Genomic DNA, 57,671 nt, shown 5'->3' with positions numbered 1-57,671 from the left:
GTCCAGGGGCTGTTCGCGCGGGCGCGCTGTCAGCTCGGCACGCTGGGGGGCGGCAACCACTTCATCGAGCTCTGCCTCGACACGGACGGCGGCGTGTGGCTGATGCTCCACTCCGGCTCTCGCAACATCGGCAAGGAGCTCGCCGAGATCCACATCGCCACGGCGAAGAAGCTCGCCCACAACCGCGACCTGCCCGATCGCGATCTCGCGGTGTTCCTCGCCGGCACCCCGGAGATGAAGGCCTACCGGCACGACCTCTTCTGGGCGCAGCGGTACGCGCGGACGAACCGCGAGGCCATGTTCCACCTCGCAGAGGGCGTCCTCCGCCGGCACTTCCCCGAGCTCGCGATCCAGGAAGCCATCTACTGCCATCACAATTACGTGGCAGAAGAGTGTCATTTCGGCGAAGAGGTGCTGGTGACGCGCAAGGGCGCGATCCGAGCAGGCAAGGGCGAGCTCGGCATCATCCCCGGCTCGATGGGCACGCGCTCGTACATCGTCCGCGGCCTCGGCAACCCCGAGGCGTTCGAGAGCGCCTCGCACGGCGCGGGGCGCAGGATGAGCCGCGGCGAGGCGAAGCGGCGCTTCACGGTCGACGATCTGGCCGCGCAGACGGCCGGGGTCGAGTGCCGCAAGGATGGCGGCGTCCTCGACGAGATCCCCTCCGCCTACAAGCCGATCGAGCGCGTCATGGAAGACCAGCGCGATCTCGTGGAGATCGTCGCCGAGCTCCGGCAGGTCCTCTGCGTGAAGGGGTGAGCGACCGGCGCGGGTCCGGACAGGGAACTTTTCGCGGCGGCCTCGTTCGCGGCCCCTCCCCGCCCCGCTCTCGGCTACGATGCACGTCGCGTTCACGACGCGCGCCGCGTACCCACCGCGGCGCGCACCGCCGCGCGGAGAAGCCATGAAGTCGGACTGGATCGATCTGGGCCCTCTCTCCGAATTTCCGGCGGAGGTGCCCGTGCTGCGCAAGGACGACGCGGGGCGGCGCTTCGCCTGCGTCCTCCGGGGCGGCGAGGTCCACGCGCTCGACGATCGCTGCCCGCACCAGGGTTACCCGCTCTCGCAGGGCGCGCTGCGCGACGGCGTGCTGACCTGCGCGTGGCACAACTGGAAGTTCGAGCTCGCCTCGGGCGCCTGCACGTTCGGCGGCGAGCCCGTGCGGCGCTACGCCACCCGCATCGACGGCGGGCGCGTGCAGCTCAACCGGGCCGTCGACACCGCGGCCGAGGTGCGGCGCCTCGTCGCCGGCCTGCGGGAGGCCGTCGTGCGCGACGAGCCGGCGCGCGCCCTGCGCGAGGGCCTCCGGCTGGGCGCGCTCGGGCTCCACCGGGGGGAGACCGGCCTCGGCAGCCTGCACCTCGCGTTCGAGGTGCTCGCCAGGGACGGCGCGGAGCGCGCCGAGTACGGCTTCGATCACGGCCTCGCCCTGCTCGCGGACCTCTGCGCCTGGGTCGAGCGCGGCTGGATCCCCGCCGAGGAAGCGTTCGTGGTCGCCGCCCACGCGATCGGCGAGGCGTCGGCCCGGCTAGGCCCCCGCGGCAAGGGCCACGGCAAGGTGGGGGCCCGCTCGCCCCTCGCGCGCATCGCCGACTTCGAGCTCGACGAGCCGGCGAAGGTGAGCGAGGCGCTCGCGGCGGAGCGCCGCGACGAGGCCGAGGCGCGGATGCGCGAGCTCGTCGAGATCCGCGGCACGGCCGGCGCGCGCCGCGCGCTCATGCCCTTCGTCGCGCAGCACCTGTACGACTACGGGCACGGCGCCATCTTCCTCTCGAAGGCGCTCGAGCTGGCCGAGCGGTTCTCGTCCGCCGCCGACGAGGTCCTCGCCGCCTCCACGGTGCAGCTCGCCTGGGCGACCGCCGACACGAGCCTGCCCCCCTTCACCGCCACGCGCGCCGCGCTCGCGCGCCTCGCCGATCTGGCCCTGCCCGGCCCCGACAGCGCCGCGGCGGCCACGCGCCCGGACGCCGCGCCGCTCGAGGGCGCGGAGCGCGCCGCCTTCGAGGCCGAGGTGCTCGCAGGAGAGCAGCCGGCCGTCGAGGCGACGGTGCGCTGGCTCGCGCGCGGCGCCGGGCCGCTCGCGCTGCTCGGCGCGATCGGCCACGCCGCCGCCGTCCGCCTCGCGCGCTTCGACTCGGCCTGGGAAGCGCGCCTCGACGCCGAGGTCGGGGTGCTCGACGTCACCCACGCCGTCACCTTCGCGGAGGCGGCGGCGGCGCTCGGGCGCGAGGCCCTCCCGCGCGAGGCCGCGCAGCTCGCGGTGCTCGCGGCCGGCTTCGTCGGCAAGCTCCGCAAAGCGGACGCCGCCGCGCCGCAGGCGTCCGCTACGACGACCCGCGCGCGAGGCGGCGGGCTGCTCCAGGCGGTGGAGGCGCGCGACGTCGGCGCGGCGCTCGCGATCGCGCGGGAGCTCGACGCCGCGGGTCGCCGGCGCGCGTTCGCCGAGCTCGCCCCCTTCGCCGCGTTCGACGCCGCGGTGAGGCCCATTTTCACGGCGCACGCCGTGAAGACGCTCGAGGCGCTGGAGCGGCTCGAGTCGTCCGATCCTCGGCCCGACGGCGCGTACCTCGCGGCGCTGCTCACCCACGTCGTCCCCGTCCGGCGGGAGCTCTCCGCGCGCCGGATCGCGGCTGTCGCCAAGAAGTTCATGTCCGATGGGCGGCCACCCGATGGGCTGTATTGAGCCGGCCGCCCGCCCGGCGGACAGAGACCGGAGAAACGTGCACTGTTGCGAGCATCATTCATACTGACTGTCTATGCGGCTTGAGCCTGGATCCCACGTAGCGCCGCACCTGACGCTCGACAGCCTCCTCCGGATGGGAGGCGTCGGCAGCATCTGGACGGCGCATCACCTCGGGCTCGGCAAGGAGGTCGCCGTCAAGTTCATCTCTGCGTCGCTCGCGACCGATGCGACAGCGGTCGCCCGGTTCCACCGCGAAGGCGCGCTCATGACGAGGATCAAGAGCCCCCACGTGGCCGAGGTGTACGAGCACGGCGTCGCCGCCAACGGCCTCTCGTACATCGTGATGGAGCTGCTGCGGGGCGAGGAGCTGTCCGACCTGCTAGCGCGCGCCGGGCGCCTCCCCCTGGAGGAGACACTCGCCCTCGTCTCGCAGCTCTGCGCGGGGCTCACCGCCGCGCACAAGCTCGGCATCATTCACCGGGACATCACGCCACAGCACGTCTTCCTCGCCGACACCGACGGAGGCACCTGCGTCAAGCTGCTCGATTTCGGGGTCGCCAGGGGGGATGTCGACCCGGATGGGACCACGCTGACGAACACGGGCGCGGTGGTCGGCAGCCTCGTTTATATGAGCCCGGAGCAGTTCTTCAACCCGAAGCTGGTCGACGGCCGCTCGGATCTCTGGTCCGTGGGCGTCATGGCCTACCACGCGCTCACCGGCGCGCCGCCGTTCGAGCAGAAGGGGATCGAGGCCCTCCTCGGCGCCATCCGGATCGGCACCTTCTCGCCTCCGAGCCAGCGTTGCGCCGAGATCACGCCTGCCCTCGACGCGTGGTTCGTCAAGGCGCTTGCCCGTGAGCCGTCCGGCCGCTTCGGATCGGCCGAGGAGATGTCCGAAGCGCTCCGCCGGGCCGCCGCCAGGCCGCCGGGCCCAGGGAGCGCGCCTCCCAAGGTAGATTGACCGGCATGGCCCGCGCCCGCACCCCGAGCCGTTCCAACCATGAGCTCGTGTTTCGCAGCGCCCGCAAGGGCGAGGAGGGCACCCTCGCGACGGTCGCCTACCGCGCGTTCCAGGCGGGTGATCCAGAGGCGTGGCTGCGGTATTTCACCGAGCACGCGCACCTCGCCCTCGACAACGTGATCGTCGCGGAGACCGACGGCCAGCTCGTCGGGTACGTCGCCTCGCTCGACCTGACGATGAGCTTCGCGGGCGCGGACGTGCCGTTCCAGGGCCTCTCGTCCGTGGCGGTGCTCCCGGAGTTCCGCCGCCGGGGCATCGCGGATCGGCTCGTCCGCGAGAGCCTCCGCCGCATGCGCCGCCGGGGTGAGGCGCTCACCCTGCTCCACCCTTTCCGGCTCTCGTTCTACCGGAGGTTCGGCTTCGGCGTCTGCGAGCTCCGCGACGTCGTGCGCACCTCGCCCGATCGGCTCCCGGACTCGGTGCTGCGCCGCCACGTGCGGGCCTTCTCCCGCCCGCGGGACGAGCCGCTCATCAAGCAGGCCTACGACGTCGCGCGGGCCGACACGACGGGGCAGCTGAAGCGGAGCGACTACTGGTGGGACGTGCGCGTCTTCAAGCGCTCTCCGAGCGGCGCCGTCTACGTGGATCCGGGCTCCAAGGCGATCGCCGGCTACCTGTTCTTCGACGTCCCGGAGGGCGGCGCCTACGGCGCCCAGCAGCTGGTCGTCCGCGAGCTCCACGCGCCGACGCCAGGCGCTTACCGCGGGCTCATCGGCTTCCTCGGCGCGCTCGGCGATCAGTACGAGGTCGTGGAGCTGACGCTCCCGCGCGGCCAGGGCGCGCCGCTGCTCGACGAGCCCGGCATCCGCGACGAGCCGATCGTGTACGAGACGGCGGCCCGGCACCCCGGCCTGTGCCCGCCCGCGCACACGGCGCACCGGCGCAGCGTCCTCGGCCTGACGGCGGCGGGCGCGATGGGGCGCATCGTCGACGTCGCCGCCGCGCTCGCGCTGCACCCGTCGCCGCGGAAGCACGGCGTCCGCGGCGCCATCGGCGTCGACGTCGAGGACCCCGTGTTCACGGACGCGCCGCGCGCCTTCGACGTCACCTTCGCGGCGCGCGGCGTCCAGACGGCGCCCGGCAGCACGGCGGGAGACCGCCTCTCGCTCTCCATCGAGCGGCTCACGCAGATCTATTTCGGCGCCGCCTCGGCGCGCGATCTCCTGAGCCAGGGCTTCGTGGTGGGCAGCGTCAAGGCGGCCGCCCTCCTCGACGCCGCGTTCGCCGGCCCCCCGCTCTTCCTCGGCACCTTCAACGCATTCTGAGCGCTCAGCACTAGGCGATTCGCCTGCTCCGGAGGAAGAGCTTGAGCGAGCGCGACGTCAGCGCCGTCTCTTCCCCTCCCCTCCGCGTCTCGACGGCGGCGTCGTCGTGGGTGTCCACGAGGAGCTGCCACGGCCTGGCATCGTCGGCGAAGGGGAGGAGGAAGCCCAGGTCGCACGGCGACGCGTTGAGCAGCAGGACGAAGTCGTCGTCGACAAGCCGATCGCCCGCCTCGTCCACGTCGTCGAGCCCCTCTCCCGACAGGAACACGCCGACGCACTGCGTGAACGGGTTCGACCAGTCCTCGTCGGTCATGAGCTCCCCGTCCGGGCGGTACCACTGGATATCGTAGGTCTTGCCGCCGCGGATCGGGCGCCCCTTGAAGAAGGTCGAGCGCCTGAGGGCGGGGTGCTCGTGCCGGATGCGGAGGCATTTGCGCGTGAACTCCAGCAGCGCGCGCGACGGGTCGTCCCAGCCCCACGGCTGCCACGTGAGCGGGCTGTCCTGGCAGTACCCGTTGTTGTTCCCCTCCTGCGTGCGCCCCCGCTCATCGCCGTGGAGGAGCATCGGAGTCCCCTGCGAGAACAGGAGCGACGCCATGATGTTCCGCGCCTGCCGCGCCCGCAGCTTCAGGATCTCGGGGTCGTCGGTCGGCCCCTCGACGCCGCAGTTCCACGAGCGGTTGTCGTCGGCGCCGTCGCAGCCCCCCTCCCCGTTCGCCTCGTTGTGCTTCTCGTTGTAGGAGACGAGATCCGCCAGGGTGAAGCCGTCGTGGGCCGTGACGAAGTTGATGCTCGTGTACGGCTTGCGCCCGCTGTTCTCGTAGAGGTCGCTGCTCCCCGTGATCCGGAACCCGAGATCGGAGGCGATGCCGCCGGAGCCCCGCCAGAAGTCGCGCAGCGTGTCCCGATAACGGCCGTTCCACTCCGCCCAGCGCACCGGGAAATTGCCCACCTGGTAGCCGCCGGGGCCCACGTCCCAGGGCTCGGCGATGAGCTTCACCTGGCTGAGCACCGGGTCCTGGTGGATGATCGTGAAGAAGCTCGAGAGCTGGTCGACGTCGTGGAGGCCGCGCGCCAGCGCCGCCGCGAGGTCGAAGCGGAACCCGTCCACGTGCATCTCGAGGACCCAGTACCGCAAGGAGTCCATGATCAGCTGGAGCGTCTGCGGGTGACGCACGTTGAGGGTGTTCCCCGTGCCCGTGTAGTCGAAATAATAGCGCTCGTTGCCAGGGACGAGGCGGTAGTAGGTCGGGTTGTCGATGCCGCGCAGGCTCAGCGTCGGGCCCAGGTGGTTGCCCTCCGCCGTGTGGTTGTAGACGACATCGAGGATGACCTCGATGCCGGCGGCGTGGAGCGCCTTCACCATCTCCTTGAACTGACGCACCTCCGACGCCACCTCGGCGCCTGCACGGTACCCGACGTCCGGCGCGAAGAAGCCTATCGAGTGGTATCCCCAGTAGTTCCGGAGCCCCTTGTCGAGCAGGAATTTCTCGTGCACGAAGGCGTGCACGGGCAGGAGCTCGATGGCCGTGATGCCGAGATACCGCAGGTATCCGATGATGGCCGGGTGGGCGATGCCAAGGTAGGTCCCGCGGAGCTCCTCGGGGATCTCCGGGTGCTGCATCGTCAGGCCGCGGACGTGCGCCTCGTAGATGACGCTGCGGTGGAACGGCACGTAAGGGCGCCGGTCCCCGCCCCAGTCGAAGGACGGGTCGATGACGACGCCGAGCGGGGCGCCGAGCGCCTCCCCCTCGGCCATGGCGAGGTCGCCGTCGGGCTCGCCGCTCCGGTGGGCGAACGCGCCCGCTTCCCACTGGACCCGCGAGGCGAGCGCCTTCGCGTACGGATCGAGCAGGCGCACCCGCGGGTTGAAGCGCAAGCCCCGCTCCGGCGCCCACGGGCCGTGCACGCGATATGCGTATTTCTGCCCGGGCCCGACCTCCGGCACGTAGACGTGCCAGACGAGGGAGGTGCGGTGACGCATCGGCAGGCGTTGCTCGTTCCCCTCGTCGTCGACGAGGCACAGATCCACGGCCTCGGCGTTCTCCGAGAAGAGGGCGAACTGCGTTCCAATACCGTCCCATGTCGCGCCCAGCGGGTACGGATCCCCCGGTCGCAATCCTTTGCGCTTGTGGCTCATGCTGGTCTCGGTTCCGCGATCCACGGCTGGGGCGGCACCCCCTCGGGCCTCGTCGCCCCGGCCGGCGTGTTTGCGAGGCTAGGCGACGTGAGGGCGCCGGCTGCCCATGGCGTCGGTCACGACATCCACGACGCTCCGAGCCATCCCCTCCGCGATGCGGAGGGCCTGCGCCTGATCGCCCTCCGGGGTGCACATCCTGAGGCGCTCGATCATGTCCACGAGCCGCCGGGCTAGCTCGCACGCCTCGGTCATGGAAGCTGGTGATTCGAGGGAGGCCCTCCGCGGGAGGGAGACCATCTCTTCGCTCGGCGTCATCGTGGTCGACATCATGCCTGGCTCCTTATCAGTGATGGCTGCGGTCCGCACCCCCCAGAGCAGGCGTCGTGCCAGCACGGCTCCGGTGCGGATGCTCACCGTAGACACAACGGTGGGTGCTCGGCTGACAGACTGGGCGGCACAAACCGCCACAGGTGGGGCGATTTGTCCCCCTCACAGCCTCCCTCGCTTGGTAAGGCGGGGCAGCGCAACGAACAGCCAGATGCAAAAATTGAAGACACGATGCATACCGTACGGGCTCGCTGTACGGAGGCTGTACGGGACGGCCGCTCGGGCTCTGCTGGGGTGTGCTCGAGCTTCCATGGCCTCTGCGCATCCCTTGCCGTGGGGGCGGGCGGGCCGTGTGCGCTCGCAGCTTGCGGGGGCGAGGACGGCGTCGCGCGCGCCTCACGGGGGGCGAACGTGGCGAGCACGATCGCGGCGCGGGCCCTGCCTTACGCGCGCCGTCCGGGAGGCAGGTGGGCCGCGCTCCGCGCGACGTCGCGTGAGACCGCGAGGTGATCCTGATCGCTGCGCGGCCCCGAGGCGGCTATGGCTACGCCCGGGGGGGCCAGGTTAGTATCCGTTCCTCCGCGGCGGCCGCCGGTCCAACGCGTCGCGGTCGAGAGAGCACATGATCGGAACACTCCAGGCGAAGCTCCAGTATCTCAAGAACAAGAACCTCCACAACTGGCTCGGCGGCTACGCCCGGCAGAGGATCGAGAACGCCCGTGCTCCGCGTCCGCTCGGTCCGCGGCACCTGCTCTTCGCGGTCTGCGATCACTGGGAGCCAGGGTGGGAGAACGCCACACCGGAGGTCGGCGACGCGCGGGTGAGGGCGTGGTCGAAGGGGTATCCCGAGATGGCCGGCGCGTACCGCGACGCGGACGGCCGGCACCCGCGTCACAGCTTCTTCTTTCCGGGGGAGCAGTACACGCCCGGGTGGCTCGACGCGCTGGCGGACCTCACGCGCAGCGGCTTCGGCGAGGTGGAGCTGCACCTGCACCACCACAACGACACGGAGGAGAACCTGCGCGCGGACATCCTCAGGTACCTGGACATCCTGGGGAAGCACGGGCATTTCTCGCGCGACCCGGACGGGCGCATGCGTTACGGGTTCATTCACGGCAATTGGTGCCTGGCGAACTCCGGGCGGGACTCGCGGAACTGCGGAGTCGACGCGGAGCTCCCGCTCCTCTTCGAGACGGGCTGCTATGCCGACTACACGTTCCCGTCGGCACCCGACGAGTCGCAGCACTCCATCGTGAACCAGATCTACTGGCCGACGGGCAACCTGGCGCGCCGGAGCGCCCACGCCGTGGGGGCGCGAGCCAAGGTCGGCGAGGTGCTGGAGGACCGGATCCTGATGATCGAGGGCCCGCTCGCGCTCGCGCTGACGCGCCGGGGAAGCCGGGTGCGGATGCGGATGGAGTACGGCGCGCTCCAGGCGGTCGATCCGCCGACGCCGGACCGGGTGAAGACGTGGGTGGATCAGAACATCCACGTCGAGGGGAGGCCCGAGTGGGTGTTCGTCAAGGTCTACACGCACGGCGCGCCCGAGGAACAGGCGGAGTCGCTGCTCGGCGCCGGGGGCCACGCGCTGCACCGGGAGCTCACCACCCGTTACAACGATGGCAAGGAGTGGGTGCTCCACTACGTGACCGCGCGGGAGATGTACAATATCGCGATCGCCGCGCTCGAGGGAAAGACGGGCAATCCCGGTGACTACAGGGATCACCGCCTGAAGCCGCCGCCCTGCGCGAGCTGACGCGACCAGTCCCCCGCCGACAACACCGTAGGCCCTCGGCGCATAGGCGTTAACCACGCTTCGCGCCGCGTTCTCCTACATCCGAACGTTTACGTGGTCGTGGTCGTCAACGATAGGCCGTGAACGACCACGACCACGACCACGTAAACGTCTGAGGATTGATCACATTTCCCCCTTAGTTTTCGCTGTGTTGGCAACGGCGGTGTTCCAGCCCATCTCCAGCATGAGCAAGGTCTGCATTCCGCGCGCAAGCGTCAGCCAGCCGGGGGGACCGTTGCGCTTCAGATGTCCACCAAGACCGGCAACGGCGTAGAGCGCATCGACTACCGTCGCCCCCTGAGCCGGCAGCTTCTTGGGCTGGTGCTGATGCAGCAGCTTCAGCTGCGTGGGGTTCAGGGCTCGTTCCGCAGGTGCATTGGGCTCAAGGCGTGACAGCGAGCGCAGAAGCAGCATCTGCCACGCGATCGGAGCGAACAGCGCCAGCGCGTTCGTCAGGCTCCGGAAGCTCTCGAGCTGGCGCGTCTCGAGGGCGCAGCCGGTCTTGAGCGCCTTGAAGAACTCCTCGATGAGCCACCGTGCCCGGTAATGGTCGACGATCGCTGCGATCTGGTCGGGCGTGTCGACCGGCTCGTTGGTCGCCAGCACCCACGCGACCGGCTCTTCGCCCGCTGGGGTGTCGATCTCCTGCACACACACGATGTTGACCGCCAGCTCTTCGGCCAGCTCGGGCAGGTAGTACGGACGGCGAAGCGCCACGCGCCGGGCGCCGACGCCCAGCGTGGCCCTCCGCTCCGAGCGCTCGGGGTGCGCGCGCTTGCGCGCAGGTACCGGGCCGGCGCGGCGTTGGGTGAGCACGACCTCGCGGCTAAGCCGGATCGGCAGCTCGACCAGCGCCTCGCTCAGCCGCAGCCGTTCGCTGTCGTCGAGCGATTCCTCCTCGTCCTCGGCCAGCTCCGCCACGTTCCGATCGCGCGCCATGCGCACGACGAAGCGGTGGCCCTGCTCGACCATGGCGCACAGAAGCGGGTAGGCGTCGGCCTCGCGATCCATGATGTGCACCAGCGACGTGCGGTCGCCCACGGCCTGCTCGGCCGCCTCCACCTGCCGCAGCCAGCGCGTCGACTCCTTGTCGGTCACGCGCGCATAGTCGCTGCCCGTCCTGTTCTTCTTGCGTGGGCTCTTGGACAGGGCGGAGGCTTTGCGGGCCCAGCAGGCCAGCCCCAGCAGTCCGAGCGGCTGGTTGATCGCGTCGGTGGCCACGGCGAGCGTCGCGTGCGCCAAAAAGCCCTGGGTGTCCTTGCCGTTGAGCGGACCGAGCCCTTTGCGTGCGCCGTCGCCGTCGAAGGCGACCGCGGTGGTGTCATGCACCGCGCGAACCGTGTCGTGACCGGCCATCCGCTCGAGGGTCTGCTCGCTGTGGGCTTGCACCAGCGCACCATACGACACGCGCTTGTTGCCAAGCAGCCGGTAGAAGCCCTCCAGCTCGGCTTCTGTCTTCAGCGCGTCCGGGAAGCTCTCGCCCGGCGCGACGCTCAGCCGCGCCACCACCGCCCGGACCCGCTGATGCAGGCGCGCATCGCCCAGCTGCACCGTCTCGAACTCGCGCACGAGCGACGGCGTCGCTTCCGCCACATCGGGATTTCCCATGACATTTCAGACGCTTGGCGGGTCCGAAACGGATCAAAAAAAGATGTGCGGGATCTTCAGACGTAAACGTTCACGTTCACGTTGGTGTGTCCGTCGCGCGGATCGGGCAGCTGACCGTGCCTCAGCCCGGCCCGCGACCGCTCTGTTCGCTGAGGACATCCTTCAGGAGCGCGTGATAGCGCTCCCCCACGATGTCCCATGACAGGGCCCCCACACTGCCCCGCAGGGCCTCCGGCTCCCATGCCGTGTCCAGCGCTCGCGTCAACGCGGCCCCGAGCGCCCCGGGATCGCCGGGAGGGACGAGGAGGCCATTGCCCCCGTGCCCTTCGCGGACGAGCTCCGGCACGCCGCCGACACGGGTTCCGACGACGGGGCGGCCCGAGGCGAGCGCCTCCAGGACGACGTTCGGGCAGCCCTCGCGGCGGCTCGGCAGGCAGAACACGTCGCACGCGGCCATGTAGTCCGGGATCTCGACGGGCAGCGCCCAGCCGAACAGCCGCACGCGATCGCCCAGGCCGAGCGCGCTCACCTTCGCGCGCAGCGGCTCGAGCAGCTCGCCACCGCCCACCATCATCAGGTGAATGTCGCGGCGGCCCGCCCGGTCGAGGTGCGCCATCGCGTCCACGAGGACGTCCACGCCCTTCTCGGGCACGTGATAACCGGCGTACAGCACCACCTTCGCGTCCGCCGGGACACCGAAGCGCCGCCGCGGCTCGGCCCGATCCCGGATCGCGAACCGCGCGCCGTCGACCGCGTTGTGCTGCACCACGACGCGCTCGCGCGGCACCCCGAGCTCGACCAGGCGCTCCCCGAGCGCCCCGCTCACCGCGACCACCCGGGCGCAGCGCTGGAGCGCCGGCGCGATCTGCGCCCGCAGCGCGGCGTTCCTCGGCTGCTCGTTGATGTCGCTGCCGAGCACCGTCGTGACGACAGGCACCCCCGCCTCCCGCGCGAACGCCTCCGCGGCGACGGTGTCGGGATAGGCCCACGCGGCCAGGATCGCGTCGTACGGGAATTCGCGCCGCAGCCCCGCCATCGTGCGCCGGAGCGACGCGCGGAGCCCCTGCGCGTGAAGGCTCGGCAGCCCCGGGATCGACCAGTACGTGGGGAACAGCGCGTCGATGCCGGTGTGCGCCTCGCGCGTGCCGCCGAAGAGCTCCCGGGACGCCCCGCGCGCGCGCGTCCACCAGGGGATCGGGGCCACGAGCCGGACCTCGCAGCGGCGCGCGAGCGCCCTGTACGTGTGATAGCTGTACGGCGCCATCGTCGGCAGCCGCGTGGAAGGGTAATGATGGGTGAAGACCAGTACCTTCATCGCGCGCTCGCCCGTCACGTGAGGCGGAAATAGAGTTGCTCGTATTTGCGCGTCATCTTCTCGAACGAGAAGTCGTCGCGCACCCGGACGTGCCCCGCCTCGCCGAGCCGCCGTCTCAGCGCCGGATCGCGCGCGAGCCGCTCGATCGCGTCCGCGAGGGCGTCGTGCCCGTCCACCGGGACGATCAGGCCGTGCTCCTCGTGCCGCACCACCTCCGGGACCCCGCCGACCGGCGTCACCACGACAGGGAGGCCGCGCGCCATGGCCTCGAGGACGGCGAGCGGCAGCCCCTCGTCGCGCGAGGGCAGCGTGAAGAAATCGGCGGCGATCAGCAGATCGGGCACGTCCTTGCGGAAGCCGAGGAAGCGCGCCTCGGCGCCGTGGACCCCGAGCTCCCTCGCGAGCCCATGGATGCGATCGCGCTCGTCACCGTCGCCGACGACGAGCACCGTGACCGCGACGCCCCGCTCCCGGAGCCGCGCGAGCGCCCGGAGCAGCACGTCGTGCCCCTTCACCGGATGGAACGCGGCGGGCATGATGCCGACGAACACGTCCGGACCAAGGCCGAGCTCGGCGCGCACCTCGTCGCGCGTCCGCTTGGCCGGGGTGATGTCGATCCCGTTGTGGATGACAGAGATGTTGCTGGCCACGCCGACCGCGCCGCTCTTGTTGGCCGTGTCCTGCGAACAGCCGACGACGGCGTCCGTTTCACGCCACTCGAAGCGCGACGGAACGCGGATGATCCCGCGCGTCTGGGCGTGATCGGTGAAGACGAGCCGCGCGCGCGTAAGGAGCTTGCCGATCGTGGCGTAGTGGAGCGCAGTGGGGTTGTGCGCGTGGACGACGTGCGGACGGGCGCGCCCGAAGGAGAAGGCCGCGTGCGCGAGCCGCTTGGGGAGACGCCCGTCCAGCACCGTGGTCGGCAGCGTCCGCTGCCGCGCCAGCTCCGCCAGCGGCCCGCCGCGCAGCGCGAGGATGGAGGCGTCGTGGCCGTGGCGCCGCTGCGCCTCGGCGAGGCGCAGCACGAAATGCTCCATACCTCCGCCGTTCAGGCTGCTCACGACATGGACGATCCGCAGCGTCGAATTCCCCATGAAGGCTTGCTACCCGAATCGGGTCCCCTGTTGAAGCGCAAACCGCACCCAGCATCACCACACGCGCTGCCAAACGCCCACCCGGCACGCTGGCGGTCTTGGCGTCTGGCGAGCGTGGACGAACGTCGGCGCGCGCCAGCGAACGTCAACGTTCGTCCACGCTCGCTGGCGCGCGCCGACGCGCGCCAACGCTCGTCCACGCTCATCGACGCGCGCGCCCGAGATCGATGGATCAGCGTACCACCTCGCCTCGCCGTCACCTCACCTTTTGATTTGCCGAGCGGAAGCGGCTACTAGACGGGCATGAAACCTGAGCTTCGGCGCGCCCTTGACGAAGGCATGCGCCGCGTGCCCGGCATGGACGCCGCGACGAGGCTGCTCGCCGTGCGGCTCGAGACGGTCAGAGCGCTCCTTGCGCGCCGGCTCGCCGAGAACCCGCTCCCCGTTCCTGACGCCGTGACCCCGAGCGAGATCCCATCGGTCGCCGAGCTCGGCCCGGGGGACAGGGTGCTCGCGGAGCTCGATCAGGACGGCTTCGCCTTCGCGGTCCACCCGGCCGATGTCGCCTTCTTCAACCGGCGGAGCGAGAAGATGCCGCGCCTGCGCTACCGGCTGCACATCGTGCTGCGCAACGGCTACGTCTGCGTCCGCAAGCGCTTCGTCCGCCAGCCGCAGAACGCGCCGCTCCAGGCGCACCTCTTCGCCCTGCTCGGTCTCTTCTTTTACAACGAAGCAGCCTCGCTCTTCCGCCTGCGCGACCTCCCCAGCGTCCCGAGGATTCGCGATCTCAGCCTCGCCACGCGCACCCTTTACCTCGACTACGTGCGCGGACGGACGCTGCAACATCAGGTCGCCGAGCGCGGGGAGAAGGTGCTCGACATCGACCTCGCGCCGCTCGGGCAGCTGTTCGATCCGGACCGCGATCGGCGAGAGATCGAGGCGTTCGCGAGCCGCGGCGGAGAGGCCTACCGCGGCCGGATCGAGGAGATCGTCAGGGCGATGAACGCGCGCGGCGTCGCGCCGCTCGACGTCAAGCTCGGCAACGTGCTCGTCGGCGAGAAGACGGGCGCCCTGTACTGGATCGATTTCGAGCGGGCCGCGCTCGAGGGCACCCCCCGCTACCGCGACCGCCTCGAGGAGCACCATGACCTCGTGAACCGGTGGTTCGGGCTCGCGCTCCCCGGCGACGGCGGGGCGTGAGGCGCGCAACGCGGTGCGCCGCGGCGCGCTCTGATGCGATGCGCTCAATGAACGGCTCCCGCGATCGAGGGTGCGATCGATGACGAACGATGAAGGCGCGGCGCCGCGGAGCGCCATCGAGCGGATCGGCGAGAAGACGGGCCGATCGTGGCCGAGCATCGAGGCGGCCGCGCGGCTCTCGGCGGAGACCCGGGCGCGGCTCGCGGCGCTGCTCCGCGAACAGATCCCGTGCGACACGAGCGTGGTCGTCTTCGGCTCGCTGGCGCGGGGCGAGTACACCACCGGCAGCGATCTCGACTGGACGCTGCTCATCGACGGTCAGGCCGACGAGGGGCATTTCAGCCAGGCCCAGGCCATCACGAGGATCCTGAAGGAAGCGAAGTTCCACGAGCCGGGCCCGACGGGCGTGTTCGGCAACGTGGCCTTCAGCCACCCGATCCTCCACCAGATCGGCGGGCAGGAGGACACGAACAAGAACACGACTCAGCGCATCCTGCTGCTCCTCGAGTCGCTCGCGATCGGCCAGCCGGACGCTCACGAGCGGGTGCTCAGGCTCGTGCTCTCACGGTACGTGGAAGACGACCGCGGGCTGCGCTACGGCAGCAAGCGCGAGATCCTCCCGATGTTCCTCCTGAACGACATCGTCCGGTACTGGCGCACGGTCGCCGTCGATTTCGTCTACAAGCAGCGGGAGCGCAGCTCGGGCTGGGCGCTCCGCAACGCGAAGCTCAGGATGTCGCGGAAGCTCATCTTCGTGAGCGGGCTCCTCACCTGCTTCGGCTTCGAGCTGTTCTGCAAGGATCGGACGACGTTGACCGACGACGGCGAGCGGCTCTCGACGCCGGCGCTCGTGCGCTTCCTGCGAGAGCGCATCCGGGTGACGCCCCTGGAGAGCCTGGCCGAGGTGCTGCTCCGGCCCTCGATCTCCGCGGAGACGGCGCGCACGCTGTTCGACAGCTACGACGCTTTCCTCGCGCTCCTCTCGAACGAGGAGGAGCGCGGCCGGCTGAAGCAGCTGCCGCTGGACGATCAGCTGGGCAGCGACCCGACCTTCAAGCGGGTGCGGGACATCGGGCGTGAGTTCCAGGGCGGGCTCGACCGGCTCTTCTTCAAGGAAGACGAGGAGCTCCGCAAGCTCCTCCAGACCTATGGGGTGTTCTGATGCGACCCGTGGGCTACTCGACAGGGGCGCTCGCCCTCAGCGACGTCGAGCGGGCGCTCTCGATGCTCGAGGGGAGCTCGGCGACCGCCGTGGAGCTCTCCGCGCTGCGGATCTCGGAGCTCAAGCCGCTGCTCCGGCTCCTCGGCTCGCTCGACCTGTCGCGGTACGACTACGTCTCGTTCCACGCTCCGAGCCGCTTCGACGCGGCGGAGGAGCGCGCCGTCGCCGACGCCATGGCGGAGGTGGCCGCGCTGGGATGGTTGATCGTCCTCCACCCCGACACCGTCCATGATCTCGGCGCCTTCCGGCAGCTCGGCGGCTCCCTCGCGCTCGAGAACATGGATAAGCGAAAGCGGACAGGCCGCACCGTGGAGGAGCTCGGGCCCTTCTTCGACGCGCTGCCGGACGCGTCGTTCTGCTTCGATATCGGCCATGCGCACCAGGTCGATCGCACGATGACCGAGGCCCATTTCCTCGTACGGGAGCACAGGACACGCCTGAAGCAGCTCCACGTGAGCGAGGTGAACGCGGGGAGCCGCCACGACGCCCTGAGCCAGGGCGCGGCGCACGCGTTCCAGCGGATCGCCGCCCACATCCCTGACGACGCGGCGCTGATCCTGGAGACCCCGGCGTCGCCCGCGGAGCTCGAGCGGCAGATGGCCATCGCGCAGGCGGCGCTGTCGAGCCTGAAGGGCCTGGAAAACGCACACGCCTGAGGCTGCGCGCGGCGCAGCCTCGACGGGAGCCGCAGCGCCCGGGTCCGGCCGCCTCCCGGGCGAGCCCGGGAGCTCCGGATTGCCCGGCTACGGGAACAGGCTCCCGGGCTCGTCGGGATCGAGCTCCCAGCCGAAGAGCCCCGGGGTGCGCGCGCGGTGCCTGCCGAGCGCGTCGCCCGGCAGCCGGGGGCCGTCCGCAGCCCAGCGGGCGGCGAAGGCGTCGCGCAGCACGAGCTCCGCGAGCTTGCCCCTCGGCGAGAAGCCCCACTCGGCCTCTTGCGAGACGTCGTCCGGATCGGCGTAGAGCCGCCAGACGAAGAACCCGGCGCACGTGCGCGCGTCCAGGAACGGCGCGATCACCGCGGCGTAGGCCTCGGCCTGCGAGCGCTGATCGACCACCACGTCCTTCATGCGATCGGGCCACTCCCACGGGCGCACGGCGGGATCGCGCCGCGTGGTGTAGCCGATCTCCGTCAGCAGGATAGGCTTGCCCCACGCGCGCGCCACGGCGTCCACCCCGGCCGCCACCTTGCGCCCCCCACGCAAAAGCTCCTCGAACGACGCGCCCTCCCGCTCTGCCAGCGGGTAGAACGCGTTGATGCCGATGAGGTCGAGCGCGTCGAAGATCAGCGTGTGCTCGACGTCGTCCCAGTTCGCCGAGTAGGTGAGCAGCCCCGGGTACACGCGGCGCACCGCCTCGATGATCGGCAGGAAGCTCGCCGCCCGCGGCGTCGTCACCCAGCTCCGCAGCTCGACGCCCACGCTGAGCATCTCCGCGCCTCCCTCGCGCGCGACCGCGGCCCACGTGAGCAGGAACCGGCGGTACGACTCGGCCCAGCGCGCCCAGCCGGCGTCGTCCCCGGGATCGATCAGGGCCCGCCACTCGCCGCTCTCGACCCAGAGGTGCGGGACGAGCAGCACCTTGAGCCCGCGCGCGTGCGCCTGCGCGATCGCCGCGAGCACGTTGCGCCGGTTCTCCTCGAACGGCGCCTCGAAGACGAGATCGACGCCCGTGCCCTTACCGTCCCACACGCGGCCGAACGGCGTCAGGCTGACCCAGGTCGCGCCCATGGCCACCGCCTCATCCATCGCCCGCCCGCTCGCCGCGGTGCCGTAGCCGCGGCCCGGGTGCCGCAGGTTCTCGATAGGCCCGATCGTCACGCCGCGCACGCCGCCCCAGCCCGACACGGCCCACCCCTCCGCGCCGTGCGGCAGGTGCTCCTGCGCGACCCGCGGCGCGGCGCTCGCAGGGCGCACAGGCGCACCGACCGCCGCCGACACGGCGAGCGCGGCGCACGCCGCGCGGGCGAGCGCGCAACCTCCTCGACTCATCCCTGGCACGGGCCGCCTTATACCAGGCAGGCAGACCGCCGGGCCGCGGACGTCACCCGCCGTCGCCCGCCTGGGGTCGCTGCGCGCCGTCGCCCTCCGCGGGCTGCTGCGGCTCGCGCGCGCCCTCGGCGGGCTGCGCCGGCTCACGCGCGCCCTCCTCGGGCCGCGGCGGCTCGCGCCGGGAAGCGTCGCGCTCTTGCCGCGCGCGGGTGGTCGCATCGCGCCACGCCCGCTCGCGCTCGAGCTTCTCGCGCCGCCGGCGCCGCTCGCGCTCGACCTCGTCGTAGATGACCTCGGGGCGCCGCGCGTCGAGCCGGGCCCCTCGCGCTTGCGCCACCCGCGGCGCCTCGCTGTCGGGGCCCGCGGCGCTCGCGGGAACCAGCTCGGCCTCGGGTGGCTCGGCCGCCGGGAGCTCGGGCGAGGGCTTGGGCGCCGCAGGGACGGCCGCGCTCGGCCGCCCTGCCACCACCGACGAGCGCGCCTCCTGGACCGCGCGCTTCGCCAGCCCCTTCGCCGCGGGAAGCGCGCTCCCACCCCCGTCGAGCGTGCGCATCTGCACGAGCCACACGCCGCCGATGCCCGCGAGCATCCCGAACAGCGCGAACGCGATCGCGAGCCGTCGGGGCCACGGCGACGGCCCCCGGCGCACCACCGTGAGCCGCTCCGCATCGGTCTCGGCCTGCGCGCGTGCCGTGAGCCCCGGCGTGACGCGAGGCGCCGCGCCATCGCTGACGCGGTGCACGACCTTGCGGCCGAGCGGAACCGGCGTGTCCTCGGCAGTCGGCCGCTGCCCTGGCCCGCTCGCCTGGGGATCGGAGCGGCGCTCCGGCGGTTTCACCGTCAGGACCGGCGGGGGCGGAGTGCGGCTCGCCCGGAGCTGATCGCCGCCGTCCCACGCCGCTCCCGCGTGCGACACCAGCGTGACGTCGGACAGACGGGGGCCTCCGGGAGCTTCCCACTTGGCCGTCGTCTCGAGGTCGCTCAAGAGATCGTCGGGCGACATCCTCGGCAGGTCCGCCAGCGTGTCGGCCTCCCACTCGTCCTCCACCGGCGCCGGAGCAGGCGTCGCCATGCGGACGGTCTCGTCCGCCCGGAGCGCCTCCCACACGCGCTCGGCCGCGTCCTCCGCGCCCTCGCCCCCGAAGCGCGCGAGCGCGAACGCGAGCTTCGCGACGTCCGGGGGGCGCGCCTCGGGGTCCTTGGCGAGGCAGCGCAGCAGGAGCGCCCGCAGCTCCGGGGGCTCGACGCCCGCCGGAAAGGGCGCGGGCGGCTCGGTCAGGACCTTGGTGCAGATCTCGAGCTCGGTCGGCGCATCGAACGGGCTCGCCCCGCAGAGCAGCGCGTAGGCGACCGCGCCGATCGACCAGATGTCGGCGCGCTCGTCGATGCCGCCCGCCGACCGCATCTGCTCCGGCGCCATGAAGAGCAGCGATGTCCGCATGGCGCCCGAGGCGGCGTTCGGCCCCTCGCTCTCGACGCCGCACGCGACGGCCGACACCCCGAAGTCGAGGACCTTCACGCTCGGGGCGCCGTCGCCGAAGCTGAGAAAGAGGTTCTCGGGCTTGATGTCCCGGTGGAGGATCCCGAGGCCGTGCGCCTCGGCGACCGCCTCGCAGATCTGCAGGAGGTACTTCACCGCCTCCCTGACCCGGATCGGCCCGCGGCGCCGCAGGTAGCTCGTGACGTCGGAGCCCTCCAGGTACTCGCTGACCACGAACGGCGCGCCACCTTCGACCCCGACGTCGAGGATCCGCGCGACGTACCTGCCCTTGAGCGCACGCGCGGCGCGGGCGCCGCGGAGCAGCCGATCGACGGCGTGCCTGTTCTCGACGAGCCTCGGATCGACGCGCTTGAGCGCGACGCGCTGGCCCGACAGGCGATCGGTGGCGAGCTGGACGACGCCCACGCCGCCGGCGCCGATCCGGGTCTCCACCGCGTACCTGCCGGCGACGATCTCCTGCCACCTCGGGCCGCCCTCGGCCGCCCGAGGCGCACGTTCAGCGTCGGTCCACGCGTCGGTCCGCTCCCGTGCGGCCGCGCGATCCTCTCCTCTGGGCTTCAGCGACGTCAACGCACTGCCTCGGTGTGTGTCCGCGAGCTCCGCGGACAGAGTAAAAGCCTGTCCCCTGAATAGCAGACTCAGAGTGCTGCTATCGCGTCCATGACGTGTCGTCTAGTGACACCCGCGCACGAAAATGTCCGTTCTTCACGCATTTTGGAGCAGCTGGCTGGCCGGCCAGCTGGCCGGCCGGCCGGCCTGCAGCCATCTCCATCAGCGGCGTCAGCGGCTACTGTCATGCGCCATCGAGCCATCGAGACCGCTTCCATGCGTGCCGTGTGCCACCCACGCGGCTCACGGCGGGAGCCCCAATGCGAGCGCGACCAGATAATCGACGCCGCTCAGGATCAGGACGAGCGCTACGGCGGACGCCGCGCCGAGCCCGAGCGCCTTCAGCGCGCGGAAGCGCGCTGTTCCGCGTGTTCCACGCGCCCCCGGCCGCCCGTGCTGGACGCCACGTGTAACCCAGCACCACCCGAGCATGGACAGCGGGCCGAACGCATAGAGGGCCGCGCCCCAGGTCGCTCCGTTCCAGCAAGCTTCCCGCTGCTCGGGCGTGAGCCGCCGTCGATCCCAGCGCTGCAGCGCGAACGGCAGCGCGATACCGAGGACCATCTGGAGCGCGAGGCGGAGAGTGCTCATTTCGTGCGCCGAGCTCCCGGGCGAGCGCTCCACTCAGGCAGCGCCGGACAAGCGCAAATGGCCGGAGCACGCCGCAGCGCGTCGCGGCAGAGCTCGGGTGAGCGACGCGCTGCCCGGCTTCGCTGACCTCCTGCCTCGAGGAAAGCGCCGCAAAAATCGCGTGCCGGCCTTCTCGATCTCGACGGGGATTGGTACGAACGAGGGATGACAACGACTGAGGCAGGGGACATCAGGAACGTTGCAATCATCGGACACAAGGGGGCTGGGAAGACATCGCTTGCCGAGGCCATGCTGTACGTCGCCAAGGCGACGGCCAAGCTCGGCAAGGTGGACGACAAGTCGAGTGTCCTCGACGAGACCGCCGAGGAAAAAGAGCACGTTTGCTCGTTCGAGGCGAGCGTCGCGCACCTCTCCTGGGCGGGGAAGAAGGTCAACCTCGTCGACACGCCGGGCGAGGGGAGCTTCCTCGCCGAGACGCGGCTCGCCCTCGCGGCGGTCGACGCGGCCATCCTCGTCGTGAGCGGCAAGGACGGCGTGCAGCCGATCACCGAGCGCGTCTTCGGCTGGGTGAGGGACGCAAAGCTGCCGTGCATGATCGTCGTGACGAAGGTCGACGCCGAGAACGCCCGCCCCGACGAGGTGCTCGCCGAGGTCCGCGCGCGCCTCAAGGCGCCGCTCGCGGTGATGGAGGAGCGCGTCGGCGAGGGGCTCCAGCACCGGGGGGTCGTCGCGATCCGGACGAAGAAGGCCTGGCTCGACAAGCCCGAGGCGCCCGCCGCGGCCGCGGGCTCTCCCGTGCCGGCCGACGCCGCGGGCGCCGTCGAGAAGGCCCGGGGGAAGCTCGTCGACGACGTCGCCGGCAGCGACGACGAGCTCACCGAGCGGTACCTGACCGAGGGAGATCTCACGCAGGAGGAGCTCGACCAGGGGCTCCGCGCCGCGGTCCGCCGGGGGACGCTGATCCCGGTTTATTTCGCCTCCGGGGTCCGCCCGAGCGGCGTCGCCGCGCTGCTCGACGGCATCGTCGAGCTCGTGCCGCCGCCGACCGAGCACCCGGCCTGGAGCGGCGTCGTCCCGAGCGGCAAGCCCGGCGCCGCGCCGCAGGCCGCGGAGCGCCCGTCGTCGGCGGAGGCCCCGGCGGCGGCGTTCGTCTTCAAGACCTCGATCGATCCGCACGCCGGCCGCACCTCGTTCGTGCGCGTGCTCTCCGGCGTGCTCCGGCCCGACGCCACGATGCTCAACGCGAGCACGGGCGGCTCGGAGCGGCTCGGCAAGATCCACAGCGTGGTCGGCAAGGACCACAAGCAGGTGGACGAGGCGCGCGCCGGGGACATCGTGGCGCTGCACAAGCTGAAGGCCACGCTGAGCGGGCACACGCTCTCGGACGAGAAGCACGCGTTCCTGCTCTCCGCGCCGGAGCTGCCGCCGGCCCTCTTCTCGCGCGGCGTGCGGTTCGACGCCAAGGGCGGCGAGGACAAGGTCGGCAACGCGCTCTACCGGCTGACCGAGGAGGACCCGGGGCTCAGCGTGCACCAGGACGCGTCGACCCGCGAGCTCGTCGTCTCGGGCCTCGGCGCCCTGCACCTGGAGATCACGGTGGAGCGCATCCGCCGGCGCGTCGGGGTCGACTGTCGGCTCGGCCCGCCGCACATCGCCTACAAGGAGACGATCTCGAAGAAGGCCACGAACATCGAGGGCAAGCACAAGAAGCAGACCGGCGGACATGGCCAGTTCGGCGTCTGCTACATCGACATGGAGCCTTTGCCGCGCGGCGGCGGCTTCGTCTTCGAGGACGCGGTCGTGGGCGGCGCCGTGCCGCGGCAGTTCATCCCCTCGGTCGAGAAGGGCATCGTCAAGTCGATGTCGAAGGGCGTCCTGGCGGGCTACCCGATGATCGACGTCAAGGTGCGGCTCTTCGACGGCAAGTACCACGACGTCGACTCCTCGGACGCGGCGTTCCAGATGGCGGGCAGCAAGGCCTTCAAGGCCGCCGCCGCGCAGTGCGCGCCGGTGCTGCTCGAGCCCATCGTGAGGCTCTCGGTGACGGTGCCGAGCGTCGCGATGGGCGACATCATCGGCGACATCAACAGCCGCCGCGGGAGGATCATCGGCACGGACTCGGTCGAGAGCCAGACGATCGTGAACGCGTTCGTCCCGCTCGCCGAGGTGCTCGAGTACGAGTCGAAGCTGAAGAGCATGACCCAGGGCAAAGGGACGTTCACGATGAACGTCGAGCACCTGGAGGTCTGCCCGCCGATGGTGCAGGACAAGGTGATCAAGGAGAGCGGCTTCAAGGCCGAGGCCGACGAGGACTGACCCCCGCCGCCTCCCCCGCGTAGGCGTGAACGAAGCTTCGCCCTGCGTTCTCCTACATCCGAACGTTTACGTGGTCGTATCCGAACGTCTACGTGGTCGCGGTCGTGGTCGTCAACGATAGGCCGTGAACGACCACGACCACGACCACGTAAACGTTCACGTAAACGTTGGTGATCGAGCCCACCTACGGATGGATGTGGACGATGGTCCCTTCCCCCGTGGCCTTCCCCGCGCTGACCCCGTGCCACCCGTCGGGCACGGGGGGATCGGTCCAGAGGAACACCCGGCGCGCGTCGATCGGCGACAGGTTGATGCACCCGTGGCTGCGCGGCTTGCCGTAGTCGTCGTGCCACGGCGCCGCGTGGATCGCGTAGCCGGCCTCGAAGTACTGCACCCACGGCACGTCGCGGAGCTCGAACTTGTTGTCGACCTCGTGCGCGTCCATGGTCGTCGTGACGTGTTTGTCGCGGATCCGGAACGTCCCCCGCACGGTCGAGAAGGTCTTCTTGGGGTCGCCGAGCCCGTCGCGGCCCGTCGCCGCCGCGGTGGCGTACACGGGCTTCTTGCCCTCGTAGAGGATGAGCGTCTGGCTCAGGATCGAGATGTCGATCCACTTCACGGTCCCCTGCGCGAACGACGGCAGCTCCGAGGGCTTCACCGCGATGGCGACGTCGGAGTCGCGCACCCACGTCCCGTCCTTCGCCTCGACGAGGCGGGCTCCGCCGACCTTCTTCGAGCGCCCCGTGAGCTGCACGGCGGTGTGCCAGGGCAGCTCGCCCGCCTTCTCCATCTCGCCGCCGGAGATGTCGTAGCGCTTCGCGTCCTGCCGGTGCACGAACGCGAGCGGCAGCTCCCACCCCTTGGTCATGTCGACGCCGTGGAACGTCGAGCCGCGGGCGGGCTTGAGCTTCGAGGTGGGCACGAGCCGCGCGTCGGTGGTCATGGCGAAGCGCCGCCCGCCGTCGCCCATGAAGGTGTCGATGAGGGCGAGCCCTGCCTTGCGCGCGATCCGGTTGGTGATGATCGCGTAGCCCGGCACCTTGAACGACGAGATGTTCGGGAGCTGCCGCCCGCCCTTGAAGAACCACGGGATCTCGTCGCCGCCGTTGCCGCCGTTGCCGCCGAAGAGCTCGCTGTCGCCGAGCTCGGGCGGCTCTGCGGGCGGGTCGGCGGCCGCGTTGCCCGCCGCGTCGAGCGGCACGTCGTTGGCGCCGACCTTGATCTCGTCCCACTTCTTCTTGAGCTTCTTGTAGCTGCGGAGGTGCCGCTCCAGGCTCATTTCGTACTGGAGCTGCTCCTTCGTCGACGGCATCCGGTAGTAGTTCGGCGCGATGGCCCGGACGAAGGCGTACGGGTACGGCATCGGCTTGGACAGGTCGGGCCGCCGCGTGAGCGCCCGGAGGATCGGGTGCTGCATGTCGATCGTGGCGTCGCCGTCCGCGCACATGTACCCGGCGGGCAGCACGCGGTAGTAGCCGCCCTGGCAGTCGTCGAACGCGGCGGGCTTCTCCCCGCGGGGCGCCGTCCCGCCCGCGCGGAGGTAGCCGAGCTTGGCCGAGCGCCGGTCCGCCTTCTCGTAGATGGGCGCGACCATCTGCACGGCGCCGATGCGGGGCCCGTCCGGGCGCGGCAGGGTGGCGGGGTCGTTCTCGGCGGCCTTCTGGGCCGCGCCCGCGGAGAGGCTGATGATGCCCTCGGGCGTGGCGTTCTCCCCGCCGCTGCAGGCCGGCAGGACCGGCAGGGCGAGGGCGGCGACCGCCAGGGCGAGCGGGAGGGGTCCGCGCGCCGGGGCCGGGCTCGCAGAGCTTCGCTGTCGGGCATCCATGCCCCGGGAATGCCGGACAGACGGGCCAGTGGCCAAATTTTGGCGGATGGCGCGAGGCTCTCGCCGCCGGCCGGGCGGGCGGCGGCGCTTCCCGGCTGGCGCGGGCCCTCGGTGAGCGGTGGGCGACGGGACGGCGGGAGGCAACGCGCGCAAAGGTGCAGGAATGGGGTTGCGCGAGAGCCAGGTCTTGGGTAGGTTCGGGGCCCCTCGCGAAACCCGCGAGAGTGCGCCACTAGCTCAGCTGGATAGAGCGTCGGCCTCCGGAGCCGAAGGCCAGTGGTTCGAATCCACTGTGGCGCGCTGGGTTCTCAGCCTTTCCGCAACTTTCGCGGCTGTGCCGGCCATATCTCGCGCGGGCGTCCATACGAGCGCAATGGCGGGAGGTGCGTGCTCCGGTCCTCTGCTCTTCGGGCCGCCGGTCAGGGGGCTCTCCGGCGAGGACGACGGTGGCTGGCCACTCCTCGGCAATCGCGACGAGGCGAGCGAGTCCACGGCGTGGCCGCACGCCCCCAATCAAGATACGCAGCTCATCAAGGGAGCGCGGATCGTCGCTCGTGCAGGCGAGAGGGCCAGTCCCGACGCTGTCTCCCCTTGCGCCCACGATCGAACGGTATCCCCTGCTCGTATCTAGTTCACCTTCGTAACCGTCGAGAATCGAGGCGCTCCGAGCCTCGTCGCCCCAGAAGTTGAGCCGTGCTCAGCGGCGGATCAGGCATTCATCCGGGATCTTTTGGGGACACCCTTCTTCGGTGGTCAACGCCATCTCGATCGGTGCGAACTAGCCTTCCGCCGGCGAAAACGGGGTCGGAGGTGCCGTATGTCTCGCGGGCCGCCGCGGTGCAGCGGCGCGGCCGCGCCGCGTTGACGCCTGGCCGCCGCTTCACGCACGGATGAGCTGCATCTCCGTCGACGTGAACGGCCGCGGCGGCAGCTCCGCGCGGTCGCGGAACCCGAACCTCGCGTAGAACGTGTGCGCGTCCTGGGTGCCCAGGTGGACGTGGCTCGCGCCGCGGACCGCCGGGTGCCCGAGCAGCAGACGCACCACCGCCTCGCCCACGCCGCGGCCCCGCAGCGAGGGCGCGACCATCACGTCGTACACCCACGCGCGCCTGCTCCCGTCGCTGATCGCCCGCGCCGTCGCCACGAGCCGGCCCGCCGCGTCGCGCGCGCCCACCCACGCCGACGAGCCGAGCTGCGCCCGGCCGATCGCCTCGCGCGGCACGCCCTGGTTCCAGTAGCCACCCTCCAGCAGATCGACCGCCTCCGCCACGTCGCGCGGGCCCAGCGCGCACGAGAGCACGCAGCCCGCCGGCGCCTGCAGGAACTCGGGCACCGGCGTGTCCGGGCAAGCGGCGCGGAGCAGCTCGATCGCCGCGGGATCGCCGGGCGCCCCCCGCTCCCAGAGCTTCGTGAGGATCCGCGCCCGCTCCTCGGGCGTCCGGTTCTGCGAGAGCTTCGCCTTGCCGTCGAGCCGCGACAGCGGGACCGCGAGCACGAGGATCCCGGCGATCGCCTTGCGGTAGAGCGGGCTCGACGCGTCGAGCGGCGTGTACCCGCCCTCGGGCTGGTACTTCTGCATCAGCGCCTCCAGCACCTCGGCCTTGTGGTCCGGATCGTCCACGCGCTCGATCACCCCGTGGGCCTGCGCGCTCCGGTAGAGCGTCGTCGCCGGGCACGCCCGCTCCGGATCAGTGAAGTAGCTCGGGATCGACGCGACGACCTGCTCGCACGACGCCACCGCGGGCCGGCCGACGGCCTCGGTCTTCTCGCCCACGGGCGCGCCGTGGAACGCGATCGCGCCCCGGACCACGACGCCGTGCACCGTCCTCAAGACCGGCTCGCCCTCCGCCGTCGTCGACGCCAGGTGGACCACGTCCGCGAGCCCGAGGAACGCCTCGGCCTCCGCCCTCTCCATGCGAAAAATCTCCCTGCGCATGGCCCCAGGTTGCCGCGCACCTGGTACTCCCGAAAGATCCGGTCCGACGTTTTCTGCTAGACCAGCTGGCATGCCCTGGGAGCTCGCCCTCGCCGTCGATCCCGCCGCGCCACAGCCGATCTTCCTGCAGATCGCGCGCGCCCTCGCCGACGACATCCGCCGCGGCCGGCTCCGCGCCGGCGCCGAGCTGCCGGGCAGCCGCGCGCTCGCGCGGTCCCTGTCGGTCCATCGCAACACCGTCCTCGCCGCGTACCGCGAGCTCGCCGCCGAGGGCTGGATCGAGGCCAGCGCCGCGCGCGGCACCTTCGTCTCGGCGGAGCTGCCGGCGCCGTCGCCCCGCCGCTTCGCCCGGCGCGCCGCCGCGCGGGCAGAGGTGCCGGCGCGCCTCGGCTTCGACCTCGGCGCGACCTCGCTCCGGCGCGTGCACATCCCCCCGCCCGGCACGCTCCGCATGACCGGCGGCCTCCCCGACATGCGCCTCGTCCCGACCGCGGCGCTCGCGCGCGCCTACCGCCGCGCGCTGCACGCCGGGTCGAATCGGCTGCTCGACTACGCCGATCCGCGCGGCGACGAGCGCCTCCGCGCCGCCCTCGCCGCGATGCTCTCGGCGGTGCGCGGCCTCGCCGCCGGGCCGGAGTCGGTCCTCGTCACGCGCGGCAGCCAGATGGCGCTCGACCTCGTCTCGCGCGCCCTGATCGCGCCGGGCGACGCGGTCGCCGTCGAGTCCTACGGCTACCGCCCGGCGTGGGAGGCGCTCCGCCTCGCCGGCGCGCGGCTCCTCCCGCTGCCGGTCGACGCCGCGGGCCTCTCCGTCGACGCGCTCTCGGAGCTCGCCGAGCGAGAGCGCCTGCGCGCCGTCTACGTCACCCCGCACCACCAGTACCCCACGACCGCGGTGCTCGCGCCCGGCAGGCGCATCGCGCTCCTCGAGCTCTGCCGGGCCCGCCGGATCGCGATCCTCGAGGACGACTACGATCACGAGTTCCACTACGACGGCCGCCCTGTGCTGCCGCTCGCCAGCGCGGACACGGCCGGCGTCGTCGTCTACATCGGCACCTTGTCGAAGATCCTCGCCCCCGGGCTCCGGATCGGCTTCGTGGTCGCCCCGGAGCCGCTGATCGAGCGGCTCTCCCTCCACCGCACCTTCGTCGACCGGCAAGGCGATCACGCCGTGGAGCGCGCCGTCGCCGAGCTCCTCGAGGACGGCGAGGTGCAGCGCCACGCGCAGCGCGCGCGCCGCGCCTACCGGGCGCGGCGCGATCTGCTCGTCGCGTCGCTGCGCGCACGGCTCCCCGACGCGCTCGACTTCGCCGTGCCAGCAGGCGGTATGGCCCTGTGGGCCAAGGTGGACGCCGCGATCGACACGGACGCCTGGGCCGAGCGCGCGCTCGCGCGGAAGGTGGCGTTCTCGGCGGGGCGGCGCTTCGCGTTCGACGGCAAGAAGCGCCCCTTCCTGCGGCTCGGGTTCGCGGCGCTGGACGAGCGAGAGATCAGCGATGCGGTGGAGAGGATGGTCGAGGCGCTGTGAGCGCCCAGGCGGACGGACCAGCTGAGCGCCGGGTACCGTGTTCCTCCCCAAGCTCCGATTCGGCTGAACTCTCCTCTTCCCCCGCAGGCGCTGTCTTCGACAGACCGCGATCGTCCCGCGGCCCCACCCTCATCGAAGCGCGCTGCGCCCGCGGTAGATGGATGATGGATCCGACGCAGCAATAGCCCTGCTGGCTTGACCTCGCACGCGCCCCCTCTCACGATGCGAAGTGAGGGGGAATACAAATGAATGGCGCGGTGCTCTACGATCTCGCGATGCGGCTGCCGCTCGCCGTCCTCATGCTTTATAACGCCCTGTTCGTCGGGCGCGATATCCATGCTCACCTGTTTCTCTGGAGCGGGCCCAGGGGGCTCACGTACGGGACGACGGTGGCATCGCTCGTGGCCACCGAGGCCTACCTGCTGCTCGTCGCGGCATTCACGCTCGTTCGCCTCCGCCCTGTACGCAAGCTGAGCGGGATCGTACCTCGCATCACCGCGCTCGCCGCCGGTCTGCTGCCGGCGAGCATCGCATGGCTGCCCAAGGCCCCGCCGATGCCCGGTCTTCAGGTGGCGGGCACGCTGCTCATCATCGCTGGAATGGCGCTCGCCGTGGTCAGCATCGGGTGGCTGGGCAAGTCGTTCAGCGTCATGCCCGAGGCGCGACGCCTCATCACCGGCGGCCCCTACCGGCTCGTGCGCCACCCGGTCTATCTCGCCACCTTGATCCAGGGGACGGGTATCATTTTGATCTTTCCGTCCATGGCCGCGATCCTGATCTACACGGTCGAGATGATCCTGCAGATCATCCGCATGGGATACGAGGAGCGCGTGCTGCGCGACACCTTCCCGGAATACGACGACTACGCGCGCCGGACGTCCGCGCGGCTCGTCCCCCGCCTCTACTGATGAGAGAGCTCGCGCGGCGCGCACCGCGTGCAGGCACGCGCCGCCATGGGACAGGACGCCACGCCTGTCGCAGGACGCCTCGCTCTCCCGGGCTCGGCGCTCCTACTCCTACCTGGACGGGTCGGCCACGCGGCCGACGAACAGGATCGCGCTCGTCGCACGATCCCGGATGACGAAGAGGAACGGGCGGTCGAAGCGGATGGTGGCAGGCTCGGGCGCCGACGTCTCGCCGATGACCACCGCCGTCGCCGCCGCCGCCTCGGTGCCCGCCTCGTTCACGGACACGAACGCGTTGTGGAGCACATCGGTGATGAACAGGCCGCCCTGGCCGTCGATCCCCGAAAAATCCGCGCCATCGGAGAAGGCGGCGGGCATCCCCAGATCCTCGAGCGGCGGGGCGAGATCCAGGGTCGAGACGATCTTGAACCGCGGCAGCGTCATCGTGACGCTCCGCGATCCGAGGGAGCCGAGGACGCCATCCAGCCGCGCCTGGTCGAGCCCCGCCTCGAAGGCCCCGAGCTCCGACGGGAGCACGAGCACCATCGACAGCTCGCCGCCGTCGTAGGGCAGCTCCAGCGCCTCGTAGCCGTCGCCCTCGCCATAACGGACCTGCGCGTGGTTGGCCATCATCGGCACGGACACCGTGGAGCCGTCCGCCAGCGTGAAGCTCCCCGGGGTCGTCTCCTCCTCCTCGAACGGAAACTGCCACGCAGCGTTGAAGTAGATGGCGTTCGTCAGCACGAGCCGGGTCGAGGGCCCGAGGGCGCCTTCGGGCAGGATGTCCTTGATGCGGTCCTCGGTGCGCTCGGCCACCCAGCCATTGATGATCCCCCGCGCCTCGTCGGGCGCCTGGACGAAGTCGACGACATGCAGCCCGGCCCCGTAGCTCTCCGCCAGCACGTCGAGGAACGACGGCACGAACGCGGAGCCGACCTGCCCCCAGATCGCGTTGGCCACGTGGAGCCGGAACCCCTTGCCGTCCTGCCCCTCGGCGCCCTCGCCGCGGCGCGCAAGCGCCAGATCGAGCGCGTTGAACGCCGGGTGGAGCCGCGCTTGCGGCAGCGTGAAGCGCAGCGCGCGCGCCATCTGCTCCGCCGTTTCCCCGCGCGCGCCAGCGTACGCCATCGCCAGCGCGCTCGACACGCTGTACGGAGAACAGAAGAGGTTGCCCGGCGTGGCGCCGATCCGGCGGTAGAGCTCGAGCGCGAACGCCGTGTTGCCGAGTGCGAGCTCCTTGGCGTCGGCCTCCGATACCCGAGGTGCGCGTGCCCGCTGCCTGTCCGAGGCGACGACGCAGCCCGCGGTGCCCGGATCGGCGCACCCGGACGGCGAGGGCTGCGGCTCCCGCCCTGCGCCGGCAGAGGAGCAACCGGCGCAGAGGAGGGAAAATGACAACAGGACCACAGGGATCGTAGAACTACGCATGCGCCCGGCGCAGCAGGGGGCGTGCCGAACCGCCCATGATAGGATGGATCCCGCCATGCGGAGAGCGCGAGAGACAGCCCTCGGAGAGGCGCGGCGCCCGTGATCGTGCTCGTGATGGGCGTGAGCGGCGCCGGGAAGACGACGGTCGGGGCGCGCCTTGCGCGCGAGCTCGGATGGGAGCTCGTCGATGCGGACGGCTTCCACCCCGCCGCCAACATCGAGAAGATGCGCTCCGGCAAGCCGCTGGACGATCGGGACCGCGCGCCGTGGATCGCAGCGCTCACCGCGCGCATCCGCCAGCTCCTCGACGAGGGGCGCGGCGCCGTGATCGCCTGCTCGGCGCTCAAGGCGGCGTACCGCGCGCAGCTGCTGGTCGACCCCGCGCGGATGCGCCTCGTGCACCTGACCGGCGATCCAGCGCTGATCGCCGCGCGCCTCTCGGCGCGCAAGGATCACTTCATGCCCGCCGGCCTCCTCGCGACGCAGCTCGCCGCGCTGGAGCCGCCCGAGGACGCGATCCGCGTCGACATCAGCGGCACCCCCGAGGAGATCGTCGCCGCCATCCGCCGCGCGCTCGGCGTGTGAGCCGGGCCGCGCCGCGCCTTCTGCCGAAGCCGGGCTCTTTCCAGGCGATCTCTCGGGGAGAACCGAACGCCCGCGCGCGTCAGCCCGGGTCCGGCAGGCGGGTCAGGAAGAGCGCGCCCTGGTCGCTGGAGAGGCGTTCGCCCCCGAGCGCCATCGTGCCCTGGAAGGACCCGGCCAGCATCGGGCTCTCCCACGGGTCCATCTCCAGCCCGGAGACGTGGACGTCCGCGCCGATGCGCCGGGTCCACTGCTCCTCTCCGCTGGAGCTGAGCCCGGCCGCCCACGCGCTGCACGACGCCGGCTCGCCCGCCGACCCGCACAGCGCGTCGCCCGCCAGCACCACGCGCTCGCCGCTCGCGGTGACGCGGCGGGGGCTCCGCGCGTCGAAGCGCTTCACCCAGATCACGCGGCCGTCCGGGCCGATCTTGGCGACGAACGGCCGCGGGCCGCCCGGCAGATCGGGCTCGCCGAAGACGCCGCTGCCGGAGAGCAACGCGGCGCCTTCCGGATCCACGGCGAGGTCGTACGCCTCCTCGAGCTGGTCCGGCGAGCCACGGAACCGCTTGTGCCACACGAGCTCTCCGTTCCGGTCCAGCTTGGTCACGAACGTCGCCGTGCCTCGCCCGTCCTGGCTCGCGAGGATCGCGTTCCCGTCGCGGTCGACCTTGATGCCGATCTCGTCGCTGTCGGAGCCGCTCGGCGGCAGGCTGACCCACGCGAAGCGACCCGAGGCGTCGAGCCGGACGACGAAGGCGCCGATCGCCCGCCGCTCGATCCGCGCGCCGGCGACCTTCGCGGCTCCCTCCAGCCTGCCGAGCACGAGCGCTCCGCCGCGGCCATCGGCGGCGAGCGCCGTGCCGCTCAGGATCGCGCCCTCCTCCGCGGAGATCTGCGCCGCCCAGCTCGCCGCGCCGCGCGGGCCGAGCTTCGCGAGGAACAGGTCCGCGCCCGAGGGCGACGCCGCCGTGAGCCGGTGCGCGCCGAAGCGGACCGTGCCGGAGAAATCGCCGAGCACGAGCGTCTGCCCCCCGCTGCTCGCGGCCACGTCGATGGCGCTCTGCGCCGTGCCGTCGCCGAACTGCTTGCTCCAGAGGGGAGCGCCGCACGCGTCGAGCTCGGCCACGAAGGCGTCCGTCGCGCCCGCGCTCCGCAGCCGGGTGCTGCCGAAGGTCAGCTCCCCTTCGAAGGAGCCCGCGAGCAGCGCGCGGCCGGCGCCGTCGATCGTGAAGCCGCGCAGGGTCGCGCCCTTGCCAGGATACTGCCGGCTGAACGATCTCTGCCGACACGCGCGCTCGGCCCGCTCGCCGTCGCCGAGCCCGGCCGCGCCGGCCGACCGCCCGCCGGGTGCGACCGCGGCACCCAGACACACGCCCCCGGGGCCGACTGCCCCCATCTCGCACATCCCGGGAGGCGGGCCGTGCTCCGCGTTCGCCCGCATTGCACCGCCGCTGTCGCCGCCCGGCTCGCCCTCCGCGACAGCGTCCGCAGCCTCCGAGGACATACACCCGGCTCCACAGCAGATGACGCCGCAGAGGGCGCTCAGTGCTCTCAAGACAGACCACATACTGCATCTCCTCTCCCGCCTCGACGCGGGCACACTGGAAACACTGCAGGATGCGGACCATGGCCCGCGCCTTTCAAGCTTCTTGCGAAGTTGAAAAATCCAAACTTTTCTCGATGAATGCGGGCTCATCCGGGGCAGGACGCGCCCGTGCAGAGCCGCTTCATGCCCTCTCCACACCGTCGCTCCCCGGAGAGCTGGCCACTCGACCCCGGCCGCGCGAACGTTCGATTCACGCACTGGCCCGCTCGCGTCGACAGAGGTGGATAGAGCGTCTCTCGCCATGGACACCGCATGTTCCGAATCCAGATCATCGACGCACGAGATCTGGCCGAGCCGCTCGCCGCTGCCGTCGAGGCGCGGGCGACTGGCATCTTGAACGCCGCCGGGGCCCCGGCGAGGCGCAGGCGATGGGGCGGGCTGCTCGCGCGCGAAGCCCTGATGCCGGGGCGGGCGTCGAAGCCGCGAGCCACGAGCCGCGGGCGGGGCGCTCGCGCGGCCCCCGAGGCCGCCCTCCTCCGGGCTCGGCGGGTGGCTGGCCGCGCGCGCAGAACGAGAAGACGGGAGCCTACCACCGTAGCGCACCCGCGCCCACTTAGGGTAGGATGCTGCCACCCGACTCCGGCGGACGTATCCCCGCTGGAGGAGCCCGCAGCCACGGGCGACGGCCCCTCCATGACCCCCCACCCATCTACGATCACGACGGAGCTCCCTGCGAGCGAAGGCGCGACTGCGCGGCCCCCCCGCGCCAGCCTCGCCCTCGCCGCCGGCGCCCCCGCGATCGCCTCGGAGATGGCGATGAAGTTGCTCTGCAAGCCCGCTGACGAGCGCACGCCGCGTGCGCAGGTGCTGAAGGTCGACATCGACGCCTACGCCGCCCTCCCTGACGCGGAGCGGCGCGCGGTCCACCTGCGCCTCGGGCGCATGGCCGAGGCGCGATCGCAGCGCGAGCGCTCGGACGAGGCGCTCTTCGAGGCCGCGCACCACCTGAACCTCGGCGCGCCCTTGATCGTAGAGCCGCGCGAGCGGGCGGCGCTCGCCGCGATGAACCTCGCCGCGGGCCGCAAGGCGAGGGAGCGGGGCGCGACCCCGGCGGCCGCCGATCTCTTCGAGGCCGGGATCGCGGCGCTGCCGGACGGGAGCTTCAAGCGAGACCACGAGATTGCCTTCTCGCTGCATGCGGAGGCGGCCGAGTGCGCGCACCTCGGCGGTCGGCTCGATCGCGCGGAGTCGCTGCTCGACGTGCTCGCTGCGGAGGCGCGCTCCGATCTCGAGCGGGCCAGGGCGTACGAGCTGCGCATCGCCGTGTACACCACCCAGGGCCGGCTCGATGAGGCGGTGGCGCTCGGAAAGACGGCCCTCGCGATGCTCGGCGTCCCCCTCCCCGAGGACGGGCCGGGGCGCAAGGCGGCCGCGGACGCCGAGCTCGCGGCCGCGCGCGTCGCGCTCGGCACGCGCCGGCTCAAGGATCTGCTCGACGAGCCGGAGGCGTCGGACGCCCGGACCCGCGCGGCTCTCCGGCTCCTCATGGCCCTCATGCTCCCCGCCGCGACGGTGAACCCGCCGCTCTGCACGTTCATCGCGGCCAGGCAGGTCAACCTGTCGCTGGAGCGCGGCCACGGCGGAGCCTCCTCGTACGGCTACATGGCCTACGCCTGGGTCGCCGCGCGGGTGCTCCGCCGCTACGACGAGGCCTACGAGCTCGGGCAGCTCGCGATCGAGATGAACGAGAGGTCCGGACAGCCCGAGCTCTCCTGCCGGCTGCGCGTCGTGCTCGGGGCCCACATCAGCGTCTTCACCGATCACCTCCTTTCGAGCCTCGATCTCTTCCAGGCCGCCCTCGAGGCGGGGCACAGGACGGGCGATCTCACCTACCTGTCCCAGGCGTGCGTCCACACCGCGCTCGTTCGATTCGGGCTCGGCGACGAGTGCGAGGCGGTGCGGGCCGAGGTCGACGGGTTCCTCTCGCTCGTGCGGCGCGCGCGGGAGGAGCTCTCCATCCTCGCGCTGGCCGGGGTGCGCCGCGCGCTCGACGACCTGATGGACGCGACGCGCGCCGGCGCGTCACGCCCGCCCAGCCACGGCGATCTCGACGACGCAGGGGACGAAGCGAAGCTCTCGGTGCCGGCGTACGGCGCCGCCGCGCGCGTCCACTACGCGCTGCGGCAGCAGATCTGCTTCCTGAACGAGGATCACGAGGGGGCGCTGCGGATGGGCTCGCTGGCCGAGGCGAGAATGCAGGGCGGCGTCGACGATCACCTCGCGACCGAGGTGTTCTTCTACACCTGCCTGACGCTGCTCTCGCCCACGCTGGCGCGCGGCCGGCAGCTGACCACGGTCTCGGTGGCGAGCTACCGGGATCGGTTCTCGGAGTGGGCCGAGCGGTGCCCGGACAACTACCGTCACAAGCACCTCCTCCTCCGCGCGGAGTCCGCGCGCGCCGCCGGCGAGGAGCTCGCGGCGATGAAGCTTTACGATCAAGCGATCGAGTCGGCGAAGGTGAACGGTTTCGTCCGGGACGAGGCGCTCGCCAGCGAGCTCTGCGCGAAGTTCCACCTGGCGAGCGGCAGGGAGAGGATCGCCCACGTCTACATGGCCGACGCCCACGAGGGCTATCTGCGGTGGGGCGCGGCGGCCAAAGCGCGACAGCTGTCGCGAAAATACCCGCACCTCGTCGCGCGCGCCGCGCTCCTCGGGCAGCAGAGCCGTCCGCCGGAGTCCGCGCTCCCGGCGAGCACGGAGCGCCCCACGCCGCTCGACGCGTTCGCCCTCCTCCGCGTCTCGCGCGCGATCTGCGGGGAGCTCGTCCCGGAGCGCCTCTTCGAGCGGCTCCTCCGGGCCCTGAGCGAGAGCGCGGGGGCGCAGCGCGCCGTGCTGCTCCTCGCGCGCGACGGCGCGCTGACCGTCGAGGCCGAGCTCGACGGCGACCGCGGAGGGGTCCGCGTCGGACCTGCGGCGCCGCTCGAGGCCGCCGATCTAGCCGCCAGCGTCGTCCAGCACGTCGCCCAGACACAGCAGCCGATCGCCCTCGCCAGCGCGGCGATGGACGAGCGGTTCGCGGACGACCCTTACCTGCTCGAGGGCGGCCTTCGATCGATCCTGTGCCTCGCCATGACGCATCAGGGCCGCCTCACGGGCGTGCTCTACGCGGAGAACGGCGCGAACGCTGGCGCCTTCCGCGCCGGGCAGGTCGAGCTCTGCGGCCTCCTCGCGTCGCAGGCGGCGGTGGCCGTGCACAACGCGCTGCGCTACCGCGACGCTCAGAGCACCTCGCGCGAGCTCCGTCGCTGCAACGAGGCCCTCGTCGAAGAGGTCGCTCGCCTCACCGAGGAGCTCCGCGCCTGCAACCGCGACGCTAGCCCCACGAGCGAGCTGCGGCGCTGCAACGAGGCGCGCTAGCTCCCGCAAGCATGTCTTTATCCGGGCTCGTCCTGCCCGACAGGATTCCCCGCCAGGAACTCGCTCAGCAAGGATTCCCCGCCAGGAAGGAAGGACTTCGGCGCGGCCTTGAGGAGGCGCTGTGGGCGAAGCTCACATCGCGGATCGGACATCCCCTCTGGAAAATCCATGACGCCGGCACCAGAGGGGCCGCAAAACATGCATAGCGTGCACGCGTCCGCGCGCCAGAGCTCCGTCCGAGATGCGTGCGAGCGCGAAGGGGAGCGCAGTCGCGCGAACAAGGCACGCTGCAGCGCGAAAGGCACGTGGCAGCGCGGCAGAAGCGCAGACGCCGCCCAGCACATAGCCTCTCGAGGCCGGCGCGACAGGCACATGTTCTGAAATCAAAATGCTCGGGACACCACGGGACGGAGGGAAGACACAAAGCATCTTCCGTCTTCGAGCCCACCCGTGATTCCCGAGCCCAGAGCGGGGCGTATCTTCGTGCGCTACGGGCTCATCCGCGTCGTTCGGCTCGCTTCAGCGCACGTTCGTACGCCTCGCGCGCCGGCTCGGCGGCTGAGCCAGCATCGCACGACTCTGCGCATCACGATAGAGCGCCGGACAAAGCCACACCGCGCCATGCAGCCGCGAAGGCGCATGGGACGGGAGGTGATGAGTGGCGCTCCAACAGCCTATCCCCCGCCCGCCTAACCGCGGGCTCGGCGAGGGATGGGCGCTATCGACGCGCTCGTCTCAGGCGCCGCCCGCGCCGCCGGCGCCACCCGCGCCGCCCTCGCCCGCGCCGCCCGCGCCACCCTCACCCGCGCCGCCGGCGCCACCCGCGCCGCCCTCGCCCGCGCCGCCCGCGCCGCCCTCACCCGCGCCGCCGGTGCCGCCGGCGCCGCCGGTGCCGCCTGCGCCGCCACTGCCAGTCGTCGCCGAGCTCGTCGTCGTGGAGGAGGAGGTGGTGGTCCCCTCGTCATCGCCGCATCCGGCGCCGATCATCATCATGGTCGCGCCTAGCAGCAGCGCGCTTGCAAAGATGCTCTTCGAAGCGTTCATGGTTCGTTCTCTCCGTTGGGTTGTCCCCCCCAAAGAATGACTCGGTAGAATCCCGCGCCGATCACCGCTCCACACGGCCAAGCGACTCAATCCACGCAAAATCGCGCAAAACGTGCGCCCCAGAGGCGCTATGAGCACGCCGCGTGCGATGGCCCGGTGTCAACTCCGTGGTGATTCCGTTATGGTGGACAATAGGCCACCATACTGGATTACGCAAGCTTTTTGTCTCACTGCATCATCGTTGCATGTGGGTGCCCCCCCTGCGAACGCCCACCGGTCAAGCACATTCGCCTACGCGGGCGCGGGCGAACGTGGCGCGTGAAGAACGACGGTGCCTGACGGCACCTCCGCCATAGCGGATTGACCTCCAGAGGTGAGGGCCCCATGAGCCAAAGCCTGCTCGCGTGAGCGACCTGGAGGAGCGGCGCCGCGCAACAGGCGAACAGAGCCCGACTGCAGCGCGGACGCGACTCGTCTGGCCCCCGATGGGGGTCGGCTCCCGGTCTTGTCATGAGGACACGTTCGCGTCATGAGGTGCAAGTCCCAGGCCCAATGCCCGTCGGGCCTTGGTCCTCGTCCCTGCTCATGAGCGCAGGCCGCTGGGGAGAGACCCGATATCGCTCGCGGGCCGGGCCGCGGGAGCGGGCGAGCTCAGGTGGTATGTGCGAGCGATAGATAACGCGAAGGCGCCCCCGGTCAAGGAAGCTCCAGGCGCTCACTCACCGCACGGCGCCTCGCCCGCCGAGCGACCGGCGGCGATCACCCCGCTATGGAGCGCCCGAGGGCCCTCGCCTCCGCGCGATCTTCACGGGTTGATGTCCTCGCTCGATCCTCGGTCCCGGGCGCAGGGGAGGTCGCCGGCGCGGGCCCGGGCCGCGAGGCTGGCCACGGCGGCCACGAGGGCGGCGGGCTCGATCGGCTTCGTGGCGTGCATGTGGAAGCCGGCGTCGAGCGCGCGCTTCTGGTCCTCCTTGCGAGCATAGGCCGTCAGGGCCAGCGCGGGCAGATCGCCGCCGGCCTGCGGCGGGCGCCGCCGGATGGCGCGGATGAGCTCATAGCCGTCCTCGCCCGGCATGGCGATATCGCTCACGAGCACGTGCGGGAGAGCCACGCAGAACGCCGCGAGCGCCTCGTGAGCCGAAGCCACGGCCGTCACCTCGGCGTGGTGCTGGGACAGCACCTCCTGAAGGAGCTCCCTCGCGTCCGCGTCGTCCTCGACGAGCAGGACGCGGAGCCCGCCGAGATTGGACGCGGACTCCGGGCACACGAGCGAGCGCGACCGGCCCTCCCTCGTCAGCGTCGGGAGCGAGCTGCGCTCGACCCCGAGGAGCGGGAGCCGGATCACGAACGTCGATCCTTTGTGCAACCCAGGGCTGTCGGCCACGACCGAGCCGCCGTGGATCTCGACGATATGGCGCACAAGGGACAGCCCGATGCCGAGGCCCGCGTGCGTCCTGCGGCTCGTGCTGTCGGCCTGGCGGAAGCGCTCGAAGACGAGCGGGAGGAAATCCGGCGCGATGCCCTCCCCCGTGTCGCGCACCGTGAGCTCCGCCATCGCGCCGGCCCGCCGGAGGGAGACGAGGATATGATCCCCGGGACGCGTGAACTTGAGCGCGTTGGACGTGAGGTTCGAGACGACCTGCTGCAGCCGATCCGCGTCGCCGTTCACCTCGATGCCGGGGTCGAGCGAGACGTCGATCGTGAGCCCCTTCGCCTCGGCGGCGGGGCGGATCGCGTCGATGGCAATCTCCACGACGGGCGCGAGCGCCATCGGCGCGGCGCTGATGCTCAGCTTGCCCGTCGTGACCCGCGAGACGTCGAGGAGATCCTCGATGAGCTTCGTCTGCGCGGCCACGTTGCGCTCGATCACCTCGAGCCCATGGGACACCCGCTGCTCATCGAACGGCTCGGACCGCAGGAGGTGCGTCCAGCCGAGGATCGCGTTGAGCGGGCTGCGCAGCTCGTGGGAGAGCGTGGCGAGGAACTCGTCCTTCAGGCGGTTCGCCTCGCGCGCCTCGGCGTGCACGCAGTTCTGGATGGCGATGGAAGCGAGCTGCGCGAGCTGCACGAGGACGGTCTCGTCGTCGTCGGAGAACTCGCCGTCGTGCCGATCCGAGAGCTGGATGCTCCCGATGTTCTGGCCGTCGGCCGCGGTGAGCGGCACCGCGAGGTACCCCCGCGGCGGCGGCCGCTGCCCGCCGTTGTCCAGCCACTCCGGGTGCAGCGAGAGCTCTCGCTGCGTCAAACGGAGAGGCCTGTTCCTGGCGCAGACGAGCGCGCACAGCTTGCCGGCGATCGGCGGAGGCGCCTCCTTCTGGAACGTCGTGTACCGCTCCGAGAGCGACACAGCGGTCCGCGCCCGCTCACCGGGCCGCTCCAGCTTCACGAGCGTCATCGCCTGATGGGCGCCGCCGACGTCGCGGGCCGCCTCCGTGATCGCCGCGACCATGGCGTCGAGCGACAGGGCCGAGTTGATCCTGAGCGCGGCGCGGTTGAGCCGCTGGAGCTGCTCCGCGTGCGCGCGCAGCGACTCCGCCTGGAGCTTGATCTTCTGTGTCTTCTTGAAGAGATCGACGAAGACAGACACCTTGGTGCGGAGGACCTCGGGGGCGAACGGGGTCATGATGTAATCGACCGCCCCGAGCGAATAGCTGCGCTCGACATAGACGCGCTCGGTGTGCGCCGTCAGGAAGATGATCGGCGTGTGCAGCGTGCTCCTCCGCTTGCGGATGAGCGTCGCCGTCTCGAACCCATCTATCTCAGGCATCTTGATGTCGAGGAGGATGACCGCGAACTCCTCCTGAAGGAGATGGCGAAGCGCTTCCCGCCCGGACGCCGCCTTGACGAGGTTCTCGCCGAGCGGCGCGAGGACCGCCTCCAGGGAGAGGAGCTGCTCAGGCCTGTCGTCAACGATCAGGATGTTGACTCTGCCTACTTCTGCCCTCATCCCGCGTCTCCTTGCCCCCCTGCTCCGTTGTCAGCGCCGCGGCCAGCCTCGCAGCATCCTCAGGAATGGGGCTGTGTCCACCGCTTTCGGGCGGCGTCTGCCGCGTCCGCTCCAGCCCGCTCCAGCGCCCCGTGCGAGCAAGCTCGTGGAAACCACGTCGCTGCGAGGATGCAGCCCACGCCCACGGCAAAGGGTGAGCCCGCCCGCCCGCCGGGGCGACCGCCCAGGCGCCGGACGGCCTTCCCGCAGGCGGCCCTGCGCGGGGGCGCCGGCGCGCGGATCGCACGCCGGCGACGCTCAGCCCCGGAACGCTTGGCCCCCCCGGCATGGCCGCTCCGTAGATCCATTCCAGCCCTCCATGCGCTGCGCCGACGAGCCCGTATCGTAATCGAGGCGCTGTCTTACCTGCGACCCAGGGCTCGCCTGCAGTATCCACAAGGAGGCGCCTGACGCCGCTGCATGATTCCCGCACGCAAACCCTACACCGGAGCACGCCAGCGTGAAAGGAGGAATTCATGGCGCCACCGAGCGCCATTCCTCGAAGAGGCCGTGAGAGAGCGCGAGAATCGGAGAGATGACGAAGAAAACCGACGCGAGTGACGCGGAGGGCGATGTGGCGACGCTCTCCTGACCCTCTGGCGATACCTGCTCGACGCGCTCGGAGTGCCGAGTGCTCCGATGGTGAGGAGTCCGTCGCCTGCGCCGCGCTCCGCGCGCTAGACGGCGGAGCGCCGCTCCTGGAGCGAGCGCGAGTGCCGGAGGATCACCTCGAAGACCTCGGCGACGCCGTCGGGGTCGAGGCCGAGCTCCAGGGCGCAGCGGCGGCGCGACTCCATCAGCCGCGCCTCGCGCACCGGATCCCGGACCGCCGCCCCGATCGTGGCCTTGGCGCGCCCGGCGCGCTGGACGAGCTCGGCCCTCCGCGCGAGCAGGCCGACGAGCTCCAGATCCAGGTCGTCGATGAGCTCCCGCGTCTCGCGGAGCTCGGGAGAGAGCGCGCCGAGATCGGGGATCGCGAGCGCGGCGAGGTCCTCGGGCGCGGCGTCCTTGGTCGGCACGTCGAGGCTTCGATCGACGGCGACGAGCGCGTCGATGAGGCGGCGGCGCGCCTCGCTCGCGAAGGGGTTCTCGCGGTGCAGCGCGGCGAACAGGTGCCCCGCGTCCACGCGCACCGTCTCGATCGTGTGAGCGATCCCCTGGAACGAGGGCGGCGCGTAGGGCGCGCCGGCGGGCACGCCCGCGTCCATCATGCCCTTCGCGATGAAGAACGCGAGCGCGTGCGTGAAGGCCATCACGCGGTCGTGCTCCTCCGGGGCCTGCTCCAGCACCTGACAGCCCATCCGCTCGAACAGCGCCACGACGCGGCGCACCGCGTCCGGGTGCGCAGGGTTCGGGCAGACGACGACGCGCAGCGGGCGCTCGCCGCGGGCGAGGCTCGCCGGACCGAACAGGGGGTGCGTCGCCACCCAGGGCCGGCTCTCGCCGAGCACCTCAGCCATGGCGCTCGCCGGCACGCTCTTCACGCTGCCCACGTCGGCCACGATCTGCCCCGGCGCGAGGTGCGGCCGCAGCGACAGGAGGGCCTCGCGCGCCGCTGGCACCGGGACGGCGACGATGACGAGGTCGGCGCCGTCCACGAGCTCCGGGAGCGAGGCGGCCCGCGCGGCGCCGCGGATCTCCGCAGAAGGGTCGAACGCGCGCACCGAGATCCCCGCGTCGCGGAGCAGCGACCCGAGCGCCGCACCGAAGCGGCCATACCCGAGGAATGCGACCTTGCCGATGCGCGCGGGCGGAGCGAGACCACCCCCGGAATGTGGGAGAGAATGCGGCATGCGGCGGATACTACGACAGCCGGTCTACGCGGATGTCACGTTTTCTCGGCGCAGCCGCGAGCATCCGCGACCCGATCCGTGAGAGACAGGACGGCTCTCCGGCTTCTCCCATCCTGCCGCGCTCGCGGCGACGACGCTTCTCCGGCGAGGGCCGGAGGGGTGCTCCTGCGCCCGCGGCGGCTCGGCCGGCGCCGGCTCACCTGAGCTGCGTCGCTGCCACGCCGAGGATCGCGAGCAGCGACGCGACGGCCGCGATCAGCGCGATGCGCGCCCTGTGGCGCCCCGTGTCCTGCGCGCCGTGCCGCAAGGTCTCCGGGGCCGCCTCCGAGCTCGGTCCAGCGCTCTCGGGCGGGCGGGGCCTCGCGCTGAGCCCGAGCCCGATCGTCGGGAGCGAGGCGCGGGGGCGCGACGGGAGCGTCGCGCCGAGGAGCCGCGCGGCCCGCTCCACGTGATCCTGGCCCTCCGCCGACGCATGAGGGGCGAGCGCGATCGCCAGCTCGGCCACGCTCGCGGGCCGCCGCGCTGGGTCCTTCTCGAGGCAGCAGAGGAGCACGCGGTCGACGCCGGGGGGAATGTCGGACCGCAGCGCGCTCGGGAGCACCGGCGCCGCGCTCGCGACGCGCGGCGCGAGATCGGCGAGCGAGCTCGCCTCGAACGGCGGCCGCCCGGTCAGGAGCCGGTACAGGATCGCGCCGAGCGACCAGACGTCGGCGCGCGCGTCGACGGCGACCGACGACCGCATCCGCTCCGGCGACATGTAGAGCGGCGCGCCGAGCTCCTCCCGCGTCTGCGCCGGCGCGCCGCCGTCGCTCGCGCAGGGCAGCTCCCTGGACGCGCCGAAGCCGAGCACCTTGAGGAGCGTCGCGCCGCCGGGGGTCGTCGCGAGGAACAGGCGCGCCGGCTCGAGGTCGCGGTGCACGATCCCCGCGGCGTGCGCCTCGGCCACCGCCACGCAGGCCTGCAGCACCCAATCGATGGCCTCCGAGAGCTCGATCCGGCCGCGGCCGCGCAGCAGCTCGGAGAGGTCCTGTCCGTCGAGGTGCTCCGTGACGATGTACGGGACACCCGAGGCGAGCTGACCGACGTCGAGCACCCGCGCGACGTGATCCCCCTTGAGCGCCACCGCCGCGCGCGCCTCCCGGAGCGAGCGCTCCACGCGCTCCGGGCTGCCGTCGGCGAGCAGGAGCTCGATCGCGACCCGCTGAGGAAGCACGAGGTGACTCGCGAAGGCCACCGTTCCCAGCTCGCCGCTGCCCAAGATCCGGTCGACCCGGTACTTCTCGGCGATCACGTCCCCTGCGACGACAGGTGCGTTCATCAAAGCTCCCCGCAGCGCGCACCGGCGCGGGGGCAGCCGGCCGCCCCCCGTACATGCGCAGATTCATCCTAGCACCTTCGCTCGCCGGATTGGCGGTCGCCGGTCGTCGCCGGAGCTCGAAGCCAGCGCCGTGCTGCCCCTTTCACGCCCCATTCACCCCTTCCCGCGCGGCCAGACGGCCAGGCAAATGGCTGCTGGAGGGGCGCCCTCGCGGCGGGGGGAGGCCGCGCAGCGCGCGTGCCGTCGCATCGTCGCGACGACGCGCCGAGAGGAGGAGGTGATGGCGCCGCGCGATAGCGCGAAGCGCACAACCCGACGTCTCTCCCATATCACGAGACCCGGGACTTCCCGGCTCGCACCAGCACACATCCTGCTTTATATTCTCGCGGCAACGCGCGAGGGGGGACGCGTATGACTCGGGCGGAAGCGACTGACGTCCACCGCTGCAGCCGATTTCTGCTCCGCAGACAGAGGTTTGCCGGGAGGATGGTGGTGCAGAAAACCGTTCGGGGGCGTCATCCAGCCCCGGGCGCGGCGGCCCTCCTTCTGCGCGAGCACGCCTTCCTGCGCCGGCTCGACGTGCCGGGGGTCGTGCGGCCGCTGGCGCTGGAAGGCCCGGAGGGCACGCCGGCGCTGCTCCTCGAGGACGCAGGTCCCGAGGACCTCGAGCGCCGGCTCGCGCGAGGGCCGCTCGCGCTGGACGCGTTCTTCGATATCGCCATCGCGCTCGCCGAGACGTGCGCGCGCATTCACGGGAGCGGCGTCGTCCATCGCGCGATCGCCCCGAGCCGCGTCGTCCTCGGCGAGGATGGGCAGGTCACCCTGGTCCACTTCTCAGACGCGGCCGAGCTGACGAGCATGCCCCGAGCCGTGGAGCTCGAGAAGCTCGACGCGCTGCCCTTTCTGTCCCCCGAGCAGCTCGGGCGCACCTGCTGGTTCATCGACGCGCGATCGGACCTGTACGCGCTGGGAGCGACCTTCTACGCCATGCTCACCGGCGCGCCGCCCTTCAAGGACCTCGATCCGCTCGCGCTCGTGCACGCCCACATGGCGAGGAGCCCCGTGCCCGCGCACGTCGTGAGCCCCGGTGTCCCGGCGGCCCTCTCGGAGCTCGTACAGCGGCTCCTCGCGAAGATGCCGGACCTGCGATACCAGAGCGCCGAGTGCCTCGCCCAGGACCTCCACGAGGCGCGGAGGCGATGGCGCGCCACGGGCACCATCGCGCCGTTCGAGCTCGGTCGCATGGACCTCGCGCGGCGCCTCCCGCTGCCCGAGCGCCTGATCGACCGCGAGCGCGAGCTCGCCGTGCTGCGCGGCGCGCTCGCCCGCGTGTCGAGCGGCGGGACGGAGCTCGTCTTGGTGACCGGGGAGGCAGGCGTCGGAAAGACCGCCCTCGTCGAGGCGCTGCAGGCCGCCGTCGCCGAGCGGAGCGGGCGGTTCATCGAGGGCAAGTTCGACCTGCGCGCCGCGAACGTGCCCTATGCGTCCCTGGCAGAGGCGCTCCGCGCCCTCGCGGCCGCGCTCCGCGCCGAGCCGGAGGAGAGCCGCGCGCAGCTCAGGGAGGCGGTCAGCGAGCGGAGCCGCGCCCTCGGCGAGCTCTGCCCGGAGCTCACCGAGCTCCTCGGGGACGCGCCCGCGCCGCCGGCCGCGGATCCGATGCGCGCCGAGAACTGCTTCCTGCTCGCGATCCAGGACTTCGTGCGCGCGGTGGCCACCCAGCGGCCGCCGCTCGCGATCTTCCTCGACGACCTGCAGTGGACGGACGCCGCGTCGCTCCGCGTCCTCCGCGCCCTCGCCGCGGATCCGCGCAGCAAGCACGTGCTCCTGCTCGGCGCGTACCGGTCGAGGGAAGTCGGCGCCGCGCACCCGCTCCACCAGACCATCGAGGAGATCCGCGGCGCGCAGGTCCCCCCGACGACGCACCTCTCGCTCGGCCCGCTCGGCGTCGAGCCGGTCGTCGCGCTGCTCGCAGAGGCGCTCCGCTGCGAGCCGGAACGGGCGCGCCCTCTCGCAGAGCTCTTCCTCGCCAAGACGGCGGGCAATCCGTTCTTCATCCGCCAGCTCCTCCGGTCCCTCCAGGAGAAAGGCCTGCTCCTCTTCGACGCGATCCGCTCGACATGGACGTGGGATCTCGGCCGGATCGAGCGGGTCGGGGTCACCGACAACGTGGTCCAGCTGATGTCGGAGTCCGTCCGCAGGCTGCCCCAGGCGGCGCAGGAGCTGCTGCAGGTCGCTGCGTGCATCGGCAGGCGCGCGGAGCTCAGGCTCATCGCGGCGGTGCTCGGCCGATCCGTCGACGAGACGACCGGGGCGCTCGTCCAGCCGCTCCGCGAGGGGCTCGTCGTGCCCGACGGCACGTGCGAGCGCGAGGCGGGGCTCGCGATCCGGTTCGTCCACGACCGGGTCCAGCAGACGGCCTACGAGCTCGGGCCGGAGCAGCTGCGGATGCAGCTGCACCTGCAGATCGGCCGCTTCCTCGAGGCCACCTGCACCAACGGGACGGACGCGGCGCTGTTCGACGCCGCGGACCAGCTGAACCTCGGCGCCGCGCTGCTCGACGCGGAGCAGCGGGACCACCTCGCGCGGCTCAACCTCCGCGCCGGCGTGAAGGCGCGCCGCGCCGCCGCCTTCGGCCCGGCGCTCGCGTATTTCCGCAGCGGCCTCCGCCTGCTGCCGGACGGCGCCTTCCGCTCGCGCTACGAGCTCTGGTTCTCCCTCCACCGCGACGCGGCGGAGTGCGCCGCGCTGACCGATCAGCACGCGGCGGCCCGCGCGCTCGTGGAGGAGGGGCTCCGCCACGCGGCGTCGATCCCGGAGAAGGTCGACCTGGAGGCGCTCCGGATCATGAGCGCGACGATCACCGGCGAGCACGATCTGGCGCTCAGCTGGGGGCGCGACGCGCTGCGCGCGCACTTCGGGGCCGAGCTGTCGGCGGCGGATCTCGACGCGGAGATCGCGGCCCAGCGGCGAGCCATCGCCGGCCAGCTCGCGGAGCGCTCGCCCGAGTCGCTCGTCGATCTCCCCCGCGTGACGAGCCCGGAAGAGCGGGCCCGCATGAGGCTCCTCGCCGAGATGGTGGCCCCCGCCTGGTTCTCGGACCGGAAGCAGCTCGTGCTCCTCACCTCCCTCGGCGTCCGCTTCGCGCTGGAGCACGGCAACGCGAGCGAGTCGATCCTCTCCTATGCAGGGCACGCGATGCTGCTGGCGGCGGAGGGCGAGCTCTCGAGCGCCCAGGGCTTCGGCCAGCTCGCCGTGGAGCTCGCGCGGAGGTTCGAGGATCGCGCCCAGGAGACGATCGCCCGGTACATGTACAACGAGTTCGTTCACCCGTGGATCGCGCCGCTCGCGTCGGGCGGGGCGCCGTTCCGCGAGATCGTCGCCCTGGGCCTGTCGTCCGGCGAGCTCCGCTTCTCGTCTTACGCGCGCACGGGGCTCGTGGGGCACTCGTTCGCCGCAGGGGTGGAGCTCGATCTCGTGCTCGTCGACCTGAACGACGGGTTCGCGTTCAGCCAGCAGACGGGCAACAAGTCGACGCTCTTCTACCAGGTCTCCTACCGGCAGATGATCCGGTGCCTCAAGGGGCTGACGAGGGGCCGGAACGTGCCCGAAGACGCCGAGTTCGACGAGCGGGTCTTCCTCGAAGCGATGCAGCGGGAGCCGCCGGCGAAGTGCGTGTATCACATCCTGCGGCTCCAGGCCTCGTACCTGTTCCGGGACCTGGCCCAGGCCACCGCGCACGCCGACGCGGCGGTCGCGTCCATCCACTTCCTCGGCGGCTACATCCCGGAGTGCCAGTACGCGCTGTACGCCGCGCTCACGCTGCTGTGGCGGTGCGATGAGGCCGACGAGCGGGAGAGGGCCGCGCTGCTCGCGCGCGCGACGGACCTGCAGCGCGTCCTGCGAGGGTGGGAGTCGGGCTGCGCGGAGAACTTCCTCCCGCGGCGCCTCCTCGTCGACGCGGAGATCGCCCGCGTCGAGCGCAGGTTCGAGCTCGCCGGCGCGCGGTACGACGAGGCGATCGAGGCGGCGACGCGCGGGGGGTTCCTCCACATCGCGGCGCTCGGCAACGAGCTGGCTGGGCGCTTCTACCACGGGCTCGGGCGGGCCCGGATCGCGGCCATGTACCTGCGCGCCGCGCACCAGGGGTTCGCCTGCTGGGGGGCGTCGGAGAAGGCCCGCGCGCTCGCGGAGGAGTTCGGGCTCGGCGGGTCCGGCGACGAGCCCGAGCTCGCGGAGGAGCGGCTCCCGGCGGTCGCCCTCGACGCGCTCAGCCTGCTCAAGGCCGCGGAGACCCTCTCGGGCGAGATCGTGCTCGATCGGCTGCTCGAGAAGCTCCTGGGCGTCTGCCTGGAGGCCGCCGGCGCGCAGTGCGGGGCGCTCGTGCTCGAGGAAGAGGGGGAGCTCTTCGTGCGGGCCCAGGGGTCCGTCGCCGCTCCTGTCTCCATCGAGCGCACGCCGCTCTCCGGGTCATGCGAGGTCCCCCGGCAGATCGTCGAGCACGCGCACGGCGCGGGCGAGATCGTCGTGCTCGACGACGCGGACAGCCAGCCGGAGCGCGAGCGCGATCCTCACTTCGCCCAGGGCGGCACGCGGTCGGTCCTGGTCCTGCCCATCCAGCGGAACGAGGCGCGGCTCGGGGTGGTTTACCTCGAGAACAACCTCACCACGTACGCCTTCACGCGCGCTCGCGTCCACGTGCTGGAGCTGCTCTCCGACCAGATCGCGATCGCCCTCGAGAACGCCCGCCTCTACCGCGAGGCGCAGCACGCGGTGCGCGTCCGCGACGAGTTCCTCAGCGTCGCGTCGCACGAGCTCAGGACGCCCGTCACCTCCCTGCGCCTCGGCCTCCAGGCGTTGCTCCGCCGGGGAGACCACGCGTCCGACGAGCGCGTCGCGCGCGCCCTGCAAAGGATGGATCGGCAGGTGCACCGGCTCGTCCGGCTCATCGACGACGTGCTGGACGTGTCGCAGCTCCACACCGGCCGGCTGGAGCTGCACGTCGAGCAGGTCGATCTCGCGGAGGTCGTGGACGGCGTCGTGGAGCGGCTCACCGAGCGCATCGCGCAGTCCGGCTCGCCCGTGAGCGTGCGCGCCGAGCCGTCCGTCGTGGGGTCGTGGGACAGGAGCAGGCTGGAGCAGGTGGTCTCGAACCTGCTCGACAACGCCCTCAAGTTCGGCGGCGGCAAGCCGATCGACGTCTCGGTCGCGCGGAAGGACGGCACGGCGGAGCTCGTGGTGCAGGATCAGGGCATCGGGATCCCGGCGGGGCGGCTCCCGCATGTGTTCGACAGGTTCGAGCGCGCGGTGTCGAGCCGCCATTTCGGCGGGCTCGGGCTCGGGCTCCACGTCGTGAAGAGCATCGTCGAGGCGCTCGGCGGCGCGGTGCGCGTGGTCAGCCGGCCGGACGAGGGGGCGCGGTTCACGGTGGAGCTGCCCTGCGAGCGGCCGGCGGCGAGCCACGCGGCGTCGGCGACGCTCGGCGGCCTGCACGCCTGACGCGAGCCGGCGCGAGCCGGCGCGAGCCGACGACTACGGCCTGCCCGTTGGCTGCTGCGGGACCATGAGGATGTACGGCGTCGCGGGCTCCTCCCCCGGCGGCACCGCGCGGGGCGCGGCGACGCCCTTCTCCCCGAGGCTCCGGATGAAGCGGTACATCGCGACGAGGTCGCCCTCGTGCAGGGTCACGTAGTTGAGCCATGGCATCGGCGGCCGGCCGGCGGCCTCGCGGAACATCCGCACCCAGGCCTCCTCGCTGAGGTTCTGGGCGGAGATCCGGAGGTTCGCCGCGTAGCTCGTCCCCCACGGACCTCGGTAGCCTACGTCGCTGCCCGTCAGCCACTCCGAGGCCGGGAGCCTGCCGCTCGATCTGTCCCAGCCAGGCGTATGGCAGTCGTTGCATCCGCCCACGAGGATCAGGTACCGGCCGGCTTCCTCCGGGCTCCCCGCCGTGACGCGCGGCGAGGCAGGAACCCGTGCCACGGCTGCACAGCCGATCGACACCAGGAGCACCGCGCCGAGCAGCCACTGCACAGTCCGGCGCGCCGCGCGCGCCCGGTCCGCGGCGGACGATCTCGATCCGGCGCGCGTTTCGCTCTGCATTCCAACCATTCCACCCCTCGTGCAGCGCGCGTGCCGGGCTGCGGCGCGGCGCGCACGAGCGCGCTAGCGGCCGCCGGCGCGGGCCTTCCTCCGCGGCGCGGCCATGAGCGGACGGAGTCCGTTCACGCAGGCGAGGACCGCGGAGCCGTTGTTCATGAGCGTCGCCGCGACCGGGTTGAGGAGCCCGGGGATCGACAGCGCGTACGCGACCGCGTTCACGCCGAGGATCATCGAGAAGTTCTGGTGGATGAGGCGCATCGCGGCGCGCGAGACGTCGATCGCCTCGACGAGCTTCGACAGGTCGTCCTCCACGAGGACGACGCCCGCCGTCTCCCGGGCGATCTCCGCGCCCGCGGACACGCTGATGCCGATGTCGGCGTACGAAAGCGCCGGGGAGTCGTTGATGCCGTCCCCGACGACCGCGACCGTGCGGCCCTCCTGCGTCAGCCGGCGCGTGATCTCCGCCTTGTCCTCGGGCAGCATCTCCGCGAAGTACCGGGTGATGCCGAGCTCGAGCGCGACCTGCCTGGCCACCTCGCGGCTGTCGCCCGTCAGCATGACGATGTCCTCGATCCCGCGCGCGCGCAGGCTGCGGATCGTCGCGCGGCTCTCGGCCCGGATGGCGTCGCGGCAGGCGAGCGTGGCGACGTGCCGGCCGTCGACGGCGAGGAAGAGGAGCGATTTCGCCGCCGCCTCGAGCGCCCTCCTCGCGACGGGCTCGGCGCGGCAGGCGACGCCGAGCTCGTCGAGGAAGCGGGGGCTGCCGAGCTGCACGACCTTGCCGCAGACCCTGGCCTGCACGCCCCGACCGACGAGGTAGCGGGACTCCTCCCGGTCCGGGATCGTCAGAGACCACGCCTCGGCGAGCCGGAGCACGGCCTGCGACACGGGGTGGGTCTGCCGCGCGGACACCGCCGCGGCGAGCGTCGCCGCCTCGCGCTCGGGCAGGGCGTCGTGGACGAGGAGGTCCGTCACCTCGGGGATGCCGGAGGTCAGCGTGCCCGTCTTGTCGAACACCACGGTCGACACCTTCGCGAGCTTCTCGATGTAGGCGCCGCCCTTGATGAGGATCCCGCGGCGCGCCGCGGCGTTCATCGAGGCGAGCACCGTCGTCGGGGCCGAGACCCGCGGGCCGGTGCCGAAGTCGATCGTCAGGATCGCGGACACGCGGCCGAGGTCCCTGGTCGCGGCGAGCACGAGCGCCGAGCAGGCGAGGGCCGGCGGGACGAGCCGGTTCGCGACGAGCTCCGCGTAGTTCTGCGCGCGCGTCTCCAGGGCGGGCGCGTTCTCGATGAGCCGCGCCGTGCTCGCGGCGGTCGTGTCGCCGCCGACCCGCTCGGCGCGGATGTACAGCTTGCCGTCCTTGATGACGGTCGCCGCGAAGCAGCGGTCGCCGGGGCCCTTGAGCACGGGCATCGACTCGCCGGTCAGCGTCTGCTGATCGACGAGCCCCTCGCCGTCCGTGACCGTCCCGTCGACCGGGATGACCGACCCGGTATAGACGACGAGGAGGTCTCCGGCGACGAGCTCGGCCACCGGGATCTGCACCTTCGCGTCGCCGCGGACCACCCACGCGAGGTCCCGCTGGTACTCGAGCAGGCCGCGGATCGCGCGCCGGGCGCGCGCCTGGGTGCGATCGCGGATGTGGTCGCCGAGCGTGACCAGCCAGATGATGCCGGCCGCGTTGATGGCGTCTCCGGTCGCCACGGCCGAGGCGATCGCCAGGCTGTCGAGCAGGTCGACGTTGAGCTTGCGGTCCCGCACCACCGAGTGCCACGCCCTCTTGAGGATGGGCGCGGACGTCGCGGCGATGAACGGGTACGCGAGCAGCGGCGAGACGAAGCTGCCGAGCGAGAGGACCATGCCGACGCTCGACAGGTAGAGCGGGCGCTTCGCGAGGGCGGCCGCGCGGCGCGCCTCCCGGGCGGCGCGCGCGGCGCGCAGCGCCCCTCGCGGGGCCGGCGCGGCGGAGGCCGATGCGGCGGCGCGCACGATGACGTCGAGATCGACGTGCCGCGGGTCGTGCTCGACGACGGCGCTCGACGCGCCCTCGACGATGCGCACGGAAAGGACCCCCGGCAGGGCGGTGAGCCCCGCCTCGAGCAGCGGGCCGAAGGCCGCGTCCTTCCCGAGGCGGGGGAGCCGCAGGCGGACCCTGCCCGGGATCGCGTGGACCACCGAGACCGGCTCGGTCCCGGTCGACAGGAGCGCTGCCATCGTCACCCCGCCTCGCCGCCCGTGGGTGCGCCCGCGCCCGCGCTCCCGCTCCCGCTCCCGCTCCCGCTCGCGAAGAAGCTCTGAATGCGGCCGTGGTTCAGCACCACGAAGAAGTCGACCCCGTACTTCACGAGCGTGATCCAGTGGGGCATGCCCGGGGAGCGCCGCGTCAGCACCTGGAGCAGCCCGGACCCGACCAGGAGCGCCGGGAGCAGGAGCTTGAGGTCGACGTGCGGCGGCGGGACGGCCTGGGACGCCGCGTTCAGCCTGTCCGCGGCCTGGACGACGAAGCGCGCCGTCCGGCCAGGGCTCGGCGGCTCGATGGGCCGCGCGCAGGGCGAGGGCGTGAGCTCATCTATCGGCCGGCAGCTACAGCCCGAGAGCTCGGGGATGTGCGCGAGCTCGGAGAAGACGTCCTCGAGCGGGACGTCGGGCTCGTGCTCGATCGTGAGGCTCGCGGCCCACGCGCTCGCCCGCGCGTCGACGACGCTCGGGCAGGCGCGCGCCAGCTCCGCGATCTCCTCCGCCCTCGCCGGGTCCCTGCGCAGCGCGGGGACGGCGAGGCGCACGCGCCCTGGAACCCAGTGGATGATGACGACCCCTCGATCGCTCGGCATGGCTCACCTCCCGGCCTGCGAGGCCGGGTCACCAGAACACCCCACTCGTCAGCTCCCGGGCGGCTCCATCTCCGCGCGCGACCACCCGTGCGCGCCGCCCGAGCCGGCGCGCTGATCCTGGCGTGCCATCTCCTCCCTCACCTCGGCGACGAGGTCGGCGACCCTCTCCCTGCCCTCGCCGAGCGCGCCCCTGATCTTGTCCGCGGCGACGAAGCCGAGCGCCATGGCCCTCTTGACGGTCGGACGGGTGATCCTCGTCAAGCTGGCGAGCCCTATACCGATGATGATGCCGAGCCCGAGGCGTTCCATCCCCACTCCTCTCCTCGAAATCCACGACCGACGGCGAGCGAAGGCGCGCCGAATGCCGACGACGCACAGACGCGCGCCGGATGTAAAGACAGAGAATCTCGACCCACACAGACACGGGGCACACGGAGACACAGAGAGAGACACGCGATGTCCGCTGTCCCTCCATGCTCGCACTGCCCATTTCACTCGGTCCCGAGCCGTTCAGGGCGCTGGCGCCGCGCGGCGCCGCGCGGCCACAACCAGGACGGGCGTCGCCGCGGGGGCGCCGGCGCCCGATCCGGGCGTGCGAGAGGGCAGACTCGAACGAGAAGCCCTTGTTTCTCCGGCTTCCGTGGGTGCACCCACATGTGATTTGTAACACTGCAGTCGCGCGACCGCCATGCGCTTTTCATGTCCGGTCGACACCTGACTCGCGTGCTGAGGGAGCGTTCCGCGCGGGCGTCCGAGGCGCGCCGAGCGCGCGCATTTCGTGACCGCGCCGCGCCGCCCCAGGCCCGCCCCGCCGCGCCCGGGAGGGGCCTGGGGCGGCGCGGCGCGGCGCGCGGGCGCCGGCGAGTCCGTCGCTTCCAGCCGACGAGCGACCGTGGTAAATTTCCGGACATGCAAGCGGGGCAGCACGAAGAGCCGGTGACCGGGAGCAATGGCTCTCTCCTCGCGGAGCTCCTGGCGGAGACGGGGGTCGGCCCCACGAGCGGCGCCTACCACGATGTGAAGCGGGGCGTGGAGGCGGTCGTCGGCAAGGTGGCGCGCCGCCCGGAGGCCGGCGCGGCGCTGGACAGCGCCCTCATCGACCTGTGGATCGCGGAGATCGACCAGCGGCTGTCGCGGCAGATCGACGAGATCCTGCATCACCCGGTGTTCCAGCGCCTCGAGGCCGCGTGGCGCGGCCTGAAGTTCGCCATCGATCACATCGACTTCCGGGAGAACATCCGTGTCGAGATCCTCAACTGTTCGAAGGACGACCTGCTCGCCGATTTCGAGGACTCGTCCGAGGTCGTGAGGAGCGGCCTCTACAAGATCGTCTATTCGTCGGAGTTCGGCAATTTCGGCGGCAAGCCGTTCGGCGCCGTCATCTCGAACTACGAGTTCGGCCCCGTGCCCCAGGACATCGCGCTCCTCCAGAAATGCGCGGCGGTGGCGACGATGGCGCACGCGCCCTTCCTGGCCGTCGCGGGCCCGCAGTTCTTCGGGCTCAAGGACTACCGGAAGGTGCCGCACCTCGGCGACATCAAGGCGCTCTTCGAGGGGCCGCAGTACGTGAAGTACACAGCGTTCCGCGAGTCCGAGGACGCGCGCTACGTCGGCCTGCTCCTCCCCCGCTTCCTCCTGCGCCTGCCCTACGGGGCGAGCACCGCCCCCATCCGGGCGTTCTCCTACGAGGAGGACGTCGTCGGCAACCACGCGGCGTACTGCTGGGGGGCGCCCACCTACGCGATGGCGACGCGGCTCGCCGAGAGCTTCGCGCGCCACCGCTGGTGCCTGCACATCATCGGGCCGCAATCAGGCGGCACGGTCGAGGGGCTCACGCTCCACGAGTACGAGGCGCTCGGCGCCATCCAGACGAAGATCCCGACCGAGATCATGCTGACCGAGCGCCGCGAGTTCGAGCTCAGCGAGGAGGGCTTCATCGGGCTCACGTTCCGCAAGGACACCGACAACGCCTGCTTCTTCTCCGCGAACTCGGCGCAAAAGCCCAAGTACTTCGGCCAGAGCGAGGAGGGGCGCGCCGCCGAGGTCAACTACCGGCTCGGCACACAGCTGCCTTATGTCTTCCTCGTCAGCCGGCTCGCCCACTACCTCAAGGTCATGCAGCGCGAGCAGATCGGCACCTGGAAGGAGCGCGGCGACCTCGAGCGCGAGCTGAACGGCTGGCTGAGCCAGTATGTCGCGGACATGGATGTCGTGTCGCCCGCCGTGCGCTCGCGCAGGCCGCTCCGCAAGGGGCGCACCTCGGTGACCGAGGTCGAGGGGAGCGCAGGTTGGTACCGGGTCCACCTCGAGGTGCGCCCGCACCTCAAGTACATGGGGGCCTATTTCACCCTGAGCCTGATGGGCAAGCTCGACCGGGAGTGAGGCCGGCCCCGCTCCGGGCGGATGCGGGCGCGACCGCGCGGGATCCCGCCGCGGCCGGTCCGCGCCCGGCGGGTCTGTGGTAGAGCGCTGTATGCGCACGCACCGACAGCCTGCCGCTCCCCTCGCGCTCACCGTGGCCCTCTCCGCGCTGGCGGCCTGCGGACCCGCCGCGAGCCCGCCGCCGGCGCCCCCGCCCCCCACCGTGAAGGCGCTGATGCCGCCGGCGCCGCAGGGCCTCCCCGTCGTCGAGACGAAGCTCGAGAGCGTCGGGCTCGACGAGGCCGCGCTCGACCGATCGGCGAACCCCTGCGAGGACTTCTATCAGTTCGCGTGCGGCGGATGGCTGGCGAAGACCGAGATCCCGGGGGACGAGGCCTCCTGGATGCGGAGCTTCAACGAGATCGAGAAGCGCAACGAGGCGGAGCTCCGGCGCATCCTCGAGGACGCCGCGAGCGCCGGCGACCGGGATCCGGTGACCAAGAAGATAGGCGCCTACTACGGCGCGTGCATGGACGAGCCCGCGGTCGAGGCCGCCGGCACGAAGCCCATCGCAGACCTGCTCGCGAAGGCGCGGCGGGTGCGCGACCCGAAGGGCCTCGGGGCGCTCGTCACCGAGCTCCATCGCCGCCGCATCTGGGCGCTGTTCGACATCGAGTCCGCGCAGGACATGAAGGACGCGACGCGCGTCATCGCGCAGCTCGACCAGAACGGGCTCGGCCTGCCAGACCGCGACTACTACCTGGGCGAGGACGACAAATCGAAGGCCCTCCGCAAGATCTACGAGGAGCACGTCGCGCGGATGATGCGGCTCGCCGGCGCGCAGGAGGCGGCGGCAAAGGCGGCGGCGCTCGACGTTTTGCAGATCGAGACAGAGCTCGCGAAGATCTCGAAGACGCGGGTCGAGCGGCGGGACCCGACGGGCCTCTACAACAAGCTCGACAGGGCGGCGCTCGCGAAGGCCGCGCCGGCGTTCCCGTGGGACGCGTATTTCCGGGCGCTCGGCCTCCAGGACGTCAAGGAGGTCAACGTGACCTCCGTCCGGTTCTTCGAGGGGCTCTCCCGGCTGCTCACGTCGGTGAAGCCCGCCGCGTGGCAGAGCTACCTTTCGTGGCACGTCGTGCGCTCCATGGCGCCCGCGCTGCCCAAGGCGTTCATCGACGAGAGCTTCACGCTGCAGGCCGCGCTCACCGGGCAGAAGGAGGTGCGGCCACGCTGGAAGCGCTGCGTGGACGCGACCGACAACGCGCTCGGCGAGCTGCTCGCGCAGCCGTTCGTCAAGACGAGCTTCCCCGGCGCGAGCAAGCCTGCGGCCGAGGCGACGGTGCACCAGATCAGCGACGCGTTCGCGCGCAACGTCCGGGCGCTCGACTGGATGGATGAGGGCACGCGGCAGCGCGCGCTCGCCAAGCTCTCCGCGATGGCGTACCTCATCGGCTATCCCGACAAGTGGAGGACCTACGATTTCGAGGTCGATCCGAGATCGTACGCGAAGAACGCGCTCGCCGCGCGCGCCTTCCACACGCAGTGGGACCTCGGGAAGATCGACAAGCCGCTCGATCGCGACGAGTGGCAGATGAGCCCGCCGACCGTGAACGCGTATTACGACCCGCAGCGCAACCACATGGTCTTCCCGGCCGGCATCCTGCAGCCGCCGTTCTACAGCGTGAGCTCGGCCGCGGCGGTGAACCTCGGCGGCATCGGCATGGTGGTCGGGCACGAGCTCACGCACGGGTTCGACGACGAGGGCTCCCAGTTCGACCAGAAGGGCAACCTGGAGGACTGGTGGTCGAAGGAGGTCGGGGTGGCGTTCAGGGAGAAGACCGCCTGCGTCGAGGCGCAGTACTCGACCTTCGAGGCGCTGCCGGGGCTGAAGCTGAACGGCAAGCTGACGCTGGGCGAGAACATCGCGGATCTCGGGGGCGTGAAGCTCGCCTTCATGGCGTACCGCGCGATGCGCAAGGGCGCGGCGGAGCAGACGGTCGCGAGCGGCTTCACGGAAGATCAGCAGTTCTTCCTCGCGCACGGGCAGTCCTGGTGCGGCAAGCTGCGCGACGAGGCGCTCCGGCTGATGGTCCAGGTGAACCCGCACTCCCCGCCGCGGTTCCGCGTGAACGGGCCGCTCGCGAACCTCCCGGAGTTCGGCGAGGCCTTCAAGTGCGCGCCGGGCACGCCGATGCGGCCGACCAAGACGTGCGCTGTCTGGTAGCCGGGCGCGGCAGGCTCGGTCGAACGAGCCGCCGCGATCCTGATTTGTATACCGATTCTCCCGGCCAACCGGCCTATCACGCCATGCGTACTGAATAGATCGGCGGCAGGTTATTGGCGACGGTCGTCCAACCCTCTCCGCCGTCATCGCTCACGTAGAGATTGCCCGTGGTGGTGCCGAACGCCACAGCGCCGTCCTTGTTGGCGAGCGCGTGGCGGTAGATGACGTCGTAGGCTTGCTCCTGGGGCAAACCCCGGCGGAGCTGCTCCCAGGTCTCACCGCCGTCCTTCGTGCGAGCCACGAAGAGCGCGCCGTCGACGGTGATTCGCTGCATGTCCGACTTGCCGGGGACGACCCACGCCGTGCGTCCGTCCCTCGCGTCCGCTGTAATGGGAAAGCCGAAATGCACGCCTTGCTCTGGACGGCTCACCTTGCGCCAGCTCTTTGCGCCGTCGCTGCTGTAGTAGATCCCAACGTGATTCTGCTGCCAGATATGGTCGGGATCGCCCTCGCATTGCTCGATGTAATGCGTATCGTGGCCCCACTCGGCGTCTGGCTCGGGCGTGTGATCGAGCCGCATGCCCCTGTTGCGCGGTTGCCAGGTCTCTCCACCGTCCGCTGTTTCGATGACGCCCGCCGTGGACACGGCGACGAGGATTCGCTTCGGGTTACGCGGGTCCACCACGATGGAGTGAATGCCCGGGGCGAACTCGCCCCCCTCGGAGGCCGGCGTGCCAAACCATTTCGTCTCGCCTTTGCCCTCGCCTGTGAACAGGTCGCCGCCGCGTGATTCGTGGTTCCAGAGCGGCCGGTTGAGCTCGAAGGAGCCGCCGCCGTCGCGGCTGACGAACAAGCCACCCGGAATGGTGCCCACGTAGACCGCGCCCCCCGGACCGAAGCCGATGATCCAGAGCTTCTGCACCGTGGCCGGGCGCGTGACGATCTTCATGCCGACGCCGAACTCGCTGCCGGCGTCTTCGTACATGTCCTGGCCGATGTAGCGAGCGCCCTCGGGATATTTGATCTGGGCGGGGTTGTCATTCCAGGTCTCGCCCTCATCCGTCGAGACGGACAGCTTGGCTCCCCAATGGCCGAAGCCGAGCAGCGCCCAGAGCTTGCCCGTGTAGGGATCGCGCGCGACATAGTTGACGCCGCCGCCGGCGTGGC

At 71.6% G+C, this 57,671-nt stretch carries 37 protein-coding genes and 1 tRNA gene (2 of these 38 running past the window's edge); 17 read left to right on the top strand and 21 right to left on the bottom strand.

Annotated features, from left to right (window positions below; all coding sequences use genetic code 11):
* From WMF19_RS07360 to WMF19_RS07345, 4 genes are all read left to right on the top strand, one after another.
* A protein-coding gene (locus tag WMF19_RS07360; RefSeq protein WP_437898419.1) for an RtcB family protein crosses the window boundary here: on the top strand, positions 1–759 show its 3' portion. 408 nt of this gene lie to the left of the window's left edge; 759 of the gene's 1,167 nt are visible here — the last part of the coding sequence; its start codon lies off the left edge, out of view; it ends in the stop codon at positions 757–759.
* 145 nt (positions 760–904) lie between these two features.
* Entirely contained in the window at positions 905–2,683 is a 1,779-nt protein-coding gene (locus WMF19_RS07355; protein WP_437898418.1) for a Rieske 2Fe-2S domain-containing protein, read from the top strand.
* A 73-nt stretch (positions 2,684–2,756) separates the two neighbouring features.
* Positions 2,757–3,644, top strand: coding sequence for a serine/threonine-protein kinase (locus tag WMF19_RS07350; RefSeq protein ID WP_437898416.1), 888 nt, complete (start codon positions 2,757–2,759; stop codon positions 3,642–3,644).
* A 5-nt stretch (positions 3,645–3,649) separates the two neighbouring features.
* Positions 3,650–4,969: a GNAT family N-acetyltransferase gene (locus WMF19_RS07345; RefSeq protein WP_437898415.1), complete on the top strand. Its 1,320-nt coding sequence runs from the start codon at positions 3,650–3,652 to the stop codon at positions 4,967–4,969.
* A 10-nt stretch (positions 4,970–4,979) separates the two neighbouring features.
* On the opposite strand, the gene glgX is transcribed toward WMF19_RS07345, so the two are convergent.
* Together glgX and WMF19_RS07335 are read right to left on the bottom strand one after the other, a co-directional pair.
* The gene (gene glgX / locus WMF19_RS07340) at positions 4,980–7,109 is read right to left on the bottom strand and encodes a glycogen debranching protein GlgX (RefSeq protein WP_437898414.1); all 2,130 of its coding nucleotides are present in this window, start codon (positions 7,107–7,109) and stop codon (positions 4,980–4,982) included.
* A 78-nt stretch (positions 7,110–7,187) separates the two neighbouring features.
* Entirely contained in the window at positions 7,188–7,439 is a 252-nt protein-coding gene (locus WMF19_RS07335; protein WP_437328069.1) for a hypothetical protein, read from the bottom strand.
* A gap of 619 nt (positions 7,440–8,058) precedes the next feature.
* Here WMF19_RS07335 and WMF19_RS07330 point away from each other — a divergent pair.
* Positions 8,059–9,192 carry a hypothetical protein gene (locus WMF19_RS07330; RefSeq protein WP_272100962.1) on the top strand — a complete coding sequence of 378 codons (1,134 nt, stop codon included), beginning with the start codon at positions 8,059–8,061 and terminating at the stop codon, positions 9,190–9,192.
* A gap of 162 nt (positions 9,193–9,354) precedes the next feature.
* Here the strand turns inward: WMF19_RS07330 and WMF19_RS07325 are convergent, their stop codons facing one another.
* The 3 genes from WMF19_RS07325 to WMF19_RS07315 all read right to left on the bottom strand — a co-directional run bounded on the left by WMF19_RS07325 (position 9,355) and on the right by WMF19_RS07315 (position 13,248).
* Positions 9,355–10,839 carry an IS4 family transposase gene (locus tag WMF19_RS07325; protein ID WP_437898412.1) on the bottom strand — a complete coding sequence of 495 codons (1,485 nt, stop codon included), beginning with the start codon at positions 10,837–10,839 and terminating at the stop codon, positions 9,355–9,357.
* Between the two features lie 121 nt (positions 10,840–10,960).
* Complete coding sequence (locus tag WMF19_RS07320) at positions 10,961–12,154, bottom strand: glycosyltransferase family 4 protein (protein WP_437898411.1); 1,194 nt, start codon at positions 12,152–12,154, stop codon at positions 10,961–10,963.
* Positions 12,155–12,168: 14 nt separating this feature from the next.
* The gene (locus WMF19_RS07315) at positions 12,169–13,248 is read right to left on the bottom strand and encodes a glycosyltransferase family 4 protein (RefSeq protein WP_437898409.1); all 1,080 of its coding nucleotides are present in this window, start codon (positions 13,246–13,248) and stop codon (positions 12,169–12,171) included.
* Positions 13,249–13,551: 303 nt separating this feature from the next.
* Here WMF19_RS07315 and WMF19_RS07310 point away from each other — a divergent pair, with 303 nt between their 5' ends.
* The 3 genes from WMF19_RS07310 to WMF19_RS07300 all read left to right on the top strand — a co-directional run bounded on the left by WMF19_RS07310 (position 13,552) and on the right by WMF19_RS07300 (position 16,326).
* Positions 13,552–14,448, top strand: a complete 897-nt coding sequence (locus tag WMF19_RS07310; RefSeq protein ID WP_437898408.1) for a hypothetical protein — start codon at positions 13,552–13,554, stop codon at positions 14,446–14,448.
* 79 nt (positions 14,449–14,527) lie between these two features.
* Positions 14,528–15,610, top strand: coding sequence for a nucleotidyltransferase domain-containing protein (locus tag WMF19_RS07305; protein ID WP_272100957.1), 1,083 nt, complete (start codon positions 14,528–14,530; stop codon positions 15,608–15,610).
* Positions 15,610–16,326: a hypothetical protein gene (locus tag WMF19_RS07300; protein WP_437898407.1), complete on the top strand. Its 717-nt coding sequence runs from the start codon at positions 15,610–15,612 to the stop codon at positions 16,324–16,326. The genes WMF19_RS07305 and WMF19_RS07300 overlap by 1 nt, the downstream gene beginning before the upstream one ends.
* Positions 16,327–16,413: 87 nt before the next feature.
* Here WMF19_RS07300 and WMF19_RS07295 read toward each other — a convergent pair whose 3' ends face one another.
* The 3 genes from WMF19_RS07295 to WMF19_RS07285 all read right to left on the bottom strand — a co-directional run bounded on the left by WMF19_RS07295 (position 16,414) and on the right by WMF19_RS07285 (position 20,359).
* Positions 16,414–17,658 carry a glycoside hydrolase family 113 gene (locus WMF19_RS07295; RefSeq protein ID WP_437898406.1) on the bottom strand — a complete coding sequence of 415 codons (1,245 nt, stop codon included), beginning with the start codon at positions 17,656–17,658 and terminating at the stop codon, positions 16,414–16,416.
* 52 nt (positions 17,659–17,710) lie between these two features.
* Entirely contained in the window at positions 17,711–19,729 is a 2,019-nt protein-coding gene (locus WMF19_RS07290) for a protein kinase domain-containing protein (protein ID WP_437898404.1), read from the bottom strand.
* Positions 19,730–20,011: 282 nt separating this feature from the next.
* Positions 20,012–20,359 (bottom strand): transcriptional regulator, encoded by a 348-nt coding sequence (locus WMF19_RS07285; protein ID WP_437328061.1) that lies wholly within the window; start codon positions 20,357–20,359, stop codon positions 20,012–20,014.
* Between the two features lie 204 nt (positions 20,360–20,563).
* Between WMF19_RS07285 and fusA the strand changes: the two genes are divergently transcribed.
* Positions 20,564–22,675, top strand: coding sequence for an elongation factor G (gene fusA / locus WMF19_RS07280; RefSeq protein ID WP_437898403.1), 2,112 nt, complete (start codon positions 20,564–20,566; stop codon positions 22,673–22,675).
* Positions 22,676–22,859: 184 nt separating this feature from the next.
* Here the strand turns inward: fusA and WMF19_RS07275 are convergent, their stop codons facing one another.
* Positions 22,860–24,500, bottom strand: coding sequence for a L,D-transpeptidase (locus WMF19_RS07275; RefSeq protein WP_437799548.1), 1,641 nt, complete (start codon positions 24,498–24,500; stop codon positions 22,860–22,862).
* A 226-nt stretch (positions 24,501–24,726) separates the two neighbouring features.
* Here WMF19_RS07275 and WMF19_RS07270 point away from each other — a divergent pair.
* Positions 24,727–24,800 (top strand) — tRNA-Arg (locus WMF19_RS07270).
* 580 nt (positions 24,801–25,380) lie between these two features.
* On the opposite strand, the gene WMF19_RS07265 is transcribed toward WMF19_RS07270, so the two are convergent.
* Positions 25,381–26,415: a GNAT family N-acetyltransferase gene (locus WMF19_RS07265; RefSeq protein ID WP_437898402.1), complete on the bottom strand. Its 1,035-nt coding sequence runs from the start codon at positions 26,413–26,415 to the stop codon at positions 25,381–25,383.
* A 91-nt stretch (positions 26,416–26,506) separates the two neighbouring features.
* Between WMF19_RS07265 and WMF19_RS07260 the strand changes: the two genes are divergently transcribed.
* Positions 26,507–27,964, top strand: coding sequence for a PLP-dependent aminotransferase family protein (locus tag WMF19_RS07260; RefSeq protein WP_437898400.1), 1,458 nt, complete (start codon positions 26,507–26,509; stop codon positions 27,962–27,964).
* A 275-nt stretch (positions 27,965–28,239) separates the two neighbouring features.
* Complete coding sequence (locus WMF19_RS07255; protein WP_437898398.1) at positions 28,240–28,872, top strand: methyltransferase family protein; 633 nt, start codon at positions 28,240–28,242, stop codon at positions 28,870–28,872.
* Between the two features lie 108 nt (positions 28,873–28,980).
* Here WMF19_RS07255 and WMF19_RS07250 read toward each other — a convergent pair whose 3' ends face one another.
* Positions 28,981–30,276: a serpin family protein gene (locus WMF19_RS07250; RefSeq protein ID WP_437898397.1), complete on the bottom strand. Its 1,296-nt coding sequence runs from the start codon at positions 30,274–30,276 to the stop codon at positions 28,981–28,983.
* A 120-nt stretch (positions 30,277–30,396) separates the two neighbouring features.
* On the opposite strand from WMF19_RS07250, the gene WMF19_RS07245 reads away from it, so the two are divergent.
* The gene (locus WMF19_RS07245) at positions 30,397–30,882 is read left to right on the top strand and encodes a gluconokinase (protein ID WP_437898396.1); all 486 of its coding nucleotides are present in this window, start codon (positions 30,397–30,399) and stop codon (positions 30,880–30,882) included.
* A 79-nt stretch (positions 30,883–30,961) separates the two neighbouring features.
* On the opposite strand, the gene WMF19_RS07240 is transcribed toward WMF19_RS07245, so the two are convergent.
* Entirely contained in the window at positions 30,962–32,383 is a 1,422-nt protein-coding gene (locus WMF19_RS07240) for a hypothetical protein (protein WP_437898395.1), read from the bottom strand.
* Positions 32,384–33,241: 858 nt separating this feature from the next.
* Here WMF19_RS07240 and WMF19_RS07235 point away from each other — a divergent pair.
* A complete protein-coding gene (locus WMF19_RS07235) occupies positions 33,242–35,842 on the top strand; it encodes a GAF domain-containing protein (RefSeq protein ID WP_437898394.1) in 2,601 nt (866 codons plus the stop codon).
* Between the two features lie 735 nt (positions 35,843–36,577).
* Here the strand turns inward: WMF19_RS07235 and WMF19_RS07230 are convergent.
* The 4 genes from WMF19_RS07230 to WMF19_RS07215 form a co-directional block, all read right to left on the bottom strand.
* Positions 36,578–36,886: a hypothetical protein gene (locus WMF19_RS07230; RefSeq protein WP_437328050.1), complete on the bottom strand. Its 309-nt coding sequence runs from the start codon at positions 36,884–36,886 to the stop codon at positions 36,578–36,580.
* A gap of 805 nt (positions 36,887–37,691) precedes the next feature.
* Positions 37,692–39,833 (bottom strand): response regulator, encoded by a 2,142-nt coding sequence (locus tag WMF19_RS07225; protein WP_437898393.1) that lies wholly within the window; start codon positions 39,831–39,833, stop codon positions 37,692–37,694.
* A 716-nt stretch (positions 39,834–40,549) separates the two neighbouring features.
* Complete coding sequence (locus tag WMF19_RS07220; RefSeq protein ID WP_437898392.1) at positions 40,550–41,665, bottom strand: prephenate dehydrogenase/arogenate dehydrogenase family protein; 1,116 nt, start codon at positions 41,663–41,665, stop codon at positions 40,550–40,552.
* Between the two features lie 196 nt (positions 41,666–41,861).
* Complete coding sequence (locus WMF19_RS07215; protein ID WP_437328047.1) at positions 41,862–42,983, bottom strand: serine/threonine-protein kinase; 1,122 nt, start codon at positions 42,981–42,983, stop codon at positions 41,862–41,864.
* 411 nt (positions 42,984–43,394) lie between these two features.
* Here WMF19_RS07215 and WMF19_RS07210 point away from each other — a divergent pair, with 411 nt between their 5' ends.
* Positions 43,395–48,479: a sensor histidine kinase gene (locus WMF19_RS07210; RefSeq protein ID WP_437898391.1), complete on the top strand. Its 5,085-nt coding sequence runs from the start codon at positions 43,395–43,397 to the stop codon at positions 48,477–48,479.
* A 33-nt stretch (positions 48,480–48,512) separates the two neighbouring features.
* On the opposite strand, the gene WMF19_RS07205 is transcribed toward WMF19_RS07210, so the two are convergent.
* The 4 genes from WMF19_RS07205 to WMF19_RS07190 form a co-directional block, all read right to left on the bottom strand.
* Positions 48,513–49,082 (bottom strand): cytochrome C, encoded by a 570-nt coding sequence (locus WMF19_RS07205; RefSeq protein ID WP_437898390.1) that lies wholly within the window; start codon positions 49,080–49,082, stop codon positions 48,513–48,515.
* A 63-nt stretch (positions 49,083–49,145) separates the two neighbouring features.
* On the bottom strand, positions 49,146–51,299 hold the full coding sequence (locus tag WMF19_RS07200; protein ID WP_437898389.1) for a heavy metal translocating P-type ATPase: 2,154 nt from the start codon (positions 51,297–51,299) through the stop codon (positions 49,146–49,148).
* Between the two features lie 2 nt (positions 51,300–51,301).
* A complete protein-coding gene (locus WMF19_RS07195) occupies positions 51,302–51,916 on the bottom strand; it encodes a hypothetical protein (RefSeq protein ID WP_437898387.1) in 615 nt (204 codons plus the stop codon).
* A gap of 48 nt (positions 51,917–51,964) precedes the next feature.
* Positions 51,965–52,225, bottom strand: a complete 261-nt coding sequence (locus tag WMF19_RS07190) for a hypothetical protein (RefSeq protein ID WP_437898386.1) — start codon at positions 52,223–52,225, stop codon at positions 51,965–51,967.
* Between the two features lie 600 nt (positions 52,226–52,825).
* Here WMF19_RS07190 and tssC point away from each other — a divergent pair.
* Together tssC and WMF19_RS07180 are read left to right on the top strand one after the other, a co-directional pair.
* A complete protein-coding gene (tssC, locus tag WMF19_RS07185) occupies positions 52,826–54,298 on the top strand; it encodes a type VI secretion system contractile sheath large subunit (protein WP_437898385.1) in 1,473 nt (490 codons plus the stop codon).
* Between the two features lie 91 nt (positions 54,299–54,389).
* Complete coding sequence (locus WMF19_RS07180) at positions 54,390–56,504, top strand: M13 family metallopeptidase (protein WP_437898384.1); 2,115 nt, start codon at positions 54,390–54,392, stop codon at positions 56,502–56,504.
* Between the two features lie 76 nt (positions 56,505–56,580).
* On the opposite strand, the gene WMF19_RS07175 is transcribed toward WMF19_RS07180, so the two are convergent.
* Positions 56,581–57,671: the 3' portion of a WD40/YVTN/BNR-like repeat-containing protein gene (locus WMF19_RS07175; RefSeq protein WP_437898383.1), read on the bottom strand. Its footprint extends 85 nt past the window's final position; the window shows 1,091 of its 1,176 coding nt (coding positions 86–1,176); its start codon lies beyond the right edge, outside the window; its stop codon occupies positions 56,581–56,583.

It is taken from the genome of Sorangium sp. So ce124 (assembly GCF_051525235.1).
GTDB classification, from domain to species: Bacteria; Myxococcota_A; Polyangia; order Polyangiales; family Polyangiaceae; genus Sorangium; species Sorangium atrum.
Note: the sequence above shows the minus strand (reverse complement) of the source record. Positions and strands in the feature narration are given on the sequence as shown.

What these genes read in the sequence shown, in the direction of transcription:
- WMF19_RS07355 (WP_437898418.1), top strand. Translation starts at nt 905, where the DNA reads ATGAAGTCGGACTGGATCGATCTGGGCCCTCTCTCCGAATTTCCGGCG.
- WMF19_RS07350 (WP_437898416.1), top strand. Translation starts at nt 2,757, where the DNA reads ATGCGGCTTGAGCCTGGATCCCACGTAGCGCCGCACCTGACGCTCGAC.
- WMF19_RS07345 (WP_437898415.1), top strand. Translation starts at nt 3,650, where the DNA reads ATGGCCCGCGCCCGCACCCCGAGCCGTTCCAACCATGAGCTCGTGTTT.
- glgX (WP_437898414.1), bottom strand. Translation starts at nt 7,109, where the DNA reads ATGAGCCACAAGCGCAAAGGATTGCGACCGGGGGATCCGTACCCGCTG.
- WMF19_RS07335 (WP_437328069.1), bottom strand. Translation starts at nt 7,439, where the DNA reads ATGATGTCGACCACGATGACGCCGAGCGAAGAGATGGTCTCCCTCCCG.
- WMF19_RS07330 (WP_272100962.1), top strand. Translation starts at nt 8,059, where the DNA reads ATGATCGGAACACTCCAGGCGAAGCTCCAGTATCTCAAGAACAAGAAC.
- WMF19_RS07325 (WP_437898412.1), bottom strand. Translation starts at nt 10,839, where the DNA reads ATGGGAAATCCCGATGTGGCGGAAGCGACGCCGTCGCTCGTGCGCGAG.
- WMF19_RS07320 (WP_437898411.1), bottom strand. Translation starts at nt 12,154, where the DNA reads ATGAAGGTACTGGTCTTCACCCATCATTACCCTTCCACGCGGCTGCCG.
- WMF19_RS07315 (WP_437898409.1), bottom strand. Translation starts at nt 13,248, where the DNA reads ATGGGGAATTCGACGCTGCGGATCGTCCATGTCGTGAGCAGCCTGAAC.
- WMF19_RS07310 (WP_437898408.1), top strand. Translation starts at nt 13,552, where the DNA reads ATGAAACCTGAGCTTCGGCGCGCCCTTGACGAAGGCATGCGCCGCGTG.
- WMF19_RS07305 (WP_272100957.1), top strand. Translation starts at nt 14,528, where the DNA reads ATGACGAACGATGAAGGCGCGGCGCCGCGGAGCGCCATCGAGCGGATC.
- WMF19_RS07300 (WP_437898407.1), top strand. Translation starts at nt 15,610, where the DNA reads ATGCGACCCGTGGGCTACTCGACAGGGGCGCTCGCCCTCAGCGACGTC.
- WMF19_RS07295 (WP_437898406.1), bottom strand. Translation starts at nt 17,658, where the DNA reads ATGAGTCGAGGAGGTTGCGCGCTCGCCCGCGCGGCGTGCGCCGCGCTC.
- WMF19_RS07285 (WP_437328061.1), bottom strand. Translation starts at nt 20,359, where the DNA reads ATGAGCACTCTCCGCCTCGCGCTCCAGATGGTCCTCGGTATCGCGCTG.
- fusA (WP_437898403.1), top strand. Translation starts at nt 20,564, where the DNA reads ATGACAACGACTGAGGCAGGGGACATCAGGAACGTTGCAATCATCGGA.
- WMF19_RS07275 (WP_437799548.1), bottom strand. Translation starts at nt 24,500, where the DNA reads ATGGATGCCCGACAGCGAAGCTCTGCGAGCCCGGCCCCGGCGCGCGGA.
- WMF19_RS07265 (WP_437898402.1), bottom strand. Translation starts at nt 26,415, where the DNA reads ATGGAGAGGGCGGAGGCCGAGGCGTTCCTCGGGCTCGCGGACGTGGTC.
- WMF19_RS07260 (WP_437898400.1), top strand. Translation starts at nt 26,507, where the DNA reads ATGCCCTGGGAGCTCGCCCTCGCCGTCGATCCCGCCGCGCCACAGCCG.
- WMF19_RS07255 (WP_437898398.1), top strand. Translation starts at nt 28,240, where the DNA reads ATGCGGCTGCCGCTCGCCGTCCTCATGCTTTATAACGCCCTGTTCGTC.
- WMF19_RS07240 (WP_437898395.1), bottom strand. Translation starts at nt 32,383, where the DNA reads ATGTCCTCGGAGGCTGCGGACGCTGTCGCGGAGGGCGAGCCGGGCGGC.
- WMF19_RS07235 (WP_437898394.1), top strand. Translation starts at nt 33,242, where the DNA reads ATGAAGTTGCTCTGCAAGCCCGCTGACGAGCGCACGCCGCGTGCGCAG.
- WMF19_RS07230 (WP_437328050.1), bottom strand. Translation starts at nt 36,886, where the DNA reads ATGAACGCTTCGAAGAGCATCTTTGCAAGCGCGCTGCTGCTAGGCGCG.
- WMF19_RS07225 (WP_437898393.1), bottom strand. Translation starts at nt 39,833, where the DNA reads ATGAGGGCAGAAGTAGGCAGAGTCAACATCCTGATCGTTGACGACAGG.
- WMF19_RS07220 (WP_437898392.1), bottom strand. Translation starts at nt 41,665, where the DNA reads ATGCCGCATTCTCTCCCACATTCCGGGGGTGGTCTCGCTCCGCCCGCG.
- WMF19_RS07215 (WP_437328047.1), bottom strand. Translation starts at nt 42,983, where the DNA reads ATGAACGCACCTGTCGTCGCAGGGGACGTGATCGCCGAGAAGTACCGG.
- WMF19_RS07210 (WP_437898391.1), top strand. Translation starts at nt 43,395, where the DNA reads ATGACTCGGGCGGAAGCGACTGACGTCCACCGCTGCAGCCGATTTCTG.
- WMF19_RS07205 (WP_437898390.1), bottom strand. Translation starts at nt 49,082, where the DNA reads ATGCAGAGCGAAACGCGCGCCGGATCGAGATCGTCCGCCGCGGACCGG.
- WMF19_RS07200 (WP_437898389.1), bottom strand. Translation starts at nt 51,299, where the DNA reads ATGGCAGCGCTCCTGTCGACCGGGACCGAGCCGGTCTCGGTGGTCCAC.
- WMF19_RS07195 (WP_437898387.1), bottom strand. Translation starts at nt 51,916, where the DNA reads ATGCCGAGCGATCGAGGGGTCGTCATCATCCACTGGGTTCCAGGGCGC.
- WMF19_RS07190 (WP_437898386.1), bottom strand. Translation starts at nt 52,225, where the DNA reads ATGGAACGCCTCGGGCTCGGCATCATCATCGGTATAGGGCTCGCCAGC.
- tssC (WP_437898385.1), top strand. Translation starts at nt 52,826, where the DNA reads ATGCAAGCGGGGCAGCACGAAGAGCCGGTGACCGGGAGCAATGGCTCT.
- WMF19_RS07180 (WP_437898384.1), top strand. Translation starts at nt 54,390, where the DNA reads ATGCGCACGCACCGACAGCCTGCCGCTCCCCTCGCGCTCACCGTGGCC.